The organism is Chryseobacterium sp. RU37D (assembly GCF_900156075.1).
In the GTDB taxonomy this organism is placed as follows: Bacteria; Bacteroidota; Bacteroidia; order Flavobacteriales; family Weeksellaceae; genus Chryseobacterium.
On sequence record NZ_FTMM01000006.1, the window covers coordinates 1 to 56526 of the forward strand.

62 protein-coding genes, 2 tRNA genes and 1 pseudogene (1 of these 65 only partly in view) are annotated in these 56526 nt (G+C 36.3%); 26 read left to right on the forward strand and 39 right to left on the reverse strand.

Annotated features, from left to right (window positions below; all coding sequences use genetic code 11):
- Positions 1-410: 410 nt before the first annotated feature.
- From BW926_RS04125 to BW926_RS04135, 3 genes are all read right to left on the reverse strand, one after another.
- Positions 411-485, reverse strand: a tRNA-Val gene (locus BW926_RS04125).
- Between the two features lie 33 nt (positions 486-518).
- Positions 519-593, reverse strand: a tRNA-Val gene (locus BW926_RS04130).
- 43 nt (positions 594-636) lie between these two features.
- Positions 637-1881, reverse strand: a complete 1245-nt coding sequence (locus BW926_RS04135; RefSeq protein WP_076444462.1) for a bifunctional folylpolyglutamate synthase/dihydrofolate synthase — start codon at positions 1879-1881, stop codon at positions 637-639.
- Between the two features lie 98 nt (positions 1882-1979).
- On the opposite strand from BW926_RS04135, the gene BW926_RS04140 reads away from it, so the two are divergent.
- From BW926_RS04140 to BW926_RS04160, 5 genes are read left to right on the forward strand one after another with little or no spacing between them, the layout of a single operon-like run.
- Entirely contained in the window at positions 1980-3326 is a 1347-nt protein-coding gene (locus tag BW926_RS04140) for a TolC family protein (protein WP_076444710.1), read from the forward strand.
- A 1-nt stretch (position 3327) separates the two neighbouring features.
- Positions 3328-3918, forward strand: coding sequence for a SprT-like domain-containing protein (locus BW926_RS04145; protein WP_076444464.1), 591 nt, complete (start codon positions 3328-3330; stop codon positions 3916-3918).
- A gap of 2 nt (positions 3919-3920) precedes the next feature.
- A complete protein-coding gene (locus BW926_RS04150) occupies positions 3921-5003 on the forward strand; it encodes a mannose-1-phosphate guanylyltransferase (protein WP_228403391.1) in 1083 nt (360 codons plus the stop codon).
- Positions 5004-5037: 34 nt separating this feature from the next.
- Positions 5038-5700 carry a hypothetical protein gene (locus BW926_RS04155; RefSeq protein WP_076444466.1) on the forward strand — a complete coding sequence of 221 codons (663 nt, stop codon included), beginning with the start codon at positions 5038-5040 and terminating at the stop codon, positions 5698-5700.
- The gene (locus BW926_RS04160) at positions 5666-6205 is read left to right on the forward strand and encodes a GNAT family N-acetyltransferase (protein ID WP_076444468.1); all 540 of its coding nucleotides are present in this window, start codon (positions 5666-5668) and stop codon (positions 6203-6205) included. Before BW926_RS04155 ends, BW926_RS04160 begins: the two co-directional genes overlap by 35 nt.
- A gap of 69 nt (positions 6206-6274) precedes the next feature.
- Here the strand turns inward: BW926_RS04160 and bcp are convergent, their stop codons facing one another.
- The gene (bcp, locus tag BW926_RS04165; RefSeq protein ID WP_076444470.1) at positions 6275-6724 is read right to left on the reverse strand and encodes a thioredoxin-dependent thiol peroxidase; all 450 of its coding nucleotides are present in this window, start codon (positions 6722-6724) and stop codon (positions 6275-6277) included.
- A gap of 33 nt (positions 6725-6757) precedes the next feature.
- On the opposite strand from bcp, the gene nth reads away from it, so the two are divergent.
- Complete coding sequence (nth, locus tag BW926_RS04170; RefSeq protein ID WP_076444472.1) at positions 6758-7390, forward strand: endonuclease III; 633 nt, start codon at positions 6758-6760, stop codon at positions 7388-7390.
- Between the two features lie 85 nt (positions 7391-7475).
- Here the strand turns inward: nth and BW926_RS04175 are convergent, their stop codons facing one another.
- The 5 genes from BW926_RS04175 to BW926_RS04195 all read right to left on the reverse strand — a co-directional run bounded on the left by BW926_RS04175 (position 7476) and on the right by BW926_RS04195 (position 11169).
- Positions 7476-7925, reverse strand: coding sequence for a DinB family protein (locus BW926_RS04175; RefSeq protein ID WP_076444474.1), 450 nt, complete (start codon positions 7923-7925; stop codon positions 7476-7478).
- A gap of 5 nt (positions 7926-7930) precedes the next feature.
- Positions 7931-8380 (reverse strand): DUF6438 domain-containing protein, encoded by a 450-nt coding sequence (locus BW926_RS04180; protein WP_143756497.1) that lies wholly within the window; start codon positions 8378-8380, stop codon positions 7931-7933.
- A gap of 76 nt (positions 8381-8456) precedes the next feature.
- Positions 8457-8816 (reverse strand): hypothetical protein, encoded by a 360-nt coding sequence (locus BW926_RS04185; protein WP_076444478.1) that lies wholly within the window; start codon positions 8814-8816, stop codon positions 8457-8459.
- Positions 8817-8881: 65 nt separating this feature from the next.
- The gene (locus BW926_RS04190; protein ID WP_076444480.1) at positions 8882-9271 is read right to left on the reverse strand and encodes a DUF1398 domain-containing protein; all 390 of its coding nucleotides are present in this window, start codon (positions 9269-9271) and stop codon (positions 8882-8884) included.
- 101 nt (positions 9272-9372) lie between these two features.
- Complete coding sequence (locus tag BW926_RS04195) at positions 9373-11169, reverse strand: DUF885 domain-containing protein (RefSeq protein ID WP_076444482.1); 1797 nt, start codon at positions 11167-11169, stop codon at positions 9373-9375.
- A 252-nt stretch (positions 11170-11421) separates the two neighbouring features.
- On the opposite strand from BW926_RS04195, the gene BW926_RS04200 reads away from it, so the two are divergent.
- The 4 genes from BW926_RS04200 (at position 11422) to BW926_RS04215 (ending at position 14087) form a co-directional block, all read left to right on the forward strand.
- Positions 11422-11883: a hypothetical protein gene (locus BW926_RS04200; RefSeq protein WP_076444484.1), complete on the forward strand. Its 462-nt coding sequence runs from the start codon at positions 11422-11424 to the stop codon at positions 11881-11883.
- Positions 11884-12058: 175 nt separating this feature from the next.
- The gene (locus BW926_RS04205; RefSeq protein WP_076444486.1) at positions 12059-12763 is read left to right on the forward strand and encodes a MotA/TolQ/ExbB proton channel family protein; all 705 of its coding nucleotides are present in this window, start codon (positions 12059-12061) and stop codon (positions 12761-12763) included.
- A 9-nt stretch (positions 12764-12772) separates the two neighbouring features.
- Positions 12773-13171 (forward strand): ExbD/TolR family protein, encoded by a 399-nt coding sequence (locus BW926_RS04210; protein WP_076444488.1) that lies wholly within the window; start codon positions 12773-12775, stop codon positions 13169-13171.
- A gap of 34 nt (positions 13172-13205) precedes the next feature.
- Positions 13206-14087, forward strand: coding sequence for an energy transducer TonB (locus BW926_RS04215; RefSeq protein ID WP_076444490.1), 882 nt, complete (start codon positions 13206-13208; stop codon positions 14085-14087).
- A 14-nt stretch (positions 14088-14101) separates the two neighbouring features.
- Here BW926_RS04215 and BW926_RS04220 read toward each other — a convergent pair whose 3' ends face one another.
- The 9 genes from BW926_RS04220 to BW926_RS04260 all read right to left on the reverse strand — a co-directional run bounded on the left by BW926_RS04220 (position 14102) and on the right by BW926_RS04260 (position 22731).
- A complete protein-coding gene (locus BW926_RS04220; RefSeq protein ID WP_076444492.1) occupies positions 14102-14494 on the reverse strand; it encodes a hypothetical protein in 393 nt (130 codons plus the stop codon).
- Between the two features lie 120 nt (positions 14495-14614).
- Complete coding sequence (locus BW926_RS04225; RefSeq protein WP_076444494.1) at positions 14615-16018, reverse strand: nucleoside recognition domain-containing protein; 1404 nt, start codon at positions 16016-16018, stop codon at positions 14615-14617.
- 246 nt (positions 16019-16264) lie between these two features.
- Positions 16265-16777, reverse strand: coding sequence for a DUF6973 domain-containing protein (locus BW926_RS04230; RefSeq protein WP_076444496.1), 513 nt, complete (start codon positions 16775-16777; stop codon positions 16265-16267).
- Between the two features lie 53 nt (positions 16778-16830).
- Positions 16831-17685, reverse strand: coding sequence for an acetyl-CoA carboxylase, carboxyltransferase subunit beta (gene accD / locus BW926_RS04235; RefSeq protein WP_076444498.1), 855 nt, complete (start codon positions 17683-17685; stop codon positions 16831-16833).
- Positions 17686-17767: 82 nt separating this feature from the next.
- Positions 17768-18835, reverse strand: a complete 1068-nt coding sequence (fbaA, locus tag BW926_RS04240; protein ID WP_076444500.1) for a class II fructose-bisphosphate aldolase — start codon at positions 18833-18835, stop codon at positions 17768-17770.
- A 72-nt stretch (positions 18836-18907) separates the two neighbouring features.
- Positions 18908-19774 carry an NAD kinase gene (locus tag BW926_RS04245; RefSeq protein WP_076444502.1) on the reverse strand — a complete coding sequence of 289 codons (867 nt, stop codon included), beginning with the start codon at positions 19772-19774 and terminating at the stop codon, positions 18908-18910.
- A 5-nt stretch (positions 19775-19779) separates the two neighbouring features.
- Positions 19780-20430 carry a CBS domain-containing protein gene (locus BW926_RS04250; RefSeq protein WP_076444504.1) on the reverse strand — a complete coding sequence of 217 codons (651 nt, stop codon included), beginning with the start codon at positions 20428-20430 and terminating at the stop codon, positions 19780-19782.
- Positions 20431-20755: 325 nt separating this feature from the next.
- On the reverse strand, positions 20756-21286 hold the full coding sequence (locus BW926_RS04255; RefSeq protein WP_076444714.1) for an RNA methyltransferase: 531 nt from the start codon (positions 21284-21286) through the stop codon (positions 20756-20758).
- Positions 21287-21849: 563 nt separating this feature from the next.
- On the reverse strand, positions 21850-22731 hold the full coding sequence (locus BW926_RS04260; protein WP_076444506.1) for a bestrophin family protein: 882 nt from the start codon (positions 22729-22731) through the stop codon (positions 21850-21852).
- Between the two features lie 165 nt (positions 22732-22896).
- Between BW926_RS04260 and BW926_RS04265 the strand changes: the two genes are divergently transcribed.
- Positions 22897-23790, forward strand: coding sequence for a cupin-like domain-containing protein (locus BW926_RS04265; RefSeq protein WP_076444508.1), 894 nt, complete (start codon positions 22897-22899; stop codon positions 23788-23790).
- A 122-nt stretch (positions 23791-23912) separates the two neighbouring features.
- A complete protein-coding gene (gene mutS, locus BW926_RS04270; RefSeq protein ID WP_076444510.1) occupies positions 23913-26504 on the forward strand; it encodes a DNA mismatch repair protein MutS in 2592 nt (863 codons plus the stop codon).
- 18 nt (positions 26505-26522) lie between these two features.
- On the opposite strand, the gene BW926_RS04275 is transcribed toward mutS, so the two are convergent.
- Positions 26523-26912, reverse strand: coding sequence for an energy transducer TonB (locus BW926_RS04275; protein WP_143756498.1), 390 nt, complete (start codon positions 26910-26912; stop codon positions 26523-26525).
- Positions 26913-26939: 27 nt separating this feature from the next.
- Positions 26940-27365, reverse strand: a complete 426-nt coding sequence (locus BW926_RS04280) for an energy transducer TonB (RefSeq protein ID WP_076444514.1) — start codon at positions 27363-27365, stop codon at positions 26940-26942.
- Positions 27366-27503: 138 nt separating this feature from the next.
- Here BW926_RS04280 and BW926_RS04285 point away from each other — a divergent pair, with 138 nt between their 5' ends.
- From BW926_RS04285 to BW926_RS04295, 3 genes are all read left to right on the forward strand, one after another.
- Positions 27504-27980, forward strand: coding sequence for a TlpA family protein disulfide reductase (locus tag BW926_RS04285; RefSeq protein WP_228403392.1), 477 nt, complete (start codon positions 27504-27506; stop codon positions 27978-27980).
- Positions 27981-27991: 11 nt separating this feature from the next.
- The gene (locus tag BW926_RS04290; protein WP_076444518.1) at positions 27992-28645 is read left to right on the forward strand and encodes a thioredoxin family protein; all 654 of its coding nucleotides are present in this window, start codon (positions 27992-27994) and stop codon (positions 28643-28645) included.
- A 65-nt stretch (positions 28646-28710) separates the two neighbouring features.
- The gene (locus tag BW926_RS04295; RefSeq protein WP_076444520.1) at positions 28711-29082 is read left to right on the forward strand and encodes a ribosomal maturation YjgA family protein; all 372 of its coding nucleotides are present in this window, start codon (positions 28711-28713) and stop codon (positions 29080-29082) included.
- A gap of 122 nt (positions 29083-29204) precedes the next feature.
- On the opposite strand, the gene BW926_RS04300 is transcribed toward BW926_RS04295, so the two are convergent.
- The 4 genes from BW926_RS04300 to BW926_RS04315 form a co-directional block, all read right to left on the reverse strand.
- Positions 29205-30122: a YARHG domain-containing protein gene (locus BW926_RS04300; RefSeq protein WP_076444522.1), complete on the reverse strand. Its 918-nt coding sequence runs from the start codon at positions 30120-30122 to the stop codon at positions 29205-29207.
- Positions 30119-30757 carry a DUF2306 domain-containing protein gene (locus tag BW926_RS04305; protein WP_076444524.1) on the reverse strand — a complete coding sequence of 213 codons (639 nt, stop codon included), beginning with the start codon at positions 30755-30757 and terminating at the stop codon, positions 30119-30121. The genes BW926_RS04300 and BW926_RS04305 overlap by 4 nt, the downstream gene beginning before the upstream one ends.
- 185 nt (positions 30758-30942) lie before the next feature.
- The gene (locus tag BW926_RS04310) at positions 30943-32172 is read right to left on the reverse strand and encodes an alpha/beta fold hydrolase (protein WP_228403393.1); all 1230 of its coding nucleotides are present in this window, start codon (positions 32170-32172) and stop codon (positions 30943-30945) included.
- 78 nt (positions 32173-32250) lie between these two features.
- Entirely contained in the window at positions 32251-33453 is a 1203-nt protein-coding gene (locus BW926_RS04315) for a BaiN/RdsA family NAD(P)/FAD-dependent oxidoreductase (RefSeq protein WP_179077978.1), read from the reverse strand.
- 277 nt (positions 33454-33730) lie between these two features.
- Between BW926_RS04315 and BW926_RS04320 the strand changes: the two genes are divergently transcribed.
- Both BW926_RS04320 and thiL read left to right on the forward strand, forming a co-directional pair.
- A complete protein-coding gene (locus BW926_RS04320; RefSeq protein WP_076444530.1) occupies positions 33731-34222 on the forward strand; it encodes an acyl-CoA thioesterase in 492 nt (163 codons plus the stop codon).
- Between the two features lie 63 nt (positions 34223-34285).
- Entirely contained in the window at positions 34286-35347 is a 1062-nt protein-coding gene (gene thiL / locus BW926_RS04325; protein ID WP_076444532.1) for a thiamine-phosphate kinase, read from the forward strand.
- A gap of 70 nt (positions 35348-35417) precedes the next feature.
- Here the strand turns inward: thiL and BW926_RS04330 are convergent, their stop codons facing one another.
- Entirely contained in the window at positions 35418-35705 is a 288-nt protein-coding gene (locus tag BW926_RS04330) for a hypothetical protein (protein ID WP_076444534.1), read from the reverse strand.
- 108 nt (positions 35706-35813) lie between these two features.
- Positions 35814-37061, reverse strand: coding sequence for a peptidase T (gene pepT, locus BW926_RS04335; RefSeq protein WP_076444536.1), 1248 nt, complete (start codon positions 37059-37061; stop codon positions 35814-35816).
- Positions 37062-37247: 186 nt separating this feature from the next.
- Between pepT and BW926_RS04340 the strand changes: the two genes are divergently transcribed.
- Both BW926_RS04340 and BW926_RS04345 read left to right on the forward strand, forming a co-directional pair.
- Complete coding sequence (locus BW926_RS04340; protein WP_076444538.1) at positions 37248-38096, forward strand: hydroxymethylglutaryl-CoA lyase; 849 nt, start codon at positions 37248-37250, stop codon at positions 38094-38096.
- A gap of 134 nt (positions 38097-38230) precedes the next feature.
- Complete coding sequence (locus tag BW926_RS04345) at positions 38231-39067, forward strand: sulfurtransferase (RefSeq protein WP_076444540.1); 837 nt, start codon at positions 38231-38233, stop codon at positions 39065-39067.
- A gap of 52 nt (positions 39068-39119) precedes the next feature.
- On the opposite strand, the gene BW926_RS04350 is transcribed toward BW926_RS04345, so the two are convergent.
- The 4 genes from BW926_RS04350 to BW926_RS04365 are packed head-to-tail and all read right to left on the reverse strand — an operon-like array spanning position 39120 to position 41024.
- Positions 39120-39446: an SUF system Fe-S cluster assembly protein gene (locus BW926_RS04350; protein ID WP_076444542.1), complete on the reverse strand. Its 327-nt coding sequence runs from the start codon at positions 39444-39446 to the stop codon at positions 39120-39122.
- Between the two features lie 3 nt (positions 39447-39449).
- A complete protein-coding gene (locus BW926_RS04355; protein WP_076444544.1) occupies positions 39450-40154 on the reverse strand; it encodes a 3'-5' exonuclease in 705 nt (234 codons plus the stop codon).
- 16 nt (positions 40155-40170) lie between these two features.
- A complete protein-coding gene (locus tag BW926_RS04360; protein ID WP_076444546.1) occupies positions 40171-40518 on the reverse strand; it encodes a tRNA-binding protein in 348 nt (115 codons plus the stop codon).
- A complete protein-coding gene (locus tag BW926_RS04365; protein ID WP_076444548.1) occupies positions 40515-41024 on the reverse strand; it encodes a hypothetical protein in 510 nt (169 codons plus the stop codon). The genes BW926_RS04360 and BW926_RS04365 overlap by 4 nt, the downstream gene beginning before the upstream one ends.
- Before the next feature lie 566 nt (positions 41025-41590).
- Here BW926_RS04365 and BW926_RS14510 point away from each other — a divergent pair.
- From BW926_RS14510 to BW926_RS04375, 3 genes and pseudogenes are all read left to right on the forward strand, one after another.
- Positions 41591-41730, forward strand: a pseudogene (locus tag BW926_RS14510) (IS982 family transposase); the annotation flags it as partial.
- 69 nt (positions 41731-41799) lie between these two features.
- Positions 41800-41943 carry a T9SS type A sorting domain-containing protein gene (locus tag BW926_RS04370; RefSeq protein ID WP_083672257.1) on the forward strand — a complete coding sequence of 48 codons (144 nt, stop codon included), beginning with the start codon at positions 41800-41802 and terminating at the stop codon, positions 41941-41943.
- Between the two features lie 192 nt (positions 41944-42135).
- Positions 42136-43671, forward strand: coding sequence for a YifB family Mg chelatase-like AAA ATPase (locus BW926_RS04375; protein ID WP_076444550.1), 1536 nt, complete (start codon positions 42136-42138; stop codon positions 43669-43671).
- 71 nt (positions 43672-43742) lie between these two features.
- Here BW926_RS04375 and BW926_RS04380 read toward each other — a convergent pair whose 3' ends face one another.
- The 4 genes from BW926_RS04380 to BW926_RS04395 form a co-directional block, all read right to left on the reverse strand.
- Entirely contained in the window at positions 43743-44171 is a 429-nt protein-coding gene (locus BW926_RS04380) for a thioredoxin family protein (RefSeq protein WP_076444552.1), read from the reverse strand.
- A 6-nt stretch (positions 44172-44177) separates the two neighbouring features.
- Positions 44178-45398 (reverse strand): spondin domain-containing protein, encoded by a 1221-nt coding sequence (locus tag BW926_RS04385; RefSeq protein WP_076444554.1) that lies wholly within the window; start codon positions 45396-45398, stop codon positions 44178-44180.
- Between the two features lie 156 nt (positions 45399-45554).
- Positions 45555-46031: a YdeI/OmpD-associated family protein gene (locus tag BW926_RS04390; RefSeq protein WP_076444716.1), complete on the reverse strand. Its 477-nt coding sequence runs from the start codon at positions 46029-46031 to the stop codon at positions 45555-45557.
- 216 nt (positions 46032-46247) lie between these two features.
- The gene (locus BW926_RS04395; protein ID WP_076444556.1) at positions 46248-48458 is read right to left on the reverse strand and encodes a S46 family peptidase; all 2211 of its coding nucleotides are present in this window, start codon (positions 48456-48458) and stop codon (positions 46248-46250) included.
- 87 nt (positions 48459-48545) lie between these two features.
- On the opposite strand from BW926_RS04395, the gene BW926_RS04400 reads away from it, so the two are divergent.
- Complete coding sequence (locus BW926_RS04400) at positions 48546-49001, forward strand: META domain-containing protein (RefSeq protein ID WP_076444558.1); 456 nt, start codon at positions 48546-48548, stop codon at positions 48999-49001.
- 99 nt (positions 49002-49100) lie between these two features.
- Here the strand turns inward: BW926_RS04400 and BW926_RS04405 are convergent, their stop codons facing one another.
- The 5 genes from BW926_RS04405 to BW926_RS14610 form a co-directional block, all read right to left on the reverse strand.
- Positions 49101-49508: a hypothetical protein gene (locus tag BW926_RS04405; RefSeq protein WP_076444560.1), complete on the reverse strand. Its 408-nt coding sequence runs from the start codon at positions 49506-49508 to the stop codon at positions 49101-49103.
- Between the two features lie 6 nt (positions 49509-49514).
- Positions 49515-52037, reverse strand: coding sequence for a beta strand repeat-containing protein (locus BW926_RS04410; protein ID WP_076444562.1), 2523 nt, complete (start codon positions 52035-52037; stop codon positions 49515-49517).
- A gap of 5 nt (positions 52038-52042) precedes the next feature.
- Positions 52043-52492, reverse strand: a complete 450-nt coding sequence (locus BW926_RS04415; RefSeq protein WP_228403394.1) for a T9SS type A sorting domain-containing protein — start codon at positions 52490-52492, stop codon at positions 52043-52045.
- Positions 52493-52717: 225 nt separating this feature from the next.
- On the reverse strand, positions 52718-53146 hold the full coding sequence (locus BW926_RS14515) for a LytR/AlgR family response regulator transcription factor (RefSeq protein ID WP_228403395.1): 429 nt from the start codon (positions 53144-53146) through the stop codon (positions 52718-52720).
- 150 nt (positions 53147-53296) lie between these two features.
- Positions 53297-53431, reverse strand: a complete 135-nt coding sequence (locus BW926_RS14610) for a hypothetical protein (protein WP_262484482.1) — start codon at positions 53429-53431, stop codon at positions 53297-53299.
- Between the two features lie 175 nt (positions 53432-53606).
- Between BW926_RS14610 and hflX the strand changes: the two genes are divergently transcribed.
- The 3 genes in view from hflX to BW926_RS04435 are tightly spaced (at most 26 nt apart) and all read left to right on the forward strand, a layout consistent with a single transcriptional unit that may run on beyond the window.
- Positions 53607-54833, forward strand: a complete 1227-nt coding sequence (gene hflX / locus BW926_RS04425; protein WP_076444566.1) for a GTPase HflX — start codon at positions 53607-53609, stop codon at positions 54831-54833.
- The gene (locus BW926_RS04430) at positions 54833-55462 is read left to right on the forward strand and encodes a DUF4919 domain-containing protein (RefSeq protein ID WP_076444568.1); all 630 of its coding nucleotides are present in this window, start codon (positions 54833-54835) and stop codon (positions 55460-55462) included. The genes hflX and BW926_RS04430 overlap by 1 nt, the downstream gene beginning before the upstream one ends.
- 26 nt (positions 55463-55488) lie before the next feature.
- Positions 55489-56526 carry the 5' portion of a cation:proton antiporter gene (locus BW926_RS04435; RefSeq protein ID WP_076444570.1) on the forward strand. The gene runs 249 nt beyond the window's last position, so the window shows 1038 of its 1287 coding nt (coding positions 1-1038); it begins with the start codon at positions 55489-55491; its stop codon lies off the right edge, out of view.

Here is a 56526-nt window from a genome sequence, read left to right on the forward strand (position 1 = left end):
TTAAAAGCTGGATCATAGATTTTTCGCCCTTGTTTCATACGTTAAAATTAAGGTTTTATGCTTAACTCTAACTGGAAGCTAAATTAGTATATCCAATTTTCATTTTATTAGTATTTATAAGGGTTAAGGATGGGACACCTTGATTTTTATGGGACACCAAAATAGGACACCAAAACTCAAGATTTAAGTAAGTTTGAGAGAAAATATATCAGAGTGAATTGGAATATTTCACAGAAATTTCACAAATGGGACACCAGAGAAAAAGTTGGGACACCTAAAAGTTTGCCTTAAAATTGAAAAATATTGAGATTTAAAAAACTTAGGATTTAAATAAGAATTGCTGTAAACTCCCATGAATAGGGTAGAAGTAGTATAAATAAAAAATCTCCCTTGAAAAAGAGAGATTTCTGTGGGTCCTGAGGGATTCGAACCCCCGACCCTCTGGGTGTAAACCAGATGCTCTGAACCAACTGAGCTAAGAACCCGAATTTTTTTTAAAGGTTTCGTTTCCTTTTCTGTGGGTCCTGAGGGATTCGAACCCCCGACCCTCTGGGTGTAAACCAGATGCTCTGAACCAACTGAGCTAAGAACCCCTTTATCGAGGTTTTCTCGATTAGAGTGCTGCAAATATACGACTTATTCAGAAACCTGCAAATTTTTTTCTAAAAATTCTCCCACTACAAAGTTGCTTCCTCCTATAAAAATCATTTCTTCATCTGTACATTGCTCTTTTGCAGAAAGATAAGAATCCTGCACAGAATCAAAAATTTTATAAGAAATTTTGGCTTGCATTAATAAGTTTTCATAATCGTCGGGGTGCCTGCCCCTGTGGATGGAGGGTTTTGCAAAATAAAACTCAGAATTTTCAGGTAAAATCTTCATTACATCATCGATTTTTTTATCATTTACAAAACCTAAGACGATATGCTTATGTTTTTTAATTGAATTTAATTGAGAAAAAACGTATTCCAATCCGGCCTGATTATGCCCTGTATCACAGATTGTCAAAGGATTTTTTGAAAATTCAAACCAGCGCCCGATAAATCCGGTGTTTTTATGAACATGTAAAAGCCCGCATTCAATGTTCTGATCGGAGATTGGGTAATTTAATTTTCTTAATTCTTTAATTAAGGCCAAAACTACTTTAATATTTTTTTTCTGATAATTTCCTTTTAAATCAGATGTTAGGTCTGTTTTTAATAAAGAAGCGTCAATGAAAGGAGCATTTTCTTTTTCAGCCTTATTTTTAATGATATTTTTTACGGTGTCATTTTCGTCTCCGGAAATAATTGATATGTTTTTTTTAATGATTCCTGCTTTTTCCCATGCAATTTCTTCAATAGTATCTCCCAGAATATTCTGATGGTCCAGCTGAACATTGGTGATGGCTGAAATCAGGGGCTTAATAATGTTTGTAGAATCCAGCCTTCCGCCTAAACCTACTTCAATAATTGCAAAATCCACACGCTGCTGATAAAAATATTCAAAAGCCATAATGGTGGTGAACTCAAAAAAAGAAGGACGAATGTCTTCCGGCAGTTTTTTCAGCTTTTGAATAAAATCAAATACAAATTCTCTATCACAATTCTTACCGTTTACTTTAATCCGTTCCGTAAAATCAATGAGATGGGGAGAGTTGTATAAACCTGTTTTATAACCCGACTCCTGGAGAACGGAAGCCAGCATATTGCTAGAGGACCCCTTACCGTTTGTTCCTCCAATGTGGATGCATTTGATTTTTTCTTGGGGATTCCCAAAAAATTCGCAAAGTTTTGTAATGTTATCCAATCCAGGCTTATAAGCTTTTTGACCATCAATCTGGTAATTCGGGGCCTGTACAAAAAGCCATTCTATGGCTTCCTGATATTGTTCGTTTGTCATGATGCAAAATTCTCAAAAGTTCCAGAAAAATGAAACAATAATTTTCCAAAAATGTAACTTTTTTATATTTAACTCGTCTAATTATGAAAAATCGAAATATGAAAAGAGTTTTGACTATTATTTTGGGATTATCTTGTCTAGTGGTGAATGCCCAGAAAAAGTGGTCTTTGAGAGAATGTGTAGACTATGCTACCAAGCATAATCTTCAGGTGATCCAAAATGAATATTCAAAACAAATGCAGGATCTGAATCTGAAAACAGCGAGGAGAAACTATCTTCCATCTGTTTCCGCAAGTATAGGAAATAATGTCAGCTTCGGACAGGCTTCATTAGGAACGGGAAGTATCCGAAACGACAGATTCAGCAATAATGCAAATATTGGCGCAGATATCCTTGTTTACAATAACGGAAGATTGGAAAAGCAGATCAGAAAAACAGAATTTGATGTAGAAGCCAGCCAATACGACATTGAGACCATTAAAAATGATATTTCTCTTCAGATTGCACAACAATATTTAACCACTCTATTAAATAAAGAGATTGTAAAAATTTCCCAAGCTGCTGTTGAAAATGCTCAAAAGCAATACGATAGGTCAAAAATCACAACGGATGTTGGTACTACAGCCCAAACCGTTTTAGCAGAAGCAGAAGCAGGTCTTGCAAGGGAAAAGCAGAATTTGAAAACGGCAGAAATCAATGTTGGAAGAAGCTTGTTTGCACTAGTGCAGCTACTACAGCTTGAAGAGTATAAAGATTTTGATGTGGAAGACGTAGATGTTCCGGATCAGCTTGCTCCACAATTGAAGTCTGTTGATGAGGTTTTAACTACGGCTTACGAAACCCAGCCGCAGATAAAAGCCGCGGAAAGCAGAATCAGGGCTGCGGAAGCTCAGACTGAAGTTACTAGAACGGCTTTTTGGCCAACGGTGACGGCAAGCGCGGGGGTCGGAAGTTTTTATAACAATCTTCTAAATACAGGGGTTACAGGCTATGATCAGCTTGGAAATCCAATTACTGAGCCTACTTTTTTCAATCAGTATAAAGATAATTTTGGGCAGAATGTAGGTGTTTCGGTAAACATTCCGATTTTCAATAAAGGAATTACCAAGCTTCAGGTAGAACAGGCCAAGCTAAATGAAAATATTGCTAAAACTACCTTGGAACAGCAGAAGCAAACGATAAGACAGAGTGTTCAGAAAGCCCAGTTTGACGTTGATGCGAATTATGAAATTTATTTATCTGCAGCTCAGGCTGAAAAAAGCACCAGGCTGGCTTTGGATTTTGCAGATAAAAGCTATGCGGCAGGGAGATCAACGATCTATGATATGAATATTGCAAGAAATAATTATGCAAATGCACAAGGGTCTGTGGCTCAGGCAAAATATAATTATCTTTTCAGTCTTAAATTATTGAATTTCTATGCAGGAATTCCATTAAGTTTGTAAAATGTCTATTCAATCATTAGAAAAATACTTACCTCAAAATACATCGCAATATTTAAAAGTCTGGTTTGCAGATTACTATATTCATATAAAAATTACGAGAAACAGGGATTCCAAATTGGGAGATTATCGTAAGCTTCCTGATAATTTTCATGAAATTACTATTAATTCTACGTTGAGTCCCCAGCTTTTTTTCTTCGTGCTTACTCATGAGCTCGCCCATCTTATTGCCTTTGAAAAATATGGCAGAAGAATTTCTCCTCATGGTAATGAGTGGAAAGAAACTTTCAGGCAGATGCTGCTGCAAAGCCTTGATGTGTATGAAGAAAATCTGAGGCCGATCATCATCAGATTTTCAAAATCTCCGAAAGCAAATTTCATGGCAAGCCCGGATTTGGTTAAATATTTTCACATTGAAAAACAAGATGATACTCATCAATTCATTGAAAAATTACAAAAAGGAGATTTCTTTATTTATCGGAATGAGAAGTATTTGTTAGAAGGTCTTATTAAAAAAAACTATCTTTGTAAGAACCTGGCTACGGGAAGAAAGTATTCTTTCAAGCCTTTAGTAAGGGTAGAAAAATGCACTTAAGAATGTCAAAATCAGATAGATATTGCGTGATTATGGCGGGAGGAATCGGCAGTAGATTCTGGCCTATGAGTACGCAGAAATTTCCGAAACAATTTCAGGATATTTTAGGAGTTGGGCGCACGATGATTCAGCAGACGTATGACAGAATCAGCAAGGTAATTCCTAATGAGAATATATTTGTGATTACAAATAAAGAATATGTAGAGCTCTCTCATCAGCAGCTACCGGAAATCCCTCAGGAAAACATTGTAGGAGAGCCTTTGCTGAAAAATACAGCACCTTGTAACCTTTACATGGCCAACAAGATTGCGGGTATTAATCCTGATGCCACGATGATCGTTTTACCAGCGGATCACCTGATTCTAAAGGAAGATACTTTTTTGGAAAAAGTAGAGATAGCGTTTGACCTTGCTTCGAAGCATGATTATCTGGTTACACTTGGCATTACACCTACAAGGCCGGATACAGGCTACGGATATATTCAGTTTGTAGACAGCCATAATTCGGATTATTACAAAGTGAAAACATTCACAGAAAAACCCATTTTGGAAATTGCAAAAAGTTTTCTTGAAAGCGGGGATTTCCTTTGGAATGCAGGGATTTTTATCTGGAATGTGAAAAGCATTCATCATGCTTTTGAGAAATATCTTCCCGAAATGACACAGCATTTCATGGCCTGCGAATACAATGCAGAGAGTGAAAAAAGCTGCATTGAAACCATTTATCCTAAGGTTCAGAAGATTTCTATTGATAACGGGATTTTAGAAAAAGCTAAAAATGTTTACGTAATTCCCGCCGATCTAGGCTGGAGTGATCTGGGAACGTGGACTTCCGTCTATGAAAATACGGAAAAGGATGAAAATCAGAATGCTGTGAAATTAAAGCATGTTCTCACCTATAATGCTAAAGGGAATGTTATCCGATTAAAAAACAATAATAAGGCGGTAATTATTGACGGATTGGAAAATTATATCATTGTAGATACCGATAAGGCCCTGCTTATTTGCCCAAGAGACAACGATCAGCTCATCAAAGAATATGTTCTGGATTTGAAAAGCCTAAAGAAAGGTGACAAATTCATGTAAAATTATTGGCATACTTTCTGCCTCGTTTTGGGTTATGAAAAAAAATAAATCTAAACTTATCATATTCGTTTTCTTCTTATTAGGAATATTCTCTTTCGGTCAGGAAAAGAAACAGTTTTTAGGAATTCAGAATATTTTACAGAAAATTACCCCGAACGGAAAGATTGATTCCTGGTTTTTGATCTATAACAGCTACGGAAAAGATAATGTTTTGGTAAGCTCAGGAAAGAAAAATTATACCCCTCAATCTTCGGGCTTTGATCTTTTTCCGGATGAGGACAGTTTTTATTATATTGTCTATTCCCAGGCCGGGAAAATGAATTATATAACAGATCTTGAAGGTCTTAAATCTTTTATAGGAAAAATTGACAACGTTGAAGAAGCAGCCATTAATGCAACTATTGACGGGTATTTCATAGATGAAGAATTCAAAGATATGGGCGGTAGCTATAGTGAAGACCAATCAAATTATTATCTGGATCTGGGGAAGCTTACTTCAAAAGAATGCCCTTATCAGAAAACACATTATACGTTAACGGTAAATAAATCTTCCGGAGAAATCATAAACATTAAAGATAACGGGCCTTATATTGAGCTTTATTATAAAAAGTGCACAAATAATCCGAGGCTATTGAAGCTCGAGAAAAAAGAAGAACCAAAAGATGAGCCTAAAAAGAAATCCACAAGACGCAGGTAATTTCTACGAAACAGAACGGTTGACCCTCCGTCCCATGTCCCTGGAAGACGGGGAATTTATCCTTGACCTTTACAACAGACCGAAATTTATTCAGTTCATTGGTGACCGAAACTTAAAGACAGTTGCTGATGCTGAAAATTATATTAAAAACAGATTTCTTCCTCAACTTGAAAAATTAGGCTTTGGAAATTATCTAATGATCACAAAAGAAGGAAATCATAAAATAGGCGGAGTGGGAATCTTTGAAAGGGAAGGCCTGGATGTGGTGGATATTGGATTTTCTCTTTTGGATGAATTTGAAGGGAAAGGATATGCCTATGAAGCTGCCGTAAAGCTAAAGTCCATCGGAATGGATGATTTTGGTTTAAAAAAGATTTCGGCAATTACCACAAAAGACAATCTTTCGTCGCAGAAATTAATTGAAAAATTAGGCTTGAAATTCCAGAAATTTGTTACAATTCCTGGTGATTCGGAGGAGCTGATGTATTACGAAACAGAGAATTAACATGAATATCACAAATATTTTCACTAACATTAAAAATTGTGAAATTACTCGTGTGTTAAGTATTAAAATTTAACCCTTCAAAATTTGCTCGGCCGCAGTTTTCGAAGTCACCTTTTCAATTACTCTCGTACAGATTCCATTTTCATCAAAAATAAAAGTGGTTCTTACAATTCCCATATACGTTTTTCCGAATGTGGTTTTCTGTTGCCAAACCCCAAATTTTTCTATGATGTCGTGGCTTTCATCAGCAATTAGATCATAAGGAAAAGCAAATTTGTTGTGAAAATTTTTCTGCTTTTTCACAGAATCCCCGCTTACTCCAAGAAGCTGATATCCAGCCTTTTTAAGCTTTGAGTAATTGTCACTCAGATTACAGGCTTCAACGGTGCATGTAGGAGTATTGGCCTGAGGATAAAAGAAAAGAACCAGTTTTTTTCCAATTAATTTTTCAGAATTTATCGTTTCCCCGTCCTGATTTGTTCCTTCAAATTGTGGTAAATGGTCTCCGACTTTCAACATAATATTTTAATTTTGTTCAAATTTAATGGTTAAATGACAAAAAAGCAAAGAGCCGCGCTAATCCAGACAGAATTAGAAAAATTATATCCTCAGGTTCCGATTCCGCTAGATCACACCGATCCTTATACTCTGATGGTTGCCGTGGCACTTTCTGCACAGACAACTGATAAAAAGGTAAATCAGGTTACGCCTGAGCTTTTTGCTGTTGCGGGAACACCGCAAAGAATGGCAAAACTGGAAGTGTTTGAAATAAAAGAACTCATCAAAGAAATCGGATTGGCAAACACCAAAGCCAAAAATTTGAAAAGGATGGCCGAACTTTTATTGGAAAGGCACAATGGAGTAGTGCCACAAACGTACGAGGAATTGGAAGCGCTTCCTGGAGTTGGTCACAAAACGGCTTCGGTGGTGATGAGTCAGGCGTTCGGATTTCCTGCTTTTCCGGTCGATACGCACATTCACAGATTGATGACGCAATGGAAGCTCACTTCGGGAAAGAACGTCGTAGAAACAGAAAAAGATGCGAAAAAAATCTGGAAAGAGGAGGTCTGGAATAAGCTTCACCTCCAGATTATTTTTTACGGAAGAGAGTATTCTCCCGCAAGAGGGAATGGAGAGAAGGATTTCATTACGAAAATGATGTTTGAAAATAACGAAAGCAAATAAGAGCGCACAATTCCCCTCCATCGGAGGGGTGGCGAAAATTCAAAGAATTTTTGACGGGGTGGTCAATTCAGCCATAATTTAAAAATTACTCCGCGTCCAATAATCTTCTATGATAATTAATTTGTCCCAAATGATATTCCAAATGTCCGATCAAGTGGATCATAAAATATTCAGTTGTCATAGGATGACCAAAGGGTTCAAGCGGATAGTTTTTTTCAAGATCTTCTGCAGATAATTTATCAAGTGTTGAGGTTACCGCTTCAAGCGTTCCTTCGATTTTCTCGATCAATTCTGTTCTTGGAATGTCCTTTAAAGAAAATTCAAGGTCACGCTGTCGTATGTATCCGGAATTTCCGAGGACTGCACCAAAGAAATGGCTTAGATTTCCCACCAAATGAAGGGTTAAATTTCCTGCAGAATTTAGAATATTTTTATCAATTTTCCATAGGTTTTCTTCGTTTTGATAAGATTCGATTTCCAATTTTAATTTATTTAAATCTCTTGTGTAAAGGGATTTTAGACTCTCTATTATCATTTTTTCTAATTGTTATTGTTTAAAGTTTTCTTTAAATCTAAAAGTGAATCATGAAGCTTTCGTAATCCTCTTGTTCCCATTCCACCATAATCATTGATTGTCTTTACTTTTAAATTATCGTAAGTTACTTTTAAAGTTGTTGTTCCTGCATCAGAGTAGCCAACACTATAATCATCCGCAAGATTTTCAAAATCAATATAATTTAATAAGTCAATAATTTCTTTAAATTTTTCTTTTGAGAGTTGAGAAGAATAAACCTTACGATATTCATCATCATCAAGAGTCCAAGTTATATCTCGATTTGAAATTATTTCTATTTTGGTTGTAGAACGATCCCAATGAGATCCTCTTGTTATAAATTCTATTTCTAGAATATTGTGTCTTTTGGGATTGGGATTTTCTTCAATAAAATCTCCATTTTTATAAATTAGATTTTCTTTGATTAGTTTACTCAAACTTCCATATCTATCTAGGACTTTTACGCTGTAATATTCTATTTTATTATTCTTTACAGCAGAAAACGCACATTGCTCATACAAGTTTATCTTTACTTACATTTTTCGATTCAAAATGGTCTCCTTTGTCTAAAATATAAATCGTTTTTGCTCCTTCAGAATAGGTTCCTGTTACTAAGAGATCTGTTAATCCGTTATTGTCAAAGTCTACTTTCCCCCAAGTTTGTTTTAATTTTAAGCTGTCTGCAATAACATTGCAATACCAGTCATAATTAATTTTATCATCTACGGTTAGAAAATAATTTATTTTATTTTCGTCGTTTCTAATAAAATTTTCAAGATCTTTTGTCGATATTAATGAATCAATTCTACTTAATTTTTGGGATTGAAAATTAAATAAGGGATAAAAAAATAATATGAAATAAAATGTTTTCATCAAAAAAAATTGAAATGTAAATCTAAACAAAAAAGCCACAAAAATTAATTTGCGACCTTAATATTTTAATGTGGAATTTCCTCCAACAAAATCTCGTTTCCTGCCTTATCGTAGTAAATACAAGTGAATTTATCCAGATCAACAATCCATTTTTCGATTCCTGTTTCTGCGCAATCTTGGCAAAATTTCATGTAATTTGTCTCTCCCTTCTGATGACTTTTAAGTTGTTGTATAAACTTTTTTTTATCAGAATCATCAGCAATCGTTAAATCTTCATATTGTGGTTTTGAAGTTGTAGTAAAATCCGTTTCTCCAAAATATTGGGTGTGACTATCTTTCACCCAAGTTTCAAAAGATTTTACACCCATTTTCTTGATTTCCTGAATATAATTCGGAAAATCTGCTCCCGTTTTTACTTTATCGTGAGCATTTTCAATTTGTTCTACTGTAAACATTTTTCTTCGTTGTATTTTTTAATTTAAAGTAAAAGATCCTTCGACTTCGCTCAGGATGACACGGGCAAGTTATTCTCAATAAAGTTTATAATATTTAAAAATTATTTCTGTTTCTTCGCCCAAAGCTCCATTTTTCTGTTCAAAACATCCAAAGGAAGACATCCCTGACTCAAAATCTCATCATGGAATTTTGCCAGACTGAATTTATTTCCCAGTTCTTTCTGGTATTTTTCTCTCAATTCACGAATCCTCAAAGACCCGATTTTATAACCCAACGCCTGTCCCGGGATCGCCATATATCGTTCCACTTCGGCAGTTGCGCTTGCTTCGTCATAGGAAATATTGCTCAGAAAATATTTTATGGCTTCTTCTCTCGTCATTTTTCCGGTGTGCAGGCCTGTGTCTACCACCAGTCTCACGGCTCTTAACATTTGATCACTCAAATAGCCCATTTTTTGGTAAGGATCAGTATAAAGCCCGAATTCCGGACCTAAAGTTTCACAATAATGTGCCCAGCCTTCACCATAAGCCCCAAACCAGCCGAATCTCATGAATTTTGGAAGTTTCGTGTTTTCCTGTTGCAAAGAAACCTGATAATGATGCCCCGGAATAGCCTCGTGTAAAAACAAAGATTCCATTCCTGATGTCACATTAAACTTTGAAGGATCGGGAAGGGGAACGTAGAAAATTCCCGGTCTTTTTCCGTCCGGCGTTCCCTGAATGTATTCTGCACTCGCACTTGCTTCCCGGAATTTTTCTGTCTGCCTGATCTCAAATCCTGTTTTCGGAGTTACAGAGAACATGGTTTTCAGTTTTGGAGTAATTTTAGTTAAAATTCCATTAAAAGCGGCCAAAACTTCCTTTGAAGTCTTATAAGGCATCGCCTTTGGATCTGTTTTCACAAAATTGATAAATTCTTCCAATGTCCCAGTGAAGCCAACCTGCTGCTTTACTTTTTCCATTTCTGCGCGGAGCATTGCCACTTGCTGGAGCCCGATTTTATTGATCTCTTCAGGAGATTTATCCGTTGTAGTCCAGCTTTGTACATAGTATTGATAGATTTCCTTTCCATTCGGAAGGCTGTTGTATCCGTCTGTTTCTCTTGCTTTTGGCAGGTATTCCTTTTCCAGGAAATTACTCATTTTGGTGTATGCAGGAATAACTTTTTTGGTAATTGCCTCCGAATACAGCGCTGTAAACTTCTCTTTTTGCTCTTTTGTGAAATCTTTCGGAAAATTTTTAATAGGCCCGTAGAAAATATTCTTATCCAAATCTGTTGTAATGATTTCCTCGGCTCTCATTTGAGGAATCATTTTGATAACCAGCTTTTTAGGTAGCACCATTTTATTGCTGATTCCATCACGGAAATTATCTGCCGCAGCATTCATCCAATCCGGAAATTTTTCCATTCTTTTCAACCAGTCGCTGTAGTCTTTTTCAGTTTTAAAAGGCTGGCTTCCCTGCCCACTTCCGTATAACGGAAAATTCAGCGGCAGTCCTCCAAATTGTGTAAAAGGAATATATTCGGGGTGATAAGAATATCCCTTGACATAGTCTTTTAATGTATAATTCAATACATCGTAAACTATTTTATCTTCATCAGAAAGACTTTTATAATCAACATTTTCCAGTTGTTTTAAAACAGAATTATAAAAATTAACCTCCCCCGAAATAAAATCCTTATCAATATTAATGGGCAGCTGGTCATTATATCGCAAATCACCCTGGGCCGTAGCGTTTAAAGGATATAATTTCAAATATTGCTCATAATAATTAGATGCAATGGAGTCCAGGTTGGAAGGAGTAACTTTCGTTAAAGGAGAATCATACTTCTTGCAGGAAACAAGGCCTATGATCACCCCGATTCCTAAAATACTTTTAGATAAAAAATTTTTCATTTTCAGAATATTTGTGAAAGCAAATGTAAATATTTAAAGAATACAAGTTGTAAAAAGATATTTGGCTTATATCAAAGTTTAAACAACTTTAGTAAAAGATTTAAAAATAAAGGTAAAAATATAAATCTGCAGTATTAATTATGGGCAATTTTGAAAAAATAATTTTCAAAAAATTTTTCACATTCAATCTATTTTTTATCTTTGCTTAAAACGTTTAACAATCATACTATTACAGTTCTTTTTTAAGAAATAATGAAAGGGATTTTAAAAATTTACCATCCGGACGAAACGCTAAAGTACAATATCAGAAACACTTATTGTAAAGCGATTTACAGCAACCAACAACACTTTTTAGAGGTTGAAATTATTACGGATGACAGTCTGGATCATGTAGACGACGACTCTTTACAGTACAATTTTCCACAACTTTCTATGGAAATTTTCGATTTTCCGATCGAATCAGGCGATATCGAAGGAAAGATTATCAATATCAATGATTCTGAGGGAGATACTTACACAGAAGTAGACCTTTTCGATGATGAAGAAGCATTTATTTATGATAACAAGCTTCATTTCGAGAAAAACGAAGAGGGCGAGCTTCAAGTGATGTGGGAAGGAACCATCGACGATTTCTATACAGGATCAGATACACCACTTCCTTTTAAGCTAAAGTGCGAATTCAAGCAAGACGAAATTGAGGTAGACGAAGATTAATTTCAATCTTTTTTCTCATTTTTATATCAAATTTCTTTTCAAATACTTTTTTGGAAAGAAATTTGCTGTTTATGAAAATAACAAACTTTAAGTTGTTTTTAAGCAATTTTTAAGAGTTCAATTCATAATATTCCACTATTTTTGTCGTTAAAACCTTTATAAAAATACACATTAAATGCTGTTAACGGAAATTACTCAGATTTTATTTGCACAGGTTGCTGCGCCTGCAGTAGCGGCAGACGATTTAGAATTTTCATTTTGGAAGATCATGTTCCACGGAGGAGCTTTCGCTAAAATAGTGATGGTAACCGTTTTGCTGCTTGGTGTATTTTCCGTATATCTGTTTTTTGAACGTTTTTTCTTTATTAAAAGATTAACTACGAAAACGGATGCGAATTTTATGGATAATATTGAAGATTTCATTAAAGAAGGAAAAATAGAATCCGCAGCAGATTACTGCAAAAGGCAAAATTCACCGGAAGGAAGGATTCTGGAAAAAGGAATTTCAAGATTGGGACGCCCCGTTTCAGACATTGTAAGCGCCATGGAAGCCCAGGCTCAGGTAGAGGTAGCCAATATGGAAAAAAACCTGAACCTTTTGGCTGTAGTACCAAGTATTGCTCCGATGCTCGGGCTTTTGGGTACGGTTATCGGGATGATTATTGCTTTCTTCAACTTGTCCCATGCCACCGGATCTTTCTCTCCAAAAACCTTGTCTGAAGGTATTTATACAGCATTGGGACAGACTGCAGTAGGTCTTGCAGTAGCTATTCCGGCTAATTTTTTCTACAATATACTCTTGACGAGAATTGATAAATTTGTATTAAAAGCACAGAATATGTCTGGAGAATTTTTAGATCTTATCAACAAACCTTTATAAATCTTCAGTATGAAAATTCAAAGAAGAAATAAAGCAAATCCGGAATTCAGTTTAGCAGCGATGACAGACGTTATCTTGCTGATGCTGATATTCTTTATGATTACATCTTCTGCGGCTAATCAAAGCGCAATTGATGTGAAATTACCGAAAGCCGGAGCTGTTGATGATAATATTCCGAATCCTTTGACGGTAAGCATAAAACCAGACGGATCTTATTTTGTAGATGACAATCCAGTAAACAAAGCTGAGCTGGAGCAAATGATTGTGAATAAGCTGACGAATCAGGCCAACAAATCTTTCACGATAAGGGCAGATGAAAATACGATGCATAAAGATGTGGTTTTTGTAATGGAAATTGCCGAAAAACATAAATTCAATATCGCCATTGCAACGGTTAAAGATAAATAGTACTTCGGAAAATTACGGAAAAGACCATGTTAAAATGAGAAGCTATATTGTAAACAAAGACGAGGAAAAAAGAGACAGGATAAAGAGTGCCCTACTTTCTATCCTCCTCTGGTCTGCCATTCTGTTATTTGTTTTTTTATATAAACTAAAGCCGGAGCTTGATCAGGAACCGGAAGTGGTTACGACAATGCTTGTTAATTTCGGGGATAAAAGGAACGGAAATGGAGTGGAAGAGCCAGCCGACCAACCCGGAAGCCTTGCCTCTGCTACAGAAGAGATCACCTCGGAACCTGCAGAACCTGCCGTTCCTGAAACTAAAACAGTGATCAAGCCGGAACCGCAGCCTGAAACTAAGAAATCTGAAACAAAAGAGAAAATTATCACAGGAAATAACTCTAAAGTAAAAGTCCCTAAAAAAGAAGATTCAAAATCCAATAAAAAGTCTGCTGCAAGTACAAGTGCGACTAAAAATACCAAAAAAGCCGGCGCCACGACAGCCAATTCAAAAACCGGAAACGGCGACGGAAAAGGAACGGCAGCCATCGGGAACCTAATCCGAGGCAGAGGGACAAAAGCCGGAAGCCAGGGAGATGGGACAGGAATTGGGAATGCCGGGGATCCTTTGGGAGGTGAAGGAAATGGAGACAGTAAAGTAGGTGTTGACCGAAAGCTGGTCGGGTTCATCCCCGGAACAATGGGAAGAGGAGGCGCACAACCTGCAAACAATTGCACGGCAAGCGGAACTATTACCATTGCCTACACAGTAGATAAAGCAGGAAATGTAGTTTCAGCGAGAAGAGCAGGCGGAACATCAGATCCCTGCATCAGCTCAAATGCGATTTCATGGGTTAAGAAATATGTAAAAGCCGAGAAGGCCAATGTTTCTTCTACCGGGACTTATAAAATTACCTTCTAAAATACCAAAGCACTTTATTCAAGTGCTTTTTTTATTTCCGAAATTCTGTTAATAACCGGCAATGCAAAGATTCCACTGGTTTGAAGATACAATTCGTAGAACGTTTTTGCTTTGTCTAAAAATTCATTGTTTTGAGTTGCTTTTCCGTTGAAATAGAAAAGATTTCCCAACATTTCATAATAATCTTTGTGGTCTCTTTCCTGTCTTTCGTTAACGATTTCGATGATTTCTTCTTTCGATTTAGATGAAAGAGTCGTGAAGTCGAACTTGAAAATATCTTTCATTAAAGATTCAAAATCCAGTTCTTTTTGCATTAAACTTTCTTCAGGTTTATCTAAAATCAGTTTTTCTAACGCTTGAGTTAGCTGGCGTATTAATCTTAATGTGAATTCTTTATCTGTGATCATAATTTTGTTTAAATTTTAAAGTAATGGTGATTTTGAGAACTTCAACCACCAATTAGATTTTAATTTTGTCAGGCTAATATACGCAATCGGTGGCTGAGGTACTCTAAGCCACATTCTCCTTTAAGCAAAGAAAAGATAAGCCAAAGCAATCGAAGTAATAACACCTACCAAATCTGCCAAAAGCATGGCAATTACCGTGTATCTCGTATTCTTCACGGCTACTGCACCAAAATAAACTGCGATCACGTAAAACGTCGTATCTGAGCTTCCCTGGAGTACCGCCGCCAATTTCCCCTGAAAACTGTCTGCTCCGAAAGTTGACATCGTATCAACCATCATTCCACGGGCTCCGGACCCGGATAAAGGTTTGATTAGAGCTGTTGGAAGTCCGTCCACAAAACGCGGATCGAGGCTGGCTACATTAGCAACCCACTTCATCCCGTCAATAATTACATCAAAAACTCCCGAAGTTCTTAGCAAAGAAATGGCAATCAGCATTCCGACTAAATAAGGAATAATCTTCACACAAGTGGTAAAGCCTTCTTTTGCTCCCTCGATAAAAGAATCAAAGACATTGATTTTTTTGTACACTGCACCAAGAACTATCGCCAGGAAAATAAAGAGAATCAATCCGTTACTTAAAATTTTACTAAAATCATCCAGTTCATCCTTACTTAGTTTAGTCAAATATAAAACCAGCAAACCAATAACTGCCGAAATTCCACCCACATAAGCAATAACCACAGGTCTTAATAGATTGATTTTCTGATATAAGGAAACAATGATCATCGCAGCCAAAGTCGCCGCAAAAGTAGCAATCATACACGGAAGAAAGATATCCGTCGGGGTTTTTGATCCCATCGAAGCCCGAATCGCAATAATAGAAACAGGAATCAGTGTCATCCCTCCCGCATGAAGGCATAAAAACATGATCTGTGAATTGCTTGCTGTATCTTTATTAGGATTAAGCGTTTGAAGGCTTTCCATGGCTTTTAAACCAAATGGCGTTGCTGCATTATCCAAGCCCAGAAGATTAGCGCTGAAATTCATCAACATATGTCCAAAAGCCGGATGGTTTTTCGGGATATCGGGAAATAATTTTGAGAAAAAAGGTTGAATCAACCTGCTTAAAAGATTAATTCCACCGGCTTTTTCCGCAATACTCATGAATCCCATGAATAAGGACATAATTCCAATTAAGCCTAAACAGATTTTCACGGCGGTTTCAGATGTTCCGATCACACCGTCTGCTTCCTGAATGCGGTAAATTTTTACATCCTGCTGTAAAGAATCGGTTTTATAATGAATTCTGTTGTCGGCAAAATCAGGCTTTTTCATCAAACTGTCTCGCACAATCGGAGCGAGCGTATTCATTTTCTGAGTCGCAATCTGTACTGTATCACCGCCTTTTCCTACCACCATATCATTGAAGATGGTTTTGTAATGGCTTGATGAAATGTATTTTATACTTGCAATGGCAATGGCAACAATAATAAATGCCGACCAAATTCTGCTGAGAACCATTCGATTAAATTATAATTGTTTAAACTTATCAAAAAAACTTCAGATTACAAAAAAAGGGAAGATTTTTAAGGATTTTTTCCATCAATAAGAACGGGCTTTAGCCCGTTTAAAAAAAATCGGAAGTATCAGAATTGGCTTTAGCCAAAACTTAAAAAATAGAGCATAAGATATAGGGAGCTAGATTCTGAACGAAGCGAAAGCAGAGTGAAGAATGAAAAGGCAAATGTTTGAAATTTAATGAAATTATTACTTTTCATCAAGATAAACCAAAAATCCATCAAAATCATTATCTACACTTTTCAGAACTTTTGCATCTTTCATTTTCTTTTCTAAACCATCAATAAAAAAACTTTTTTCGAAAAACTGACGGTGAATACCGGGTAATAACTCCCTATAATAATCCATTCCGAATTGATTGTTGTGAAGATCCATTTTAGTTTCTAAAGGCTTATTTGGAAACAGCTCTTCGTGCATATCAGTAATTTTTTTACAGAAATCAAGAGCTTTTTCGGGAGAGGATACCTTAGAGCAATACATGGTAATAAAACAGCACCACAATGCGTGTCTGAAAGCATTTCCAATTCCGTTATTAGAAGCAGTTTTAGGGAATTTTTTCTGTGCAATGGTATATGCCTGAACTGTAGCATGAAAACTTAATAAAGAAAAAATAGGATGGAGGAGAATAAGTGATAAAAGACGGATAATTTTTTTAAAACTTAATGTCCGGATCGTATTAAAAAGCATTCTAAAAGTCCTCATAAATAAAAATCTCTCCCCAATTAGAGAGAGATTATAGTATTTTGTTACAATTGTTAAGCATTTGCTGCCAATAATTTCATTGTTTTAGAAACGGTATCTCTGATTTCGGTTCTTTTTACGATGAAATCAACAAACCCTTTCTCCTGTAGGAACTCCGATGTCTGGAAACCTTCCGGTAAGTCTCTACCGATTGTTTCACGGATTACCCTTGGTCCTGCAAACCCGATCAAAGCGCCTGGTTCAGCCATAATGATATCTGCTGTCATTGCAAACGAAGCCGTAATACCTCCGAAAGTAGGATCACAAAGATAAGCAATGTATAAAAGTCCTGCTTCTGAAAGCTGGGCTAGTTTTGCCTGTACTTTTGCCAACTGCATCAAAGAATATGTAGCTTCCTGCATTCTTGCGCCACCAGACTGGCAAATAATCATGTAAGGAAGCTTATGTTTGATACAATAATCTACCGCTCTTCTGATTTTTTCTCCCATTACAGAGCCCAAAGATCCTCCAATAAAAGCGAAATCCATGCACGAAACTACCATTTCAGCGCCTTTTACAGTTCCCACTGCATTTCTGATGGAGTCGGTAAGTTTTGTTTTTGCTTTTACTTCTTTCAGACGGTCTGTATAAGACTTAGTGTCTTTGAAGTTCAGCATGTCTATACTTTCAACATTAGCGTCCAGTTCAGTAAATTTACCATCATCGAAAAGGATATCAAAAAATTCTGCACTTCCTATTCTTACATGAAATTCGTCTTCCGGAGAAACGTAGTTATTTCTCTTCAATTCATCATGTTCTACCACTTTTCCTGACGGAGTCTGATGCCAAAGACCTTTGGGAACATCCTTTTTTTCATCAGTAGAAGTCGTAATGTTTTTTGTTTTTCTTTTAAACCAGTCGAATGCCATTTATTAAATTTTAGATTTTAGATTTTGAATTTTAGATTTTAAAGATCATTTAAAATTTATAATCCAAAATTTATAATTTATTTTAAAGCGTATTTACGTTATTTAAGTCTTCAAATGCTTTTACCAGTCTTGTAGAGAAAGTTTCTTCTCCTTTTCTCACCCAGACTCTCGGATCGTAGAATTTCTTATTTGGTTTTTCTTCTCCCTCCGGATTTCCGATTTGAGTTCTTAAATAATCAACATTGTTAATCATATAATCTCTTACGCCTTCTGTATAAGCAAACTGAAGGTCTGTATCGATATTCATTTTGATAACACCATAGTCAATCGCTTCTCTTATCTCTTCCAAAGTAGATCCGGAACCTCCGTGGAATACGAAGTTAACAGGCTTCGCAGCAGTTCCGAATTTTTCCTGAACATATTTCTGTGAATTGTCAAGGATTTTTGGTGTAAGAACGACATTTCCGGGCTTATAAACTCCGTGTACGTTTCCGAAAGCCGCTGCAATTGTGAAATTGTCAGAAATAGCTTTAAGTTTTTCATAAGTATAAGCTACATCTTCCGGCTGAGTATATAATTTTGAGTTATCAACATCTGAGTTGTCAACACCATCTTCCTCTCCCCCTGTAACCCCGATTTCTACCTCAAGGGTCATCTGCATCTTAGCCATTCTTTCAAAATATTTAGCAGAAATTTCGAGGTTTTCTTCTAAAGATTCTTCAGAAAGGTCAAGCATATGAGAAGAGTAAAGAGATTTTCCTGTTTGTTTAAAGAATTCTTCGTTAGCATTCATTAATCCGTCAATCCAAGGCAATAATTTCTTTGCACAGTGGTCTGTGTGAAGAATTACAGTAGCTCCGTAAGCTTCGGCAAGTGTATGAATATGTTTTGCACCTGCAATTGCCCCTAAGATAGCAGACTTTTGTCCGTCGTTGCTTAATCCTTTTCCTGCATTGTAAGCAGCTCCTCCGTTTGAGAACTGGATAATAACAGGTGAGTTTAATTTTGCTGCTGTTTCCATTACCGCGTTTACATTGCTAGAACCGATCACGTTTACTGCAGGTAATGCAAATTTGTTTTCTTTAGCATGTTGAAAAATATCGGTAACTAACTGACCTGTGGCAACTCCTGCCGGGAAAATTCTGCTCATGTTTTACTTTTTAATATAAATTATTAAGGTGTTTTTTTAATTTCTGTAAAGGTAATCATTTTTAAGATATTCTTAGTTTCTTTTGTCTTTCCCCCAAAGCAGCTTCTGGCGAATGGTTTCATAAAAGCTCAGATTATTTGGCTGTACAAGTAAAATTTGGAAATTCGCCTTTCTAATCACAATTTCTTTGTCTGTTTCTATATGAATCAACCGCGAATCCAGCGAAAGGGAATATTGCGAAACCCTACTTTCTACTTTAAATTTTATTTTAACTCGGTCATTCACTACCAATGGCCTTACATTCAGGTTGTGGGGAGCGATAGGGGTAATCACGAAATTTTCGTTGTTGGGAGATATAATCGGGCCTCCACAGCTTAAAGAATAAGCCGTAGAACCAGTTGGTGTAGAAACGATAACACCGTCGCCCCAGAAAACATTTAAAAATTCGTCATTAATATAAGAATCCACTGTTACCATGGATGTTGTTTCTTTTCTGGAAACAGTGACATCATTTAATGCATACGGAAAAAAATTGTCTAATAGAGGAGAAACTACTTCAATGACAGATCTGCGGCTCGTTTTTACATCTCCTTTTAAAATAGAATCTAGCTCTTTGAAAGCTTCTTCTTGGGTAAAGCTTGCCAGAAATCCTAATCTTCCGGTATTTACTCCTACAATAGGGATTTCAAGATCTTCGATAAAGGTTAAAGAGTTTACGATCGTTCCATCCCCGCCGAAGGTGAAAAATAAATCAACCTCTTTGTCTACCAGGTCTTGCTTGCAATTAAAGGTTTCGAAAATCTTTGAAAACTGAAGAGCTTCTGCCATCTCATTATACAAAACTGCTCTCACATTTCTGTTTTCCAACTCGGAAATAAATTTGCTTAAATATAAAAAAGTATCAAGATCTTTTTTCTGAGAGTATATGGCTGCCTTCATTAGTATTAAATTTCTATGAATTTTTGGAAAAACCCAAATCTATCCTGAAGCAAATCAGATTTTTCATCAGAATAATACTTCTGAACGATTCTATAATCGTACCGATCGAATGTTTCATCAATGGAGCTTAGGTTTTCATTGCTGATTTTTATTGTCACCTGGATCACTTCGTCTGACATGAAACTGATAAATGCTCCGTAAAATTTGGAATTATTACTTTCCACAATATTCGCAATCTCTGTCATGGAATATTTCTTTGAGGTGGTCTCAACAGTAAGAATCGCTCCGGATTCTGAAAACAATGGATATTTCGACAAATCCTGGAAGATATCCTCACAGCTTATATATCCCAAATACTTTTCAGTTTTATTAATCACGGGGATCACATTAGCGTTAAAAGTATAAAAAAGGCGAATACTATCCATAATATTGCTATCCTCAGGAATTGCGAAACGCTCAATCTGATGTTTCAGGTCTTTTAGGGTACCTTCTTCTTCATAGAGAAAATCTTCTGCAAGAGCACCGTAAAAATGATTAGATTTTTTGATGAAAATATGAGAATATCCAAATGCTTCTAACATGTCCCTTGCTGATTCGATAGAATCAGTAAGGCTAAAACATGGGTAATCTTTTGAGATATAGTCCTTGATAAACATTGTGCTAATTTAAAAAAAATCAACGAAATTTTTTCTGAAACCGTATATTTTTTCTAGCTAAATCAAAAAATTGATTTTAAAATTTGTTTGTGAAGAAAAAAAAGCTACCTTTGTAGCCTTTCATTTTTACTTTTTATTAGATTTATTTCAAACTGCACTGTCTGTAAGACTTCTGCAGTTTTTTATTTTAAGGCTTCTGCAAAATTTCGTTAATTTCAACAAAGTTCGCAAAGGTTTTTAAATTTGTAAATTGGTTTTAAGCTTGCAACGAGGTTATGCTCAACAAAGAAAACAAGGCTTTGATTAAAAGCTGTCATTATATTTTCTACTTCAGAATTTTTGCAAACTCCCACATTATAATTCCGCCGCAGACACTTACATTTAAGGAATGTTTTGTTCCCAACTGCGGAATTTCTATAAAAGAATCAATGTTCTGTAATGCTTCATCGCTGATACCTTCCACTTCGTTTCCAAGGATAACAGCGTATTTTTTTGATTTATCTATCGTGAAATCTATGATCATCCGGCTGCCGGTTGTTTGTTCGATACCAATTACTTCAAACCCTTGAGATTTTAGATCATTAATTGCCGTATTAATATCACTTTCATAGCTCCAGTCAACACTTTCCGTAGCTCCTAAAGCGGCTTTATGAATTTCACGATGAGGAGGCTGAGGCGTGATACCGCAAAGAATAATTTTCTGGATCAGAAAAGCATCTGCCGTTCTAAAAGTAGCACCTACATTATGCATGCTTCTGATGTTATCTAAAACCACTATCAAAGGGATTTTTTTAACGTTTTTGAATGTTTCTACATCGATCCTGTTGAGCTCTTCTAGTTTTAATTTGTGTACCAATTTTTCCTGTATTAGTAAGATTATTTCAAGGTGCAATTTACCAATTACCTGTTAAATAAAAAACCGGTTCTAGTGGAAATGGTTATTATAAAGATTAATGCTTTGAAATAATTGACTTACATGCCTCAGGTTGCAGATAAAGTTGTCCGGAGGAGTAGAGTGGTTGCTTGGGTTTTGTACATTTGTCTCTTTCGGATATTTGTCTAGTCCGGAAGCTTCTTTTATAGGTTAAAATTTTCCCCTTCAAATTGAAGAATGTTCCTTTCTTGCAACCAATTTTGTTGCACTGCAAAATAGCCCGCGTACCATAGGCATGGGCATATTTTATTTCTGGAATAGTTTTGAATTTAAGTTAATATTATGTGTTGGATTCTAAGTATTACTTAATCATATAAACTAATTCTTAGTTGGAATTACTAAAAAAAAATGTATCAGTTTTTCAGTAAAAAAAGGTTTATTTTTATTAAAGAAAATTCACTAATTTGTGATTAAAAAATAATTTAGCTATTTGCCAGATATTAAAGGAGTTATTTAATAATTAAACAAGCTGATTTAAAATTGTCTTACTTTTTTGAATTCATGATCTGATAAACGCTTTTCTCAATATTCTGGGCAATGGTTTCCATAGGAATATCATTTTCATCATTGTTAAAAGGGTCTTCAATCTCTTCAGCAATTAGTTCCAGGCTCATTAAAACGTAATAAACAAAAATTGTTAAAGGGATTATAAAAAAACCAATGGAAATAACATAAGCAACAGGTAAAGCCAAAACATAGAAAATAATAAATTTCTTCACAAAGGATGAATAAGAATAAGGAATAGGTGTATTTTTAATCCTTTCGCAGCCACCGCAGACATCAAGAAAACCAGAGAGTTGTGTATCAAGATACAGCATTTCCACATCTGATATTTTCCCCTGTTTTTTTAATTGATTTAATTTGTGTGTCAAAAGAATAACGATCTCGCTCGGCCCATGATGCCTGATGTATTCCTCAATTTCAGAATAATCTTCATCCAACGCCAGCCTGGTGGACTCTTTTGAAAGATGTTTTGCCAGAAAATGCGGAAAAAATTTTAAATATCTTGCAATTTGCTTTGCATCATTTCTGTCATTTTCCAGTATGACATTAATTTTTATTGCAAAATTTCTTGTATCATTGACGAGCTTTCCCCAGAGCTTTCTACCTTCCCACCATCTGTCATAAGCCGTATTGGTCCTGAAAACCAGAAGTAAAGAAAGAACAAAACTCAACAGGGAGTGAATAAGGCTCACATTACTCACCGCAGATTTTGAAGAAAGATGAAGATACTCTATTTCCAGATACTCAATGCCCCAGGAATACAAACCCACCAATAGCATCGTTGGGAAAAGGATTTTCAGGGTGTCACTTTTATGTAAGCTGAAAAGGATTTTCAGGAAATGTTTGGTATTGTAAACTCTCATAAATCGCGTTATCACTACAAATATAATTTTTTCATTTGATCCTTTCTTTACAATAAAGCATAATTTTTTTTCAGGGCGTTCACTCTTTGAACGAATATTAATACTTAAATCTCTTTGAATTTAAAAAAAACACTATTTTTATTCCACATTTTAATTACCCACAAAATGATCCTCGAAAACGTAGATGTTGTAACAGATATTAGTAAAGAAGATTTTCAGAAAAATTATTTCAAAAAGCATAAGCCGCTTCTGATTAAAAACTTTGCGAGCCGTTGGGATGCCTTCGACAAATGGAATTTTGATTTCATCAGGGAAAAAGCAGGTGATCAGGATGTTCCTTTGTATGATAACAAGCCTGCGGATGCCTCTAAAAGCTCAGACGCACCGGTAACTCACATGAAAATGAAGGATTATATTGATACGATTAAAAGCAAACCTTCAGATCTCAGAATTTTTTTTTACATCATCACCGACCGCCTTCCGGAGTTGTTGAAAAATTTCACTTATCCGGATTTAGGGATGAAATTTTTTAAGCGCCTTCCCACTTTGTTTTTTGGAGGGAGTGAAGCACATGTTTTAATGCATTATGATGTGGATCTGGGAGATTTTTTGCATATTCATTTTGAAGGTAAAAAAAGGATACTTTTATTTGACCAAAAACAGTCTGCGTTTTTATATAAAGTTCCACTTTCGGTTCATACAGTTTATGATGTAGATTACGAAAACCCTGATTATGAAAAGTTTCCGGCTTTAAGGCATGCTAAAGGTTTTGAAATTTTCATGGAACATGGCGATGCGCTTTTTATTCCAGGGGCGTTTTGGCATTTCAACCGATATTTAGAACCAGGATTTTCATTGTCGCTTCGTGCGCTTCCAAATAAACCGAATATTTTTGCAAGTATGCTGTATCATGTTTTTATCATGAGATATACGGATAAACTGATGAGAAAGATTTTCAAAGCTAAATGGGTGAATTATAAACAAAAATGGGCTTATGAGAAAAGCTCGAAGGCTTTAGCCCAAAAAAGTATTGATACGACAAACCTAACAGGTTTTTAAAACCTGTTAGGTTTCATAGTCCGGACTAGGTAAATTCTTTAAAAAGACAAGTCTTCCAAAAAGCTTTATTCCTTCTATTTTATTTCATATTTTTACCGACCTAAATTTTAAGAACGATTTTAATGGCAAAGGCAGCGAAGAAAGAAACCCCTTTAATGATGCAGTATAACACCATCAAGGCGAAATATCCTGATGCGCTTTTACTATTTAGGGTGGGGGATTTTTATGAGACTTTCGGGCAGGATGCCATTAAAACATCCCAAATTTTAGGAATTGTTCTTACCAAAAGAGCCAATGGTGAAGGGCATATCGAGTTGGCCGGATTTCCTCACCATTCCGTAGATTCTTATCTTCCGAAACTGGTAAGAGCCGGTATGAGGGTTGCGATCTGTGATCAACTGGAGGACCCCAAAATGGTCAAGGGAATTGTAAAAAGAGGTGTGACGGAATTAGTGACGCCCGGAGTTACCTTCAATGACCAGGTTCTTAATTCAAAAAAGAATAACTTTCTGCTTTCTCTTCATAAGGAAAAAGAAAAATTCGGGATTGCTCTGGTGGATATTTCTACAGGGGAATTTCTGGTAAGCGAAGGGAATTTAGAAAAATTATTTCATATCGTCAATACTTTTGATCCGAGTGAAATTATTTATCAGCGAAGTATCCAGATTCCGGAACAGATTAAAAATAAAAATGCTTTTAAACTTGAAGATTGGGCTTATCAATATAATTTTGCCTACGAAAAACTGACGAATCACTTTAAAACCAATTCGTTAAAAGGTTTTGGTGTTGAAAATCAGCCATTGGCTATTACGGCAGCGGGAGCAATTTTCGCATATTTGGTTGAAGATACACATCACAATTTATTGTCCCACATTACCAAAATTCAGATCATTCCGCAGGAAGATTTCCTGATGATGGACAATTTTACATTGAGAAATCTTGAAATTGTTTATCCAAGCAATCCACAAGGAAAATCATTATTAGATATCATCGACAAAACCTCAACTCCGATGGGAGGAAGACTGTTGAGACGAAGAATTATTTTGCCTTTAAAATCTGTAAATGAAATCAATAGAAGACTTTCTTTAATTGATTTTTTAAACGAAAATGATCATCTTAAATATGAAATTTCACAACTTTTAAAATCAATTTCCGATCTGGACCGATTGATGGGAAAATTGGCGGCAGAAAAAATTTCACCTAAAGAATTAGGATATCTTCGCCAAAGTTTAATTAATATTCACAAGATCAAAGCGTTGCTTCATCCTCATGCTGATATTTTGGCTTGGCTGGATCCGCTTTACGATCAGAATGAATTGATCAAATGTCTTCAAAATCACTTGAATGATGAACTTCCGGTTAACTTAACGAAAGGAAATGTCATTAAGGAGGGGATTTCCGAAGAGCTGGACCGATTAAGAGGACTTCAATCCAAAGGTCGCGGTTTCTTAGACGAAATGTGCCAAAGAGAAATCGAAAGAACCGGAATTTCAAGTTTAAAAATTGATTTTAATAATGTTTTCGGATATTATATTGAAGTCCGAAATACGCATAAAGATAAAGTTCCAAGCGATTGGCTCCGAAAACAAACGTTGGTCAATGCCGAACGTTATATTACTGAAGAGCTGAAAGAATATGAAAACCAGATTCTTGGAGCGGAAGAAAAAATCGGGGTTTTAGAAAACGAACTCTACAGAAATATTTGTTCTGAAACGATGATTCATATTGACCAGATTCAGGAAAATTCCAAGATTATTGCTCAATTGGATGTTGCTGTCGGTTTGTCTGAACTTGCTGTTTCTGAGAGTTATACAAAACCCGTTTTAACGGAAAGTTTCTCAATTGATTTAAAAGAAGCAAGACACCCAATCATTGAAAACGCGCTTCCCTTAGGCGAAAAATATATTCCGAATGATATTTTCTTAGATAAAGATTCTCAGCAGATCATCATGGTAACCGGGCCTAATATGGCGGGTAAATCGGCGATTCTTCGTCAGACGGCGATTGTTTGTCTTTTGGCTCAGATCGGAAGTTTTGTTCCTGTGAAACACGCTGAAATAGGCATTTTAGATAAAATTTTTACAAGGGTTGGTGCCACAGATAATATTTCTGCTGGTGAATCAACTTTTATGGTAGAAATGAATGAAGCGGCAAATATTCTGAATAATATTTCCGAAAGAAGTTTAATTCTTTTAGACGAAATTGGCCGCGGAACCTCTACGTATGACGGGGTTTCCATCGCATGGGCTATTGCAGAATATCTTCACCAGCACCCAACGCAGGCAAAAACGTTATTTGCAACGCATTATCATGAATTAAATGAAATGACCGTAAATTTTGAAAGAATTAAAAACTTCCACGTTTCCATTCAGGAGAATAAAGGAAATATTATTTTTCTGAGAAAACTAATTCCCGGAGGAAGCGAGCACAGCTTTGGTATCCATGTGGCCAAACTGGCGGGAATGCCTTCAAAAGTCGTGAACAGAGCCAATGAAATTTTAAAAACTTTGGAAGCAAGCCGTTCTCAAAGCGGTGGCTCTTCTGAAAAAATTAAAAGAGTGACAGAAGAAAATATGCAGCTGTCTTTCTTCCAATTGGATGATCCTGTTTTGGAAAATATTCGTGAGGAACTGACGAAAATTGACATCAATACGCTTACTCCGATTGAAGCTTTAATGAAATTGAATGCGATTAAGAAAATGATTGGGGGATAAGATAAGTTTACCATAATTTTAATCAAAACTTATTTTCATTGGAAATCGAAATCTTGACCGGACAATTTGCCCATTATATTTTGCAGGAATCCACTTTTGCTTTATTTTAGAAATGGTTCTTACAATTTCTTTATTGAATGATTCATTATCTCCTGTAGCTTTAATATTGCTTATTGATCCATCTTTTTCTACGACAAATACTGCCTCACAAGATATTGAACGCTTATTAGAAATGATTTTTTTTATCCTGAATTTTTCTAAGAGGATTTTTCTAAAAGTATTAATTCCGCCGGGAAAATCGGTATGTTTTTCAAGGATTACTTGTGCAGAATCTACAATCCCGGTATTTTGAGAAAATGCAAAGAAACCGAAAAATAGAAATAAGCACAAAATGATTTTTTTCATCATTCATATTGTTTTGTGCAAAAATAGCAATTAATATTTTTTCAAAGACAAAGGAAAAGTATAAAGAAAACGAACGGGTTCACCATTAATTAAAGCTGGTTTCCATTTTACAAACAGCCTTCTCACCGCAACTTCCGCGGCTTGGGAGTGTTTTTTATCACTTCCGGTTGCAGTTACAGACCTCACATATCCTGTTTTTTCAACAATGAAATAAACGCGGGTGTCAATCTTATCAGACTTTACATCAATGACATCCATACTTTCTGCGAATTTTCTTTTAAAAACATCCATCCCGCCCGGGAATTCTGCCTGTGTATCGGCTTTGGTTACGACATCATCCAGCTTCATTTTTGTTTTAAGAATGGCATAATCCGGAAGTTCTGTTACGCTATTAAATTCCTGTGCCCATATCAGACTACTGAAAAAAATCCCTAAAAAAATAAATATTCTCTTCATATGATAAAAAATGATTTGTTTTTTTAGAACAGCAAAAAAAATGCCCGAGGGTATATTGATTAAAAAAATAGATATAATAACTGATGCTTTCTTATTTTGCTTTACAATAAATTATTAATTTTGAGTATGAAGAATTTAATGAAAATATTATTTCTGATGTTGTGTTTTACTATTTCCAAAGCACAGCAGACAAAGGTTCCTTCTATGAAATATGAAGAGCTTGAAAAAAGAATCCAGCAGGAGAATGATAAGCTTCTGGTTGTTAATTTTTGGTCAACCACCTGTGCTCCTTGTGTGAAAGAACTTCCGCATTTTATGGAAATCCATAAAAAATATACCGATAATCCAAAATTTAAAATGATACTGGTTTCACTGGACAGATTGGTGGATAAAGAAAGGGTCATTAAATTTATCAAAAATAAAAACCTTACAGCAGAAGTGTTTCTCTTAGACGACATCAAAAGGATGAATACCTGGATCCCGCGCTTTGAAAAAAGCTGGGACGGAAATATTCCGGTGACAATTTTCTATAAAAATGGAGAAAAAGTATATTTCAACGATGGTGAAATGAGTAAGGAAGGTCTTGAAAAAACAATTGTAAAAAATTTACCTTAAACAAATATGCTATGAAAAATTTTAAAATTTTAATGACCGCTTTTATAGTTGGTTTTGGACTATTAGGTTTTACTACAATAAAGCACGATAAAAACAAGCCTCAAAAGGAAAATGCGTTTGCAAAAGGCTACGAAATCGGGGATGAAGCCACCGATTTTAAGCTGAAAAATATTGACGGGAAAATGGTTTCCCTCAGCGATTTTAAGACAGCAAAGGGTTTTATCGTGGTCTTTACCTGCAACCATTGCCCCTACGCCAAAAAATACGAAGACAGAATCATCGATCTCGATAAAAAATACAAATCACAGGGCTACCCCGTAATTGCAATCAATCCTAATGATCCTTTAGTACAGCCTGAAGACAGCTATCAGAAAATGATTGAAAGGGCAAAGCAGAAAGGTTTTAGTTTTCCTTATCTGGTGGATGAGGGACAGAAAATTTTCCCACAATATGGAGCTACCAAAACACCTCATGTATTTCTTCTTCAGAAAGAAGGGGGTAAAAATATAGTAAAATACATCGGCGCTATTGATAACAATTACGAAAATTCTAATGATGTTTCAGAATATTATGTTCAGGATGTGGTAAATGCATTGCTTAAAAATGAGCCGGTGAAAATGACAAAAACAGTAGCGATAGGATGTACTGTGAAGGTCAGGAAATAATGATGAATTTTAGGTTTCGGCGGCCGAAGGCCGCCGAAACCTTTATAAAGGCCTGAGCAATTGTTATGAAATTTAGCTTACAATATTTTTTAATAACCACTTTCCTGTTCTTAATTGAAATTTTAATCGCAACCTGGCTCAAAGACATTTTCTTTGTAAGGGCATATCTGGGAGATGTAATTGTTGTAATACTTATATATACCTTCATTAAGAGTTTTTTTACCGTTAAAAACACCCATAATCTGATCTTCGGAATCCTTGTTTTTTCCTGTCTTGTGGAATTTGCTCAATATTTCAAGATTGCTGACAAAGTGGGTTTCCAACCGGGAAGCCTGATGTATATCGTCGTCGGAAATTCCTTTTCCTGGATTGATATTTTGTGTTACGCGGTGGGATGTTTGCTGCTTTTTCTTCTTATGAAATTGCAAAAAAGGTAATATTGGAGATTAAAGATCCTTCGACAAACTTTGGATGGCACAATCAATTATCTGTTATAACAACAGTTAGTATTAGCGAAATGTCATCCTGAGCTTATTGAAGGATCTCATTAACTAAAAAACTACCTTCCAAAACTGTCATATTTATCCTCTGCATATTTGATAAAGCGGTTTAGCAGTGCCACATTTTCTTTTTCCATTGGCGAAAGATCATTGTCCACGTTATTTGAAACCGGGATATACCAGTCTGTCTGCTCAAAGAACTTTCTGTATGTCGCTTTTTTGAAGGAATAGCCATGCCTCGCAAAAACTGAATTTTTAATAATTTCCATATCCAGTTTTCTCAGATTTTTAAGGTCTTTTTCCGTTAATTTTTGTTTTGAAGCATTTAAACTAAATACTGCATCCGAGGCAATTCTATTTTTAGAAACATTAAATGTTTCGGTCTTTCCAGTTTCTTCATCTGTATATTTTTCAACAAAACTCTTCGGATTCTCCCAGTCAATCAGGTCATTCTCTTTGCTTAACATGAAGTTAGGATTATAAGCAAATTCTTTTTTGATAAGTTTTAAAGTTTTTACGGGAGCTTTCACCGCAGATTTGTTGTAGGCATTCCATTTTCCGGTAAGGCTGTCGTTGTTCAGTTTTACCTCAAATCTTCCGTCAGTTTTATCATCTCCCGACTCATCCAGAATAAAAGACTTTGTACTTTCATTGAAAACTCCACGAAAAGGTCGCTGATTTCCATTGACAATGCTTTGCCCGTAAACGCTGTCTTTCGTAATTCTGTTTATTTTTAAGGAAATTTTTTTGTAGACATCTCCTTCATATTCTTCACCGATTTCAGGGGTGATCATTTCTTTTCCGGCAAAATCACCCATATAAATCCCATAATATTCCTTATACAGCTCAGGAGAATCCAGAGATTCTTTTTTAGAGGTAAGGCTGTCCTTGGAGTTTTTCACTGTTTCTGTGTCTTTTTTACATCCGGTCAAAGAGATTGTAAATAAAGCAATTAAAGTAAATTTTAAAACTTTCATATGTATTTTTTTACAAGTAAATATTCAATCAGTAAAATGTTCGGAACCCAGCTCAGCCATGCAATAATCTGATAAACATCCATAGGATTTGAGTGAAATAAATATACAATAATTACCTTCCACATTCTCAGGGTAATGGCAGAAATTGTAAGTGCAAAACTGCGCCACATCCATTGCTTATGCTCTGCAAATTTTTTTCGCTTTGCGGATTGAAAAGCTTTTAAAGTTGAAACCCACCATAAGCAGCCCAAAATGACAAACGAAATTTTAGAATACACTCCACCGTTCGCAAAAATCCCCATATAAATTCCAGAAGGTGCCGCGAAAAATAAAATCAGAAAAATATAAATCTTTCCTGCATTTTTATGGAAGTTTTTTAATCCGAAATCTTTCTTGATTATAGCCAGGAAACCTGAAAATAAAACAAAAATGCATGCATAAACATGGGTATAGAAAAAGTACAGATATTCCTTTCTTTCAACCACTTCAGTCTGCTTGATCATCAAAAAACTGACATCGGTTCTCAAAGGAACATATTCCAACGTTATGTTCGCCATCAGCCAGAAGAAATACCCAAACCCCATTATTAGAAGGGTTTTTAGGGCATTTGAAATATTTCTTTTGACTGAATACATTTGTGGTCTGTCAATGATAAGTTATGTATTATTTCTTACTCAAAACTCATGGTAATAGGCAATTAAATGTATATTTTACAGGCTGCCTATTAATTTCTGCGGGATTCAAGTTAGATTTTGCTATTGCTTTATTATCCATATGAACAATAAGCATAAGTAATTTTTTCGTTTTATAGTTGATCAAATTATTTACCTTCAAAAAAATCCATAACCAAAGAATTGAATAGTTCGGGTTTTTCCACAACTACAGAATGTGATGAATTCGGAATTATGGCTAACTGCCCTTTCGGAATGAATTCCGCAATTTTCACTGTGTGTTCTGTTTTTATAACATCCTTATCTCCTGCCATTATCAATGATGGACATTGGATTGCTTTCAAATCTTCATATTTTAAATTCGGATATTTTAAGTCTAAATTATAGAGATCGATGTATACGTCATTTTTATGATCCTTATTTTCTTTAATAAGTCGAGCTAGTGTTTCTTTTAAATCTTTCATCTCATCATCTTTCAGGCCTTCTGGAAAAATATTTGCTCCGGAACAAGCAATTTTATCTATCAATTCAGGATATTTTAAAGCCATTAAAATTGCAAGAATTCCGCCATCACTCCAACCAAGAATTTTTACTTTTTTAATGTTTTGCTGGTCTAAAAACTGTTTCAGATCCTCAACCTGAATATCAAAAGTTAGCTCTTTCGTTTTATCATAGGTAGATCTCCCCCTTTCTCTACAATCAACAATAATTACCTTATATTTTTTAGAAAAATCATCTACCTGATTCATGAATGCGCTGATTGACTGTCCGTTTCCATGAAGCATCAAAAGAGGTTCGCCCTCGCCATAAGTTTCATAATACATTTTGATGCCGTTAACATCTGCAAAGTTTCCGTGAGGCATACTTCCGATAATATTCTCTCCTTTTATCAGTAATGATTTTTTTCCGCTGAAGGGTTTATTTTCTGAAGTCATAACCGTGAAATTTTTAACATTTACGATTTTATTTCTTCCAATTCCTTCAGACCAAGTATTGTCAGATGTTATATCCTCTTCAAAACTGTTGTTTTTCAATGGAACTTGGATCCATTTATTTTTTCCGTTGCTTACTTCAAGCTGGAAGTCATCAAAATAAAAATCTCCGTTTCCTTTTGTATAGGCTCCGATATTTAAAGTTTTTGCATTCGAATCAATTGTACCTTCAATGGTGAGTTTTTTCCACTCAGGAGTAACATTTATGTTGGAATAAGCTTGATTTTCAAAGAATCCTACACTATTATCCAGCTTGTCAACTCTTGCCCAAATTGCACATTGAGAATCTCCTTTCGGATCTTTTCGGATTTTTGCAGACGCACGGAATTTCCAGTTTTGTTTAGTCTCCACATTCAAAGATTGTACAAGTGAAGTCCAATCCGACACCTTTTTTTGTTTTGAGCGAAAACAAAAAATGACAATATTAGTGAAGAAAATAAAAAAATCTTTTTCATATTTGTTTAATTATAAATTGTTTAAGTCCTGCGCAATCAGCCACGCTTCACTCCAGCACGCCTGAAAATTAAAACCACCCGTCACGGCATCAATATTCAAAACTTCTCCTGCGATGTAAAAGTTAGGCAAAATTTTCGAAGACATATTTTTAAAGTTAATTTCTTTTAAATCAACGCCTCCGGCAGTTACAAATTCGTCCTTAAAAGTAGATTTACCAGTAACCTGAAATTTCTTTTTGCATAAATTCTCTATAATTTTCTGCATTTCCTTTCCGGAAATATTGGCAACCTGCTTGTTCAAATCAACTTTTGAAACATCTAAAACTCTTTGCCAGAAACGATTTGTTATTTCAAATATTTTTGATTGCCCGATTGTTTTTTTCGGATTAGACTGCTTGAAATTTTGAAATATTTCTTCTGCCTCATCCATTGATTTTGAAACGAAATTCACTTCAATTTCAAAATGATATTTCATTTTAGCTAAGTTAATGGCTTCCCATGCAGAAATCTTCAAAATTGCCGGTCCGGAAAGCCCCCAGTGTGTAATCAGCAATGGCCCGCTTTCTTCTGTTTTTAGTTTTGGAATAGATGTTTCTGCCATTTCAAAGCTTGTTCCGGCAAGATCCTTTAGTAAATCATCTTTAATATTGAAAGTAAAAAGTGACGGAACCAGATCAATGATTTTATGTCCCAGATTTTCAATGATTTTTAGTGATTTTGGAGAGCTTCCGGTGGTGTAAATCACAAAGTCGGCCTCAAAGTCGCCCAAACTTGTCTTCACGGAATATTTTTCACTTTTTTTTTCAATTTCCTTTACAGAACATTTTGTTTTTACATCTACCTTTTTCTGTTGGATTTCCTGTAAAAAAGTATTGATAATGATCTGTGAAGAATTGCTTTCCGGAAAAACCCTGCTATCATTTTCTATCTTCAACGAAACTTTTCGTTGATCAAACCAATCCATCGTATCTCCCGGTTGGAATTTAGTAAAAACACTTAATAGTTCCTTATTTCCACGAGGATAAAACTGTACTAGCTCTTTAGGGTCAAAGCATGCGTGAGTAAGATTGCAGCGGCCGCCTCCGGAAATTTTCACCTTCTGAAGGACATCTGAGTTTTGCTCTAGAATAGTAATTTTATATTGGGTATCATCAAGGTTGGCTGCACAGAAAAATCCGGCCGCACCTCCTCCGATTATGATAATTTGTTTCATAGTCTTATTAATCTTATGCTCAAGATTATTTTTACAAAACTACAATTTTTATAAACCATCTTATTTGAGTATTTTTGAAGAATGTAATTTTTTTAAACTTTAAAGTCGAAACTATTAATTTAAATCGTTTTAATTTCCGATTTATTATTCATTCAGTTTGTCATTCCATAAGAATCCCGACTGAGTTTTAATAATATTGCTCAGATTCCTACGGAAAACACAAAGAGGTTAAAGTATTGATGATCAAAATAAAAAGACATATTTAAACAAAATTTAAATGATATTCTACCATAAATTCGAAGTACGCTGGAGTGATCTTGATGCCAATAAACACTTGGCAAATTCATCATATGTCCAATATTGCGCTCAGGCAAGGATGGCCTTCATGACAAAAGAAAAAATGGGCGTTACACAGCTCAGCAGATGGGGAATCGGACCCGTAATTCTTCATGAGAAATATTCTTTTTTCAAAGAAATCTACGCTGATCAAACGGTGATAGTAAGTGTGGAAATCGATGGCTGTTCAGAAGATTCATCAATTTATAGATTTTTGCATAAGTTTTACACACCAGACGGTCAACATTGCGCAACAGCCGAAGCTACAGGAGTCTGGATCGACATGATGCTAAGAAAAATGACAACACCTCCGGATGACGTAGTGGAAGCAATGAACAAATATAAAGCTCCTCAAACAGAGGTTTTAACAAAAGAAGATTTCAAAAAGCTTCCTTTTCATCCACAGAATATTGATCCGTTGGCATTCGCATAATGGTTAAAAGACTAAGGTTGAGTTTAAAATCATTAATTACTCATTACTTATAATTAAAAAGATATGTTTGAAGATAAATCACAAGAACTGACCCCCATTTCCAAACTGGGAGAATTTGGATTAATAAAACACCTGACCGAGCATTTTCCTTTATCCAACCCATCTTCGGAGCTTGGTATAGGAGATGATGCTGCAGTAGTCAACCCTGAAAATAAAAAAATTGTTCTTACAACAGATATTTTAGCGGAAGGCGTTCATTTTAATTTAGGATATGTTCCGTTGAAACATTTAGGATACAAAGCTGTTGTTGTAAATCTCAGCGATATTGCGGCGATGAATGCGACTCCGACACAGATCCTGGTTTCTTTAGCGGTTTCCAATCGTTTCCCAGTGGAGGCGTTAGAGGAGATTTATTCTGGAATCCAGGCGGCTTGTACGAGATATAAAGTTGATTTGATCGGTGGAGATACGACCAGTTCGAATTCCGGCCTGGTGATGAGCATTACAGCAGTCGGGATCGAAAATGAAGAAAATATTGTAAAAAGAAGTGGAGCATATCCCAATGACCTTCTTGTAGTATCAGGGGATCTGGGTGGGGCTTATATGGGATTGCAGATCTTGGAAAGAGAGCATGCGGTTTTCCTGGCAGATCCGAATATGCAGCCTGAAATGGAAGGTTATGACTATATCCTGGAAAGACAGCTGAAACCGGAAGCAAGAACTGATGTGAAAGGGATTCTGGAAGAACTGGGCATCAAACCAACATCTATGATTGATGTTTCTGACGGTCTGGCTTCTGAAATCCTTCATCTTTCTGATCATTCGAAAGTAGGATTCAGATTATATGAAGAAAAAATTCCAATGGATAGCCTTACGATTTCTATGGCGGATGAGTTTAATCTTAACCCCGTGGTAACGGCTTTGAGCGGAGGTGAAGATTATGAGCTACTATTCACTATTTCCCCGAATGATTTTGATAAGATCAAAAATCACCCTGATTTCACTATTATCGGGCATGCGGTTGAAAAAGAGGAAGGAAATTTCATGGTAGCGAGAGGATCCAACCAGCTGATTGCTTTGACGGCACAGGGCTGGGATGCTTTTTTGGGTAATCAGCAAGGATAGATTATTCTTTAAATATTAAAAAAACCACCGGCATTGCAGTGGTTTTTTTAATATCTCATTTTTACTGTGATTAATCTTTTTTAATATCTGCTTTTACATCCTGGTAAGTTTTATCTACTGCATTTGCTCCTTTTTTGGCTGTTTTCTTAGTCCACTTTACTGCATCTTTTACACCTTTTTTTGTGGCATCATATCCTTTTTCAGCAGTTTTGCCGGTCCACTCTGCACCATCCTTAACAGTTGTTCCTACTTTTTTAGCATCTTTTTTTATCTCTTGCTTTACAGAATCTGTTTTTTGTGCAGATATACCAATCCCAAATAAAAGAATCACTATTGCTGAATATAATCTCTTTTTCATTTTTAAAATTTTTTGTTATTAAGAGTTTTTCAAAAATCAGGCCATTCAAAAATATAGTAAAAAAAAGACTGCCTCAAAGACAGTCTTTTAGCTTATATAAAAGTAACTTTAAGCTTTCACAATATTAATAATCACTTCCATCGCTTTCGCCATGCTCTCCAATGCTACATACTCATAAGGCCCATGGAAATTGATTCCTCCTGCGAAAATGTTCGGACAAGGTAGTCCCATATAAGATAATTGTGCACCGTCTGTTCCTCCTCTAATTGCCTTGATTTTTGGCTCAATTCCAGCTTCTTTCATTGCAGCTGCGGCAAGATCTATGATGTGCATTTTTCCTTCAAATTGCTGTTTCATGTTTCTGTATTGCTCTTTAATCTCGATTTCAGCAGTGCCTTCGCCGTGCTTCTTGTTAAATTCTGCTACCTTTTCTTTCATGAATTTCTTTCTTGCCTCAAATTTATCAGCATCATGATCACGGATAATGTATTGCAATTTTGCTTCAGAAATATCAGCATTAAGATCCATTAAATGATAAAAGCCGTCAAAACCTTTTGTGGTAGCCGGCGTTTCATTCGCAGGAAGCATTTGGGCAAATTCAGATGCCAATAAAGCGGCATTGACCATTTTTCCATACGCATATCCCGGATGAACGCTCAAACCATGGATTTTTACTACAGCTCCGGCCGCATTGAAATTTTCGTATTCCAATTCTCCAACTTCACCTCCATCCATTGTATAAGCAAATTCTGCCCCGAATTTAGTAACGTCAAATTTATGTGCCCCTCTTCCGATTTCCTCATCGGGTGTAAATCCTACTGCAATTCTTCCGTGTTTGATTTCCGGATGAGCAATTAAAAACTCTGCTGCTGTCACGATTTCCGCACAGCCTGCTTTGTCGTCGGCTCCAAGAAGTGTATTTCCGTCAGTTGTGATTAGAGTCTGACCGATATATTTGTTTAAGCTTTCAAATTTTGATGGCGATAAAGTGAATCCTGTAGCTTGATTTAAAACTAAATCATTTCCATCATAATCTTTCCATACCTGAGGGTTTACATTTTCTCCACTAAAATCGGGTGAAGTATCATAATGTGAAATAAATCCAATCGTAGGCTTGTTATTATTTTCAAGATTTGAAGGTACATAGCCCATAATATAGCCGTTGTCATCCATCGATACATCTTCAAGACCAATCATTTTCAGTTCTTCGGTGATATATTTTGCAATATTCCACTGTCTTTCTGTAGAAGGTGTGGTTTCACTTTCTGCATCGCTAGTTGAATATATTTTTACATAGCTAAGAAAACGGGTCAGTAATTTTTCTTTCCACAATGGGTTGAATTCTATTGTACTCATCAGATATCATAAATTTTAACAAAGTTAGCAAATTTGATGCTGAGAATACGTTATTTGCGATTTAATATAAGTTATTAAAATTATAAATCAGATATAAATCTTTGAAAATCAAAATGATGTTAGCTTTGTATATTTCGTCTGCGAAATTATTTAGTTTTATTATATTTGAGAAAATCTAAAAGTAAAATGTTTCTTACCGAATGTCCAAGAGATGCAATGCAGGGTTGGGGAGAATTTATCCCGACGGATAAAAAAATAGATTACATCAACTCTCTTATGGATGTTGGTTTTGATGTATTAGATAGCCTCAGCTTTGTATCTCCAAAGGCGATTCCTCAGATGGCAGATTCTGATGTAGTTGCTGAAAATATAGATAAATCCCGTTCCAAAACGAAAGTTTCTGCCATTATAGCCAATTTCAAGGGGGCTGAAAAGGCATTAAAACATCAGTCAGTAGATATTATAGGTTTTCCATTTTCTATTTCCGAAACTTTTCAGCATAGAAATACTAACAAGAGCCAGGAGGAAGCGTTTAATGAAATCATTAAAATGTTGGAGCTGGTAAAAAGTGAAAACAGACAGCTCAATATTTATTTTTCAATGGCTTTCGGGAACCCTTACGGGGAAATGTGGAAATGGGAAGATGTAGATTTTTGGGCAAAACGATTTTCTGAAATTGGAGTTAAAGATATTTTACTTTCTGATACGACGGGAGTTGCAACGCCCGAAACGATTTCGCTTTTATTCGAAAAAATACCTTCAAAATATCCTGATATTAATTTCGGAGGACATTTCCACAACCGTTATGAAGATTCTTATTCAAAGCTAAAAGCGGCCTATGATAAAGGATGTACCAGATTCGACAGCGCAATCAAAGGTATCGGAGGCTGCCCGATGGCTAAAGATGACCTGGTAGGAAATATGCCGACAGAGCAGGTTATCAACTTTATGAGTGTAGAGAAAATTGATCATAAATTAAATTTATTGAACTTCGAAAGTTCTTACAATAAAGCGAAAGATATTTTTCACTTTTGAATTAGTAAATAAAAGGTTTGCAAATAAAGCAGATCCAAAATGTAATGTTTAAAATCTACGTTATCTGCAAAATTTGAGAGAGAAAACAGCAATAGCTCAAATTTACATTTAAATCCAAACCAAAAATCAACAAAATGTCACCAGTAATTTCACCTTCCGAATTAAAAAATATTTCCGCAGAAAAACTGATCATTCTGGATGCAAGAGTCGGGAAAGATGTTTATCAAAATTATTTAAACAAGCACATCAAAGGAGCTAGATTTATTGATTTGGATAAAGATTTGGCCGATATTGGAGAAAATGCTGCTTTTGGCGGAAGGCATCCACTTCCAAGTGTTGAAAAATTTGGTGAAATACTTTCTGATCTTGGAATTTCAGAAGACTCACATATTGTAGTTTATGACGATAAAAACGGAGCCAATGCTGCCGCAAGAGCCTGGTGGATGCTGAAATCTTTTGGATTAAAAAATGTTCAGGTTCTAGATGGAGGTTTTCAGAATGCTGAAAAAGAAAGCTTGGAGTTTTCATCAGGAGCTGAAACCTTCAGAAAGACACAACTCGTTAAAAAAAAAGGTTGGTTTCTTCCTGTGTCGACCTTGGAAGATGTTGAAAATGAATTAACAAACGATTCATCAACGGTGATTGATGTAAGAGATGCTTATCGTTACAATGGAGAATCTGAGCCGATCGATTTGGTAGCAGGGCACATTCCCGGAGCGATCAATATTCCTTTTTCTGAAAACCTTGATGAAAACGGAAATTTCCTTCAACCTGAAGTTTTAAAAGAAAAATATTTAAAATTATTAGCAGATAAACCTAAAAATTTGATCATTCACTGCGGATCTGGAGTTACAGCCTGTCACACCATTTTAGCATTGAATTATGCAGGATTTGATATGCCAAATTTATACGTAGGCTCCTGGAGCGAATGGAGCAGACGGGAAGGAAAAGAAATTGCAAAAGAAGTTTAAAATGGCATAAAAGGTTGCCAAAAGACAACCTGATATATTTTAGTTCCGAATTTTAAAGCATTCCCAGTTCAAACTTCGCTTCCTCACTCATCATATCCTTGTTCCAGCTAGGTTCAAACGTGAGCTCTAAATCAACACTTTTTACGTTTTCCACTTCTCCTACTTTTTCTTTTACTTCTTGAGGAAGGGTTTCTGCAACGGGACAGTTTGGTGTAGTAAGCGTCATAACGATTTTAACATCCGCGTTATCGGAAATCTGAACATCGTAAATTAACCCCAGCTCGTATATATCTACCGGAATTTCAGGGTCATACACAGTTTTTAAGACTTTGATGATCTCTTCACCAATGTCAGCAATCTGATCGTCTGTAAATTTCATTTTCTAATCTAAATTGATGTACCTTTTCAACAAATCTTCCTGACGCATACGTCGGAAAATATTTGCCAAAGTTAAGACATCTTTTTCACAATAGTCAACTATTCTTTGCAAGTCTTTCTCTATGTAGTAGATTGATGAAACCATTGATCCGTCTATATCGTCTTTAGGAGTAGGAATTCCAAAAAGATGTGCTAATAATTCCAGTGAAATGAAACTTTTATAATCTCCGAATTTCCAAAGCTCCATCGTATCAATATGTGGTATTTCCCAAGGTTTTTTTCCGAACATCTGGAAGGGAGTGGGCGGCATCATGCCATTGATCAGAAATCTTCTGGCGATCCATGGGAAGTCGAATTCTTTTCCATTGTGTGCACAAAGAATCACATCGCGAAGTCTAGGACTATTAAAAATTTCACCAAATTCAATCAGCATTTTTTTCTCATCATCATTCGCAAAACTCTTGATTTTCAGTGTATCATTTTTCTCCAGCATTCCGATGGTGATGCAGACTATTTTTCCAAATTCAGCCATGATGCCGGCCCTTTCCGGATAAAATTCTTCTGCAGAAATTTCATCTTTTCTCTGGAATTTCGTTTTTTTGTCCCAAAGCATTTGTTCGGCTTCAGATAAGTCATCCCACGACCCGAAGCCTGGAACTGTTTCAATATCAAGGAATAAGATTCTTTCTAAAGGAATGTTTTGTATCATTTGTATTTACTGTATTTTATCCTACTTGCATCCCGTTTTCCGTTGGCAATGAAGGTGTTAATAAGGTCACATCTTTTTTATTTTCACCATAAACTCCCAAAACAAGGCATTCGCTAAAAAAATTAGCGATCTGTTTTTTAGGAAAATTAACCACAGCCATAATCTGTTTGCCGATTAATTCTTCTTTTTCGTATAATGAAGTAATCTGCGCGGAAGATTTTTTAATGCCAAGGTCTCCGAAATCTATTTCCAGTTGATAAGAAGGATTTCTGGCTTTTTCAAAATCGTTTACAGAGATGATAGTTCCGCTTCTGATATCTATTTTTTCAAAATCTGTCCAGGAAATTTCTGGTTTTATTGTCATGATAATGTGTTGATTAACTGTTCTATTTCTACTTTTTGCTCCCTATATTTTTGTTGAAGCTCAGAACCTTCGCCCATTCGTTTGTAATATTCCAGGGCTTTATTCCCAAAGGCTTTTTTATGGAAATCCGAAACTTCCGGAATTTGTGGAAAAACCTTATGAAAAAGCATTTCATAATACGCCTGAAACTCTCTTTCATTCTTATCTTCCACTACCTGTCCCGGAGCTTTCTGCCGTACGTGCAACATTTCGTGAGCTACCATATTCAGAACCAAATTCAGGTCAAAATCAAATAAATTTTTTGGGATCATTACTTTTTGAGGGCCTCCCAATTTTCCTTCGGTTGTTAGAAGTATTGAATTCGATGAGAGTTCAGGTCTGAAACTAAATCCTGCGAAATTTTCATGCTCAAGTTTAAAGGAACGAATTAAATATTCTGCAGCATCAAGGATCTGATCATGCTCTTTATAGGCACTAAGGTGTAAATTGATCTGTTCGAGATTCATTTTTTCAAGTATGTTTAAACAAATGTATTAAAATAATAAAACTTTAAATGTTTTTAAAATATAAAAATTTTACTATTAAAAATCAATTAATTATGAATTTTTTAAAACAATTTTGTTAACTCTCATGCAAAGTTTTCAAAACCAGGATTTATATAAGTAAGTACTCAAAGGAATAATGTCTGAAACAAAAATAAAATGTGAAGAAATTTAAAAGTACTTAAATCCTTAATGATGGGCATTATAGACGTTGCTGGATTTTTACTAATATCCTGTAATGAAGAAAGATATGAGCCAATTCCCGTATAGCTTGATGATGTGATCGGAAATTATAAAGCCAGATTAGTAACATCACAGGAGGCAACAAATACAATGAAAAAACCAATGCTTTTAAAGCAAAGGATTCAATAATCACCTTTAATGATTTTCCGGCAAGGGAAATTGTGAAAATATTCCTATACATCCTGTAAAAGCAGATACAGTACTTGCCCATTAAAAATAAATATAGGTCAGAATGTAGTAAAACTGATGTTTGAACCAAAAACATTAGTACTTCAAATCCCTGTAGAGATCAATTTATGATCAGGCGTAACTACGCAAAGACTTTTGAAGTATTCAAAACCAGGTTATTAGCTAAAATTACTGCTAATTTATCAACAAACTATATTTCAAGCGAAATATCAATAATCTAAAAGTTAGCATTATTTAAAATGCACAACAGGTTTATTTATATAAGAAAAGAATCGGATAAAAATATACTGAAATTTCCATCATCGATATGTCCGGAAAGTTGATGCGGCAGAAAAAAGATAAAAAATATTCTGAAGCAATTGATGTAAGCGCTCTGGTTCCGGGGACATATATGGTCGTTTCTAAAAGTGCAGACGGAAAAATCTATAAAAATAAATTCATTAAGAAATAATACAGATAAAAATGGGTGTAGGATTTTAGTTTCTTCAATAATTCTCTTTCGGCGCAAGGTTTACTTTGCTTCTTTTTTTATTCAAATAGTTAAATTCAAACATTTAAAATAATGATTCAAAGTATATTATGAACAAAATTCATTAAAATATAAAGTAAAATATTATTTATTTTTACTGTCAAAACACAACAAATGTTGATTAAAATTTTTGGAAGCGCGATTCATGGAGTTTCAGCACAGACAATTACTATAGAAGTTAATGTAGACACAGGAGGGGTGGGGTATCACCTTGTAGGTCTTCCTGACAATGCGATTAAAGAAAGCAGCTACAGAATTTCCGCCGCCCTGAAAAATGTGGGCTATAAAATTCCCGGAAAGAAAATTACCATTAATATGGCCCCTGCAGACCTCAGAAAGGAAGGGGCGGCTTACGATTTGAGCATTGCCATAGGAATTCTGGCAGCATCAGATCAGATTCTGGCAGAAAATATCCATGATTATATAATTATGGGAGAGCTTTCCCTTGATGGAACTTTGCAGCCTATACGCGGAGTTTTACCGATTGCTATTCAGGCCCGTGAGGAAGGCTTTAAAGGAATCATTCTACCAAAACAAAATACGCGGGAGGCCGCCATAGTCAATAATCTCGATGTTTATGGTATTGAAAATATTAAGGAGGTAATCGACTTTTTTAACGAAGGAAAACCTCTTCAAAAGGTCGAAATTGATACCCGGAAAGAATTTCAGGAAAAGATCAATGATTTTCCATTTGATTTTTCGGAGGTTAAAGGTCAGGAAACCGCTAAAAGAGCAATGGAAGTGGCAGCAGCGGGCGGTCATAATATTATTTTGATAGGTCCTCCCGGCAGTGGAAAAACGATGCTTGCCAAGAGAGTCCCGAGTATTTTGCCGCCTTTAAGCTTAAAAGAAGCTTTGGAAACTACCAAGATTCATTCTGTCGCGGGTAAAATGGGTACGGAAACTTCACTCATGACGGTCCGCCCCTTCAGGGCTCCCCACCACACCATTTCGGATGTAGCTCTTGTCGGCGGGGGAAGCTATCCACAACCCGGAGAAATTTCTCTGGCTCATAACGGGGTTTTGTTTCTGGATGAAATGCCAGAATTTAAAAGAACGGTTTTGGAAGTAATGCGGCAGCCACTGGAAGACCGGGAGGTGACGATTTCAAGAGCGCGGTTTACTGTGAATTATCCCGCCAGCTTTATGCTGGTTGCTTCTATGAATCCCAGTCCGAGTGGTTTTTTCCCAGATGATCCGAATAATACTTCATCCACTTACGAAATGCAGCGGTATATGAATAAACTTTCAGGGCCGCTACTGGACCGGATTGATATTCATATTGAAGTTCAGAAAGTTGAATTCGAACAATTGGCAGAAAGAAGAAAAGGTGAAAAAAGTGAAGACATCAGGAAACGCGTTCTGATTGCCCGCGAGATTCAGAGAGAACGATATAAGGATCTAAAAATCAGTTATAACGCTCAAATCGGACCTAAGGAAATTGAAAAGTTTTGCGAGCTTGATCAAACTTCTTTCAACCTCATCAAAATGGCGATGGAAAAGCTTAATCTTTCCGCAAGAGCCTATGACCGGATTTTAAAAGTGGCCAGAACCATTGCAGATCTTGAAGAGTCTGAAAATATTTTGTCGCATCATATTTCAGAAGCGATACAATATAGAAGTCTGGACAGAGAGTTTTGGAATGTTTAAGGATAATAATTCGTTTGTTTTAAGAGTTTCGGGCGGCAACTTCGTTGCCGCCCGAAACTTATCATTAAATATTACTTTATGCTTTTCACAATTTCCAGAAGCTCTTTTCCATCATAATATCCCAGTGTTTTATTCATCACATTTCCGTTAGAGTCTATAAAAAGGAGAGAAGGATAACCTTTCAGCTGATATTTTTTTACAATCTCAATACCTTCGCCCTTTTCACCGTCAACTTCAAGACTCACGAAATTTTTATTAAAATAATCACTCAGTTCGGGATCTTTGAACGTTGTTTTCTTTAGTAGTTTACAAGGCCCGCACCAGGTTGCATACACATCCAGAAAAATAGCTTTCTTTTCTTTTTTAGCTTTTGCCCTGGCTTCTTTCAAAGAGCCATTATAGAAACTGACTTCGCTGTTTGTGTTCTTTTCAGCTATTGTATAAGAGTATGCTGAAATAAAAAAAGCAAATGCGCTTAAGATGAATAATATCTTTTTCATTTTAATTTAATTGATGGTTATTTTAATAATATTTTGAGTCGCAGGAAGCGGATAAGTATTTCCAACTTTAGAAATAGCAATATTTTCCACCTGAGGCATTCCTCCAAACAAAGCCTGATGATTTCCTGCGCCCGGGTATTGATTAATTCCCGTTCCTGAATCGAATAAAGATGTTTTTGAGCTAATATCCCCTAAGCTATTAGCATCAACGGATTGTTCATTCGCATAGAACCAATCATTGGAGAATCCGAACATCGTCACGTAAGCAATTTTATCCCCGGATTTGGCTTCGAAGCTTGTAGAAACTTTTTGTCCGGGAGCAACAGGAGCGTTTCCGGCTACGTAAACACCTTTTACATTGGGCAATGATTTTAAGTTGTTTTGAAGTTTGTAAACATTTCCAAACTGAGAAACTTCTTTCAATCCTTTACCGGAATCCAGCTGTCCCAATTCATAGATCGGATTTTTATCACCGGAATATACCACTACCAAAGCTGGAGAAAGGCCGGTCATAATTCCTGTATTGGCATTGAGTTTAGTCACCATTTTGTCTGTATTTCCCATTTGTGCAATGTCCGTAATTTCGGGATTTGATAAAGCATTTGGCGCGAAAAATGGAGCCGCATTCAGAAGCTGTGAGCCATTGTAATTGGAAACTGCCCAAACTCCGGGGGAAAAAGGTGTTTCGTTGGCAGTACCACCGGAAGTATTAGTAATGGTTAAAGTAAATTCAGATTTCACATCGTCATAACTTAAATTCAATTTCATCAATTGCGAAGCCGCTACATTCGGAACCTGAGCAATCGGGTTGCTTTCCGGATTTCCTGTCGTATTGTTTTTTGTACCGTTGTCCCAAAGCAAAACTTCTGAGGAAACATCACCGGTAATAGCACTTCCGTTATCATTAAAAAGCTTGATTCCCGGCTGTTTTGAAGCAAAAAACCAGTCTTTTGAAGCTCCGTACATTGTGGCGAACATCAAGGCCTGAGTTTTTCCTGCATTGAATTTTATAGAAACAGATTCTCCGGGCATGATGACAGGTTTTAAAGTTCCCATAAATTTCCCGCTCTGTACAAAATCTTTTGGAACTGCAACATTTTCAAAAGTGATGGTTCTTTGTTTTGGAGAGTTTTCCATTATATTGTCTCTGTCATCACAAGAGGTAAGGGAAATTGTCGCAAAGATTCCTGTTGTAAGTGCTGTAATTTTTAATAAGTTCTTTTTCATAAATAAATTTTTGAGAGTTATATATTCTTTGCAACTACAGTCGGGCGTTTTTCATGTTCCTGACAAAAAATTTATTTATTTTAGCGAAAATTTAATTTAAGTTGTTGAAAATCAGCGATAGTTATTTCTAAATTTCATTGAAAAAGAATTTGAAATTTAAATTCCCTTTTTCCCATCCAGAATCATCTGGATCATTTTAATTTTCCTGTTCTCTCTTGTTTCGGGCTTTTTGGCTTCTTCGACCCAACGGATGTACTCCTTTCTATGTGTGTAGCTCATCTTATCAAAAAGGACTTTTGCCTCCTGATTTTTATTAAAAATTGATTGAATATCTTCTGCAATTTCAACGGTACGTTCTTCCTTATCTTCAATTAAAAGTACCGAAACCTCATTTCCGAAAGTTTTTCCCAGTTGCTTCCGAATTTCCTGGGTTAAACCTAAAATATGGCAGTTAGATTTCATTTTGGCTAGGCTACCGCGGTATTCAACTTTATCATCAAATACGACTTTGATTTTTACCTGTCCTTTTTTGTTGAATAATTCTTCGGTAGAAAAAGGGAACTCTATAAAAGCGGCATTCATTTCTCCGTTTTGCCGGATGATGGCTTTAAATTGAATAGGCTGAGGTTTCATTTGCTTTTTATTTAAATTTAAATCTAAAAGAATCAACATCCAGTTTGTTATTCCACAGGAATCTCGGCAGAATTACAATTTAACTTCTAATAAATCAGTCTGGACTCCTAAGGAATAACAAACTACATAGAAAAAACTTGCGTTTAATTATTTATATCAAAAATAAAAAAACCGCGAAAGAAAACTTTCACGGTTTTTAAAATATATCAAAAAAGATTATTTTTTCTTTCCTTTTGCAGGGGTAGAAGTAGCTGCCTTAGGCATTTTTGTTTTTGTATCTGCAGGAGTATTCTCGTCTCTTACCAGTTGTAATTCGTCGATCAGTCTTCTTGCACCAGCATATTTGTCGATTGTCCAAAGAACGAAACGAATGTCTACATTGATCGTTTTCTGCCATTCCGGTTCGAAAACGATGTCACCACTTAATGCCTCGCTGTTCCCGTCGAATGCGATACCGATCAGGTTTCCGTCTCCGTCGATTACCGGAGAACCAGAGTTACCACCTGTAATATCATTGTTTGAAAGGAAGTTTACCGGCATGTAGCCTTTAGCGTCTGCATACTGACCGAAGTCTTTCATGTTGTAAAGGTCGATCACTCTTTGTGGAAGGTCAAATTCTTCATCACCTTTCTTGTATTTACCAACAAGACCGGTCATATCTGTATAATAGTTATCTGTAATCCCGAAGTAGTTTCGGTCTTGTCTGATTGGCAGTTTATCTATCGTTCCGTACGTTAATCTCATGGTAGAGTTAGCATCCGGGTAGAATTTTTTATCAGGCATAGCTTTCATTAATCCCGCTAAGAAAAGTCTGTTGTTTTTAGCGAAATTATCATCGATTTTCACGAACCTTTCTGCAGAAGCTTTTTGGTCTGCTATAATTCCGTTTGCGATTTTCCAAAGCGGATCTGCATCAAGCTTTAATTTATCCGGATTCAGCATGAAGTTGGTAGCAGACGTTTTATTGGCAAAAATAGATGAATAAGCAACATTTGAAAGGTTATTGGCATCTAATCCCATGATAGTTTCAGAGGCAACATCTGGCTTTACTCTTGTTTTGTATAGATTAACCATAGAATTCATCATCTCGCCTTCAAGCTTGGTATTGATGTTTTCGTATGCTGATTTAAGAGCCGCTTCCACTTTTGGTCTCATAGCTACTCTTCCTTCCATATTCTGGTCTGCGTAAGCTTTCAGAACATTTCCTATCTGTAACGCAAGGGTGAAATACTTAGAATTCCTTGAAAGCTGAGTCATGTACATTCTTTCAACATTTCTGTCTGAAGTCTGTTTGTAATAAATAGCGATATCATCTAGAACCGTTTCGTTTTCTGCAATATTTGCAGGTTGTATAGCCCAAGTTTTGAATTTCTCTTCAATAGCCTGTTTCTCTGTAATGGTTCCGTTTTTAAGAACAGCATCAATTGTTCCTTGTCTGTTTTTCCAATAGTTAGCTACAGAAGCATACTGAGAAGCATAATTAAGCTGAGTTCCTTTATCTTTGTCCATATATTTCTTCATAACGTCCATTGCCAGTTTAGAAGCTTCAACCCAGGCAGGATAATCTTTGTTTACCATTTGCTGAATTCCGTAAGAAGTCAGGTAACGGTTTGTTCTTCCAGGATATCCTAAAATCATTGAGAAATCTCCAGGTTTTACACCTTTAAGGGAAACTGGTAAGAAATGCTTAGGTTTTAACGGAACATTGCTTGGAGAATATTCAGCAGGGTTTCCTGCGGCATCAGCATACACTCTGAAAACCGTGAAATCTGCTGTATGTCTCGGCCACTCCCAGTTATCTGTATCACCCCCGAATTTTCCTAATGATGATGGTGGCGCACCTACTAATCTGATGTCTTTGTAGTCCTGGTAAACGAAATAATAGAATTCATTTCCGTTGAAGAAATCTCTTACCACTACGGTATATTTTCCGTTTTCAGAGTTTTCAGACTGGATCGCTTTTGTTTCAGCGTCGATAGCAGCTTTTCTCTCTTCAGCGGTCATTGTATTGTTTAATTTTGAATTGATTCTCTGTGTAGCATCATCCATTCTTACAAGGAATCTCACATACAGATCCTTTGCGTTGAATTCGTCTTTCTGTTTCATTGCCCAGAAACCATTCTTCAGGTAGTCTTTTTCCGGAGTGGAAGCCGCAGCTACGGCACTAAATCCACAGTGATGGTTTGTAAAAATAAGACCTTGGTTTGAAACAATTTCTCCGGTACAAAACCCTCCGAAACTTACGATAGCATCTTTTAAGCTGGAATTGTTTACTGAATAAATTTCTTCAGGTGTCAGATGCAAACCTTCTTTTTGCATATCTACACCATTAAGTCTTTTAATAAGCATTAATAGCCACATTCCTTCGTCCGCCCTCATCTGAGCAAAACTTAGTAAGAATGTGAAAAGTAGAAATAGTCTTTTCATTTTATAAAATTAATTTTTGTGTTGCTAATTTACTAATTTTTATGCTATTCTGGTCTGGAATGGTACGAAAATGGATTGGAGAATGCTATGAAAAATATAGGATTGCCATTTTTTACCATTTTATTTTTAGGATCATTGATAAACTGCGGTATGATGATTGGGCAAAATTCTCAGTCGGAGAAGAAAGATTATCAGATTCAGAGAGAGTGGATGCTTGTTGCTTTTGGGAATTTTACAAAAGAAGAGTTGGTAAAAAATAAAGCGGGAATTAATCTTACTTCAAAAATGGAGTTTGGAAAAATAAAAGGTCAAGCTTTCATGGGCTGCAACAAAATGTTTTTTTCTTCTGAATTTAGAAATGAAGGGAAGGTAAAAATTTCAGGAATAGGGTCTACTATGATGGCCTGTGAAAACATGAAGCTGGAGGGGGCGTTTTCTGAAAATTTTAAAGATATGACCCATTACAAAGTGGAAGGACATTTTCTTATATTGAGTGATGACAAGGGAAATTCTATGAAATTTGTGGCTGCGGATTGGGATTGATCGAAAATTAATTTCAATTTTAATAAATTCAAAATAAAATACAAAAGTCCGCACTTTAGATACGGACTTCTTTGTTGTTGAAAAATCTATTACGGGTTATTAGTTTTTTGGAATTGTTTTTTTAATATCATACACGGTAAGTTCAGGTGTGCTGAGTAATCCCTGAGTGTTACTCCTTTTTTTAGAAATACTTGCCTTATGCGGCTGTCTTCCCGGTATGCTTGCTTTTATTTCTTCTATGCTTGCAGTATTAGGCAGAAGCTTCCCAGAGTTGTTGGCTGCTTCCTGTTTCGGAGCTTGTTTTTTTGCTTCAAGTCCTTGTTCTGAAGGAAGCGTGTTAGAGAGTGTTTTACTGGCCCTGTCCTGAGATTCCTTCATCATTTTTGCTTCGAAGTCTTTGGATTCTTTATAGTAGGGAACTTGTTGTGTTTCAGAAACTTTTTTATCCTGCTGAGCATAGATATTTACGCTTAATGCCAGGAATGCAATGATATATAATGATTTCATGATAGTTTATTTAATATTTACCAATACGTTGATTTTACCGATTCCGTTTTGATCATAATCCTGAAGTGCTTTACCAAGAACTTGTCCTATTTTTACTTTTTTAAGATTGGCTTTCATGGCTACACCGGATTTTGAAGAGGTTACAAGAAGATCACCTCTTTTTATTTTTCCGCCTTCCAGACATACTTTTGTAGGAATTACCCCGATAACCCCCATTGGAACTTTATTTGAAATATCTGTATCAATATGTTCTTCAGTTAGTAAAACTCCCGGTCTTGTAGCATATACACCTGCCACTAGGTTTGAGTAAGGTATTGAAGATTTCTCTACCGCTCTGTCTTTTGTTGTGGAAATTACAAGTATATCCCCAGGTTCATAATTTAAAATATTTCCCGCCACATCAAATGCTTCGGCAACGTCAGCGCCGCTGCTTTGAGTTCCCCCGTTAAAATAGCCCCTGCCGTCGTTACCTATTCTTGCAACATTTGCTGCTGACGGATTTCCTGATCTGAATACCGCAATAGAGCCTCCACTTCTTGTCTCTGCTGTAAGGGCTGGGTTTGTGTTGGATGTGTTATAGTTTACAAATCTTGCAGCACGTCCTTGTCCAAAATTTGGTACCCAGGCATAGATTGCGCTTCCGGTCCCGTCTGCTGTGGTTTCTACACCATCTCCTGTGTTTGTTGCATTGGCAGTAATTCCGTTTCCGTTACCATCGGCAATGGCTATTAGAGCTGGCCCATTTCCTGAAGGGTTTGACGCATGGAATAATCCTGCAAAGCCTCCGGTTCCTGAAGAAACACCATAAATACCGGCTGTTCCGAAATTAGCAAACTGAGAGTTCACTTCTCCCTTTACCGCGGGAGATGTACCGGTTACCCTATCTACTTTAAAGTTTCCTGCAATACCGTTTCTGACTGTTTTTACAGTTATTACATCGCTTTCATTATCTTCATTAAAGATTTCAAATCTTCCGGCACGTCCTTCGGAAAAAGATGGAACCCATGCATAAAGTGCATTTCCTGTTCCGTCAATATTAGTTTCTATCCCGTTTCCGTTTTTTCCGGCATTGGCTGTGATGGCGTTTCCGTTTCCGTCGGTTAAGGCGATCAATGATGCTCCGTTCCCGGAAGGATTGGATGCGTAGAATAATCCTGCGCGTCCTCCTGTCCCTGAGGAAATGCCAAAAACACCGGCAGCACCAAAGTTTCCGAAGATGGTGTTGACTTCCGCTCTTACGGCAGCTCCGACACTGTTTGTATTATCCAAAAGGAAAGAAGAAGCATTACCCTGTGTGTTATCCGGAATATTTCCGTTTCCGTTTGATTCTACCTCGAATGTGTTATTGATAATATTTGTATTGTTTAAATTTTCAAAACGCCCTGCGCGTCCTGTACTATTATTGATTCCGACCTGTCCGAATACTCCGATAGCAGTTCCGGATGTATTGGTGGCTACAAAACCTCTTACTCCGTATCCTCCTCCGTCATTTCTACCTACTACCGCTCCTGCGATATCGCTCGTTGTTCTCCCTACAATTGCTTCACCGGCTCCGTTATTGTCTCCTACAATACCTGCTGATGTCTGTGCGGAAGTGATCCCGTGAATACCGAATCCCGCTCCGGTGGAGCTTCTTACACCTGCACCGCTTCCTGTTGTGGTTACGTTTACTACGGTACCGTTTCCTACAGTATTTGCGTTAAGCACACTATTGTTATTAGCATTATTAAAAATTGAGATGCTTGCAGGAATACCATTATTACTGGTAGCAGTAAGCCCGGTTCCTGTGTTGCTGTTGGCGTATACCCCGGTTCCGTTGGCGCTTGCATTCCCGTAGACTCCTAACCCGCTAGGGGTAACACCATAAACGCCCCATCCGCTTCCTGCCTGGCTTCCGTATATACCTATTCCTAATCCGCCTGTACCGTTATTGATACCACGTACTGCTGAGGAAAACCCTCCCGGGGCTGTACTGTTTACAACCCCTCTTATAGAAGCGATACTGGATGTTGTCGTATTATTAACCCCCTCTAGGGAAGTTCCGTCTCCATCATTGGTCAATGAGAAAAGGGTTGCTGCATTATTTACAGTATTGGTATATGGAATGGCAAAGCTTCCGCCATTGTTTCCTGCGCTTTTTGCATACATAGCATAAGGAACGCTTAATAGCTGGCTGGTCCCGGTGATGGTATAGTTTGTTCCGCCCGAAGGATCGGTTTCTGTTTTTAGGTAATAACTTCCTGTAGACCAATCGATGGTGTTAAATGTTCCTGTAAGCACTGTTCCTGCTCCTATTTCAAGGGTGTTAAGTCCATTGGCATTGGTATTTCCTGTAAGTCTTTCAGAATAAATGGCCGCCCCGGCAGGTGAACCCTGAAGGATGCTGGCTCTGATTCCTATGCTTTGATTGGCTAAGATTTGGCCTCCCGTATTTCTGACGATTGCCTGATAGCTCATTTTTTCGGGTACTTGTGCGAATGCCAGATGTGATTCCAGCACAATTCCCATTACGAGTAATATTTTTTTCATGGTTGTTATTTTTTAATGATTTTGAATGTTTTAATATTTTCTCCGTTTTGGTTGATCCTTATGATATACATGGCGGATGGAAGAGAAGAAAAATTGAATTCAGACTTAGACTGAGTGATTTTATCCTTTTTAATTAGTTTTCCCTGAGCATCAAAAAGCTGATAATCTGAGCCTTTGAAGTTGTTTGTGGTAAAATCCAGATACAAAAAATCTTTGAAGGGGTTAGGATAAAGTAAAATGCCTTCTTCAGCTGTTGAGGTTTCATTGGTTGCTAATGTTATGATCTCATAGGCATGCTGAAGACCTTCCATAATCTCGTTATTACCTCCCTTAACGATATAAGCTGGGAGGCCAATACTGTAAGAAACTGAGCCGTTGCTTCCTGTAGCATTTGCTCCCGTTGCCAAAACTGCTGATTGTGCTTTCAGCAGGATAATGGGGACTGTGAGCAACATAAGAAAGAAGCATTGAATAGATGTTCTTTTCATATAAGTTGGTTTTGTGGTTATTAATTGGTTGTGTCAAAATTTAAAGAGAATTTTGGATGACTAAATTACCACATATCGAAGACTGATATTTAGGAAATAGACGAACGGCAGAAAAAATCGACAAACGACAAAAAGTGGAGATATTAAATAACAATATCGTGAAATATTAGTGTTTGTCGTAGTTTTAAAGGGTTATGGCTGAGGCTCAAAAAAGGACAAATTTTCTTTATATGCTCTGCCGATGGGAAGCTTTATCTGGTGTACAAGCTCTACTTCATGCTTGTTTTTACTACGGATGAGGTGCCGCGGAACGGCAAAACTTCTGTGTATCCTTACAAATGAATCAAAATAGCTTTTGTGTAAAATATTCCCGATAGAATCCAGAATGCAATGTTTTTTTTCGGCAGTGACGATTTTTGTATAATCTTTTAAAGCTTCAAGGTAAAGAATGTCGGTAATTTTTACATGATGAATATTACAGCCTTCCTTTATTTTAATACTGTTTTCTCCCAATAAAGCATCAAAACAGTCACATTTTTCCTTCGTTTCAAAAAAATCGAAAAGCTTCTGCACAGACTGATGGAAACGTTCCGGTTTTAAAGGTTTTGTAATGAAATCCAAGGCGTTAAGCTCAAAAGCTTCTACAGCACACTCAGGATAAGAACTGATGAATATGTAGGCAGGGGTTTTATGAGCCTGTTTTCTGAAACCCAGACCGTTAATGCCTTTTATTCTGGTTTCGCTGATGATAAGGTCAATAGGATAGTCGAGTTATAGGGCTGCTTTTTCCGCCGATTCAAGACATGCAATAATTTCTATGCTTTCATATTGCTTTAAATAATGAAGAAGAACCAGCCTGTCCAGCTCATCATCATCAATAATCAGACATTTAATATTGGTAATCATGGTTTTCTGGATTAGTTTTTGTTGTAATTAATTTAATATAAAGATATTGAATTAAATTCAATCAATCCCAACATGAACTCAAATTAACATAATATGTGTTACCGCAAAAAATCATTTTGTTTTTTCTCATGAAAAATGGTAACTTGTAAATCTCACAAATTATAGATAGAATTTAATGCTAGAAAAGAAAGAACATAACTATGAAAAGGCGGTTTTGGTAGGGCTAATCACCAAAGATCAGGATGAGGAAAAACTATCAGAATACATGGATGAACTGGAGTTTTTGGCTTATACCGCCGGAGCTACCGTTGAAAAAAGATTCACCCAAAAGCTGTCGCAACCGGATTCCAGAACATTTGTAGGAAGCGGAAAGGCTTTAGAAATAAAAGATTACGTAAAAGAAAATGAAATCGGAACCGTAATTTTTGACGACGAACTTTCACCTTCACAGCTTAAAAACCTTGAAAGGGAGCTCGAAGTGAAAATCTTAGACAGAACCAATCTTATTCTCGATATTTTTGCCCAGAGGGCACAGACGTCTTATGCAAGAACACAAGTGGAACTTGCTCAGTATGAGTATCTTCTCCCAAGACTGACCAGGATGTGGACCCACCTCGAGCGTCAGCGAGGAGGTATCGGGATGAGAGGTCCCGGGGAAACGGAAATTGAAACCGACCGCCGTATCATTCGTGATAGGATCTCATTACTTAAAGACAAGCTGAAAACCATTGATAAGCAAATGGCCACCCAGAGAAATAACCGCGGAAAAATGGTGCGTGTTGCTTTGGTGGGATATACAAACGTCGGTAAGTCTACTTTGATGAATTCTCTTTCAAAATCAGAGGTTTTTGCTGAAAATAAGCTGTTTGCAACGCTGGATACCACGGTAAGAAAGGTGGTAATCGGAAATCTCCCGTTTTTGCTTACAGATACGGTAGGTTTCATCAGAAAATTGCCGACTCAGCTGGTAGAATCGTTCAAATCTACTCTGGATGAGGTAAGAGAAGCGGATTTGCTGATTCACGTGGTGGATATTTCTCATGAAAGCTTTGAAGATCATATTGATTCTGTCAATCAGATTTTACAGGAGATTGATGCACACAGAAAACCGATGGTAATGGTCTTCAATAAGATTGATGATTTCAGCTATGAGAAAAAGGATGAAGATGATCTGACTCCGGCTACGAAGAAAAATATTTCTCTGGAAGAGTGGAAAAAAACATGGATGGCAAAATCCAAACACCCGACTGTTTTTATTTCGGCTCTTACGAAAGAAAACTTCCCTGAAATGAAAAGAATGATTTATGATGAGGTAATGAAAATCCATATTTCCAGATTCCCTTACAATGATTTCCTTTTCGAATATTTCGACAACGATGAGGAAGAAGAAAACAACGATTAATGAAATATTACTTTTTCCTTTTATTACTTTTCTTTTCGGTATTTGGCCTTGCCCAGAAATCGAAAATTGATTTTAAAGCCATCGAGAAAGATCTTAAAAATGATACATCTCCTTACAATTACGAGAAGCTTATTTTTAAATATAAAGGATACCCGAAGTCTTTGGATAGTATAGAAGCGCAGCATATCTACTATGGAAGAAATTTTATAACCGGAACAATTTCTACGACCGATGATGATTTTAAAACATTAGCCGAAGCCTTTAAAAACGAAAATTTTGATGATTGCATAAAGGAGGGAAAAGCTTTGTACGAAAAGGATCCTACGAATCTTGATGTGCTTTTGATTTTACTTAAAGCATATGATTCTAAGAAGGATGGAAGTAATTTTATTCATCATCTGAGCCAGTTCAGGACGTTGACAGATGCGATTAGAAGTTCCGGTGATGGAAAATTTGAAAAAACGCCTTATCTCGTCAATTCCGTAGGTGATGAATATATTTTACTCAATATTTTGAATTTAGGTAAAGATTATACAAGGGGTTCAAAATCAGTACGGGATGGCATTCTTGACATTTGGGAAAAAGGTAACAACAAAGTTTACATAAAAGTACTTTATATTGATTTTTAATTAAATAAATTTTTAAAAGCACCTTAGTGGAGTTATATTATTCATTTTCAGCTTTAATAGTTTTAGCATCCATATTTTCATACCTTAATTACAGATTTCTGAAGCTTCCGAGTACGATCGGGATCATGGTGATTGCCATTGTAGTTTCAATATTTTTGGTTTCTTTCGGGGAAGCCGTTTTACCGAGAACTTTCGGGCACCTCAATAATCTGATGAACAGTATTGATTTCACAGAAATCCTGATGGGAGCAATGCTTAATTTTCTTCTTTTTGCAGGAGGAATTCACATTAATATAGACGATCTCAAAGAACAGTTTTGGCCTGTCGTGATATTTTCCACGGTGGGAGTCGTAATTTCTACTTTTGTAGTAGGATTTGGAGTGTATTATTTGCTGCCTTTGGTGGGGCTTCAGCTTCCTTTTATCTACTGTTTGCTTTTCGGAGCGCTTATTTCTCCTACGGATCCGGTTGCGGTTCTGAGTATTCTGAAACAAGCAAAAGTTTCAAAAAGCCTGGAGACAAAAGTGGCGGGAGAATCCTTATTCAATGACGGTATGGCAGTAGTGGTTTTTACAGTTGTGCTTCAGCTGGCCATCGGAAATGAAATTGATCTTGGTGTGGAAAGTATAGTACTCTTGCTTTTAAAAGAAGCCGGGGGAGGGCTTTTGCTTGGTTTAGTTTTAGGATGGATCACTTCCAGGTTGATGCGTGAAGTGGATGATTATATTATTTCCGTTCTTGTAACGCTTTCGGTGGTGATGGGTGGTTATCTGATTGCTAGACAGATGCATATTTCTGGCCCTCTGACGATGGTTGCTGCGGGATTATTCATGGGGAATTTTAATATGAAGTTCAAAATGAAATCCGTCACACAAGATTACCTGATCAAATTCTGGGAGCTAATTGACGAAATTCTGAACGCTGTTCTTTTTCTTTTTATTGGCTTTGAATTGTTGTTAATCAAAAATTTAAGTCATTTTATGATACCCGGAGCTCTGGCGATTGTGGTGGTTCTTCTGGCGAGGTTTATTTCCATTTGGGGCCCTACGAAATTCATGTCTTTT

Excerpts from the sequence above, each read along its gene's own strand:
- BW926_RS04300 (WP_076444522.1), bottom strand. The coding sequence starts at position 30,122 with ATGAAAGTTTTAAAATTTACTTTAATTGCTTTATTTACAATCTCTTTG.
- BW926_RS04200 (WP_076444484.1), top strand. The coding sequence starts at position 11,422 with ATGAAAGGGATTTTAAAAATTTACCATCCGGACGAAACGCTAAAGTAC.
- BW926_RS04260 (WP_076444506.1), bottom strand. The coding sequence starts at position 22,731 with ATGAGAGTTTACAATACCAAACATTTCCTGAAAATCCTTTTCAGCTTA.
- BW926_RS04250 (WP_076444504.1), bottom strand. The coding sequence starts at position 20,430 with ATGTTTATCAAGGACTATATCTCAAAAGATTACCCATGTTTTAGCCTT.
- accD (WP_076444498.1), bottom strand. The coding sequence starts at position 17,685 with ATGGCATTCGACTGGTTTAAAAGAAAAACAAAAAACATTACGACTTCT.
- BW926_RS04210 (WP_076444488.1), top strand. The coding sequence starts at position 12,773 with ATGAAAATTCAAAGAAGAAATAAAGCAAATCCGGAATTCAGTTTAGCA.
- BW926_RS04295 (WP_076444520.1), top strand. The coding sequence starts at position 28,711 with ATGAAATTTAGCTTACAATATTTTTTAATAACCACTTTCCTGTTCTTA.
- BW926_RS04385 (WP_076444554.1), bottom strand. The coding sequence starts at position 45,398 with ATGAAAAAGAACTTATTAAAAATTACAGCACTTACAACAGGAATCTTT.
- nth (WP_076444472.1), top strand. The coding sequence starts at position 6,758 with ATGACAAAAAAGCAAAGAGCCGCGCTAATCCAGACAGAATTAGAAAAA.
- BW926_RS04395 (WP_076444556.1), bottom strand. The coding sequence starts at position 48,458 with ATGAAAAGACTATTTCTACTTTTCACATTCTTACTAAGTTTTGCTCAG.
- BW926_RS04265 (WP_076444508.1), top strand. The coding sequence starts at position 22,897 with ATGATCCTCGAAAACGTAGATGTTGTAACAGATATTAGTAAAGAAGAT.
- thiL (WP_076444532.1), top strand. The coding sequence starts at position 34,286 with ATGTTTGAAGATAAATCACAAGAACTGACCCCCATTTCCAAACTGGGA.
- hflX (WP_076444566.1), top strand. The coding sequence starts at position 53,607 with ATGCTAGAAAAGAAAGAACATAACTATGAAAAGGCGGTTTTGGTAGGG.
- BW926_RS04430 (WP_076444568.1), top strand. The coding sequence starts at position 54,833 with ATGAAATATTACTTTTTCCTTTTATTACTTTTCTTTTCGGTATTTGGC.
- BW926_RS04140 (WP_076444710.1), top strand. The coding sequence starts at position 1,980 with ATGAAAAGAGTTTTGACTATTATTTTGGGATTATCTTGTCTAGTGGTG.
- BW926_RS04410 (WP_076444562.1), bottom strand. The coding sequence starts at position 52,037 with ATGAAAAAAATATTACTCGTAATGGGAATTGTGCTGGAATCACATCTG.
- BW926_RS04375 (WP_076444550.1), top strand. The coding sequence starts at position 42,136 with ATGTTGATTAAAATTTTTGGAAGCGCGATTCATGGAGTTTCAGCACAG.
- BW926_RS04320 (WP_076444530.1), top strand. The coding sequence starts at position 33,731 with ATGATATTCTACCATAAATTCGAAGTACGCTGGAGTGATCTTGATGCC.
- fbaA (WP_076444500.1), bottom strand. The coding sequence starts at position 18,835 with ATGAGCAGAATTTTCCCGGCAGGAGTTGCCACAGGTCAGTTAGTTACC.
- pepT (WP_076444536.1), bottom strand. The coding sequence starts at position 37,061 with ATGAGTACAATAGAATTCAACCCATTGTGGAAAGAAAAATTACTGACC.
- BW926_RS04365 (WP_076444548.1), bottom strand. The coding sequence starts at position 41,024 with ATGAATCTCGAACAGATCAATTTACACCTTAGTGCCTATAAAGAGCAT.
- BW926_RS04195 (WP_076444482.1), bottom strand. The coding sequence starts at position 11,169 with ATGAAAAATTTTTTATCTAAAAGTATTTTAGGAATCGGGGTGATCATA.
- BW926_RS04220 (WP_076444492.1), bottom strand. The coding sequence starts at position 14,494 with ATGATCACAGATAAAGAATTCACATTAAGATTAATACGCCAGCTAACT.
- bcp (WP_076444470.1), bottom strand. The coding sequence starts at position 6,724 with ATGTTGAAAGTCGGAGACCATTTACCACAATTTGAAGGAACAAATCAG.
- BW926_RS04275 (WP_143756498.1), bottom strand. The coding sequence starts at position 26,912 with ATGATGAAAAAAATCATTTTGTGCTTATTTCTATTTTTCGGTTTCTTT.
- BW926_RS04185 (WP_076444478.1), bottom strand. The coding sequence starts at position 8,816 with ATGAAAACATTTTATTTCATATTATTTTTTTATCCCTTATTTAATTTT.
- BW926_RS04380 (WP_076444552.1), bottom strand. The coding sequence starts at position 44,171 with ATGAAAAAGATATTATTCATCTTAAGCGCATTTGCTTTTTTTATTTCA.
- BW926_RS04415 (WP_228403394.1), bottom strand. The coding sequence starts at position 52,492 with ATGTTGCTCACAGTCCCCATTATCCTGCTGAAAGCACAATCAGCAGTT.
- BW926_RS04285 (WP_228403392.1), top strand. The coding sequence starts at position 27,504 with ATGAAAATATTATTTCTGATGTTGTGTTTTACTATTTCCAAAGCACAG.
- BW926_RS04405 (WP_076444560.1), bottom strand. The coding sequence starts at position 49,508 with ATGAAATCATTATATATCATTGCATTCCTGGCATTAAGCGTAAATATC.
- mutS (WP_076444510.1), top strand. The coding sequence starts at position 23,913 with ATGGCAAAGGCAGCGAAGAAAGAAACCCCTTTAATGATGCAGTATAAC.
- BW926_RS04330 (WP_076444534.1), bottom strand. The coding sequence starts at position 35,705 with ATGAAAAAGAGATTATATTCAGCAATAGTGATTCTTTTATTTGGGATT.
- BW926_RS04340 (WP_076444538.1), top strand. The coding sequence starts at position 37,248 with ATGTTTCTTACCGAATGTCCAAGAGATGCAATGCAGGGTTGGGGAGAA.
- BW926_RS04150 (WP_228403391.1), top strand. The coding sequence starts at position 3,921 with ATGTCAAAATCAGATAGATATTGCGTGATTATGGCGGGAGGAATCGGC.
- BW926_RS04370 (WP_083672257.1), top strand. The coding sequence starts at position 41,800 with ATGTCCGGAAAGTTGATGCGGCAGAAAAAAGATAAAAAATATTCTGAA.
- BW926_RS04160 (WP_076444468.1), top strand. The coding sequence starts at position 5,666 with ATGAGCCTAAAAAGAAATCCACAAGACGCAGGTAATTTCTACGAAACA.
- BW926_RS04205 (WP_076444486.1), top strand. The coding sequence starts at position 12,059 with ATGCTGTTAACGGAAATTACTCAGATTTTATTTGCACAGGTTGCTGCG.
- BW926_RS04215 (WP_076444490.1), top strand. The coding sequence starts at position 13,206 with ATGAGAAGCTATATTGTAAACAAAGACGAGGAAAAAAGAGACAGGATA.
- BW926_RS04400 (WP_076444558.1), top strand. The coding sequence starts at position 48,546 with ATGAAAAATATAGGATTGCCATTTTTTACCATTTTATTTTTAGGATCA.
- BW926_RS04175 (WP_076444474.1), bottom strand. The coding sequence starts at position 7,925 with ATGATAATAGAGAGTCTAAAATCCCTTTACACAAGAGATTTAAATAAA.
- BW926_RS04350 (WP_076444542.1), bottom strand. The coding sequence starts at position 39,446 with ATGAAATTTACAGACGATCAGATTGCTGACATTGGTGAAGAGATCATC.
- BW926_RS04245 (WP_076444502.1), bottom strand. The coding sequence starts at position 19,774 with ATGAAGGCAGCCATATACTCTCAGAAAAAAGATCTTGATACTTTTTTA.
- BW926_RS04360 (WP_076444546.1), bottom strand. The coding sequence starts at position 40,518 with ATGACAATAAAACCAGAAATTTCCTGGACAGATTTTGAAAAAATAGAT.
- BW926_RS04225 (WP_076444494.1), bottom strand. The coding sequence starts at position 16,018 with ATGGTTCTCAGCAGAATTTGGTCGGCATTTATTATTGTTGCCATTGCC.
- BW926_RS04280 (WP_076444514.1), bottom strand. The coding sequence starts at position 27,365 with ATGAAGAGAATATTTATTTTTTTAGGGATTTTTTTCAGTAGTCTGATA.
- BW926_RS04315 (WP_179077978.1), bottom strand. The coding sequence starts at position 33,453 with ATGAAACAAATTATCATAATCGGAGGAGGTGCGGCCGGATTTTTCTGT.
- BW926_RS04155 (WP_076444466.1), top strand. The coding sequence starts at position 5,038 with ATGAAAAAAAATAAATCTAAACTTATCATATTCGTTTTCTTCTTATTA.
- BW926_RS14610 (WP_262484482.1), bottom strand. The coding sequence starts at position 53,431 with ATGATTACCAATATTAAATGTCTGATTATTGATGATGATGAGCTGGAC.
- BW926_RS04345 (WP_076444540.1), top strand. The coding sequence starts at position 38,231 with ATGTCACCAGTAATTTCACCTTCCGAATTAAAAAATATTTCCGCAGAA.
- BW926_RS04290 (WP_076444518.1), top strand. The coding sequence starts at position 27,992 with ATGAAAAATTTTAAAATTTTAATGACCGCTTTTATAGTTGGTTTTGGA.
- BW926_RS04190 (WP_076444480.1), bottom strand. The coding sequence starts at position 9,271 with ATGTTTACAGTAGAACAAATTGAAAATGCTCACGATAAAGTAAAAACG.
- BW926_RS04145 (WP_076444464.1), top strand. The coding sequence starts at position 3,328 with ATGTCTATTCAATCATTAGAAAAATACTTACCTCAAAATACATCGCAA.
- BW926_RS04135 (WP_076444462.1), bottom strand. The coding sequence starts at position 1,881 with ATGACAAACGAACAATATCAGGAAGCCATAGAATGGCTTTTTGTACAG.
- BW926_RS04390 (WP_076444716.1), bottom strand. The coding sequence starts at position 46,031 with ATGAAACCTCAGCCTATTCAATTTAAAGCCATCATCCGGCAAAACGGA.
- BW926_RS04230 (WP_076444496.1), bottom strand. The coding sequence starts at position 16,777 with ATGAGGACTTTTAGAATGCTTTTTAATACGATCCGGACATTAAGTTTT.
- BW926_RS04355 (WP_076444544.1), bottom strand. The coding sequence starts at position 40,154 with ATGATACAAAACATTCCTTTAGAAAGAATCTTATTCCTTGATATTGAA.
- BW926_RS04305 (WP_076444524.1), bottom strand. The coding sequence starts at position 30,757 with ATGTATTCAGTCAAAAGAAATATTTCAAATGCCCTAAAAACCCTTCTA.